Source organism: Streptomyces sp. NPDC102360 (genome assembly GCF_044766085.1).
Lineage (GTDB): Bacteria > Actinomycetota > Actinomycetes > Streptomycetales > Streptomycetaceae > Streptomyces.
Map to the genome: position 1 here is coordinate 353,092 of NZ_JBIWLG010000001.1, position 56,354 is coordinate 409,445.

Sequence of the window (56,354 nt, forward strand, 5' to 3'; positions counted from 1 at the left end):
CAGGACGCCGGCGGCGGCGGGGTCCTCGGCGGCGCAGTCGGCCACGTCCGGGGCGAACGCGGCGAGCGCCGCCGGGCGGTCGGCGCGCGGGTAGATCCGGCCCGGCAGTTCGACGGCGGGCCCGAAGCGTTCCTCGGCGAGCGCGAGCAGCGCCTTGCTCCCGCCGCGCCGCCCGTCGAAGGCCCGCATCGCGGCGTCGAGCCCGGCCTGTCCGATCCACGCGCCGCCGCCGCAGTCGCCGAGCAGGTGGCCCCACCCGTCGGCCCGCCGCCAGCTCGCGAGGTCGGTGCCGAGTGCGATCAGCCCGGTGCCCGCGGCGACGACCACGCCGCGCCGCTGCCCGAGCGCACCCGCGTACGCGGTGACACCGTCGGCGGCCAACGCGAGCCGCAGGACACCCAGTTCACGCGCGAGCGCTCCCGGAAGCTCGGCCCGCAGCCCGTCACCGAGCGTCGCCATCCCGGCGGCACCCAACGCGACGGCGGACACCGTGACATCCCCGGCCCGGCCCACCAACTCCCACGCCATCGGCACCAGTTGTTCCACCATGTGCCCGGGGTCGATGCCGGATCCCGACGTACGTACAGGTACGGACGAAGCGCTGGTCAGTGCGTGCCCGATGTCGTCGACGGGTGCGAGAGCGGCCCGGAGCCCCGAGCCGCCCGAGTCCACCCCGAGCACCCACTCGGCCGGCGTCCGGGTCACGGCAGCCGCCAGTCGACGGGCTGCGCGCCCTGGCGTTCGAGGAGGTCGTTGGCCCGGCTGAACGGGCGGGAGCCGAAGAAGCCGCGGTCCGCCGACATGGGGGAGGGGTGCGAGGACTCGACCGCCGGATAGTCGCTGAGCAGCGGCCGCAGATTGCGCGCGTCACGGCCCCACAGGATCGACACGAGCGGTGTCCCGCGCGCGGCGAGGGCGCGGATCGCCTGCTCGGTGACCTGCTCCCAGCCCTTGTCGCGGTGCGAGGCCGGGCGGCGGGGAGCCACCGTGAGCGACCGGTTGAGGAGCAGCACACCCTGCCGCGCCCACGGGGTCAGGTCCCCGTTCGAGGGCTGCGGCAGGCCCAGGTCCGCGTTCATCTCGCGGTAGATGTTGATGAGGCTGGGCGGCAGGGGGCGTACGTCCGGAGCCACGGAGAACGACAAGCCGACAGCGTGCCCCGGCGTCGGATAGGGATCCTGCCCGACGATCAGCACCCGCACGTCGTCGAACGGCTGCTGGAAGGCGCGCAGCACGTTGGCGCCCGCCGGGAGGTAGGTGCGCCCGGCGCCGATCTCCGCGCGGAGGAATTCCCCCATCGCGGAGATCTGCCCGGCCACGGGCTCGAGGGCCTTCGCCCAGCCCGCTTCGACGATTTCATGCAGAGGTCGTGGTGCCACGGGCGTCACCCTACTGCCGCCCCGGCACCTCACCTCAACCGGCCGCCGTCAACCACCCACCGTGGTAAGGGCGGTGCGCAACGCCCACGGTGTCGCGGCCGCCCACGCCTGCGGGGAGCAGGAGTGCGGGTAGGGGACCGGGCGGGCGGCGTCGGTGCGCGCGTAGCCGCCGAGCACCTCGGGGAGCCGGTGGCCGTGCCCGGCCGCCGCGTCGATCAGCCCGGACGCCATCCGGCGCAGCTCGTCGCCGAGCCCGTAGCGGGCGAGGCCGAGCGCGATGACGGCGTTGTCGTGCGGCCAGGCGCTGCCGCGGTGGTACGACAGCGGGTGGTAGGGGCGTTGGTCCGCGGCGAGCGTGCGGATCGCCCAGCCGGAGAAGAAGTCCGGCTCAAGGAGGCGCGTTCCCACGCGTCGCGCGCGGTCCTCGTCGAGGATGCCCGACCACAGCAGATGCCCGGCGTCCGAGGCGAGCGCGTCGACCTGGCGGCCCTCCCCGTCGAGGGCGAGCGCCGGGAAATCGTCCTCGGCCAGCCAGAAGTCACGTGCGAAGCGCGTCCGCAGCCCGTCGGCCAGCCGGTCCAACTCCCGTGCGTACGCGCCGTCCTGCCACACTTCCGCGGCGAGGCGGGCCGTGCGGCGCAGCGCGTCGTACGCGTAGCCCTGGGCCTCGGACACGGCGATGGGGCCCTCTGCCTGGGTGCCGTCCTTGAAGCAGATGGCGCCGGCGGAGTCCTTCCAGTTCTGGTTGACGAGACCGTTCGGGTCCGGCTCGTACACGAGATATCCGTGCTCGCGCAGGCCGCCGTCGCCGAGCATCCAGTCGACGGCGGAGCGGGCGTGCGCTTCCAGGCGAACGGCGAGCGCCGTGTCCTTCGTCGCCTCGTAGTGGGCGTGCAGCAGCACCAGAAACAGCGGCGTCGCGTCGATCGTCCCGTAGTAACGCCCGTACGGCACCTGCCCGAAGTGGGCGAGCTCGCCGCGCCGCGTCTCGTGCACGATGCGGCCGGGCTGCTCGCCGCGGAACCCGTCGTACTCCCGTCCCTGCGTGGCGGCGAGCGCGCTCAGCGTGCCGGCCGCGAGGGCGGGACGGTAGGGGAGCATGAAGTACGAGGTGAGCAGCGAGTCCCGGCCGAACAGGGTGAGGAACCACGGCACACCGGCCGCCGGAATGCTGACGGGTTCACCGTCCACGCCGGGAGCGGAGATCGTCAACAGGTCCAGATCCGCGAGCCCTTGCGCGCACGCCCTGTCCAAGTCATCTGCTACGTGGACGAGTTCGGCCTCGCCGCCATGGACACGGTAGGCCGCGAGCTGCGGCCCGCCGTGCGGCTGCGCCGCGACGTTCAGCCGCAGTTCGGCCCGGCCGTGCGGCGCCAGACTCAGCCGCCACATCAGCTCGTACGGCCCTTCGCCGCGCACGGAGTCGGGCGCGGGGGACGCGGAGACGGTGGTGCGGGAGTGCCAGTCGGCCCGGCGGTAGTCGAACTGCACGCCCGTGTCCGTGCGGTGAGCCGTGTGCTCCGCGCCGGGCTTGGGGTAGTCGCGCTCGTCCGCGCGCAGCTCGAAGGTGTCGGCGAAGTCGGCGTCCGCGGTGATGACGACCTCGGCGACGAGCGGATCCGGGCTGTTGCTGACCAGCGTCAGGGTGTCCGTGAACTCGCCTGCCGCGACGGCCTGTTGGCGGAACACGGTGTACGCGGGTGGCGCGTCGCGGGTCCCTTCCGGGGTGAGTACGCACTCCCCGGCCGACCCGACGGGGGAGAGCACGGCGGGCGTGGTGCCGTCGACGGCGAGCTGCCAGCCGCTCAGGTGTCGGGCGTCGCGCACGAACAACCCGTCCGGCGTGGCCCCGCGCGTACCAGTGACACCGCCGTCCGGATCGACGTGCGCGAACGTGGCGTCGCGCACGAGTTGCGTGCGTGGGACGGCGCCGCTCATCGGGCTGCCTCCTCGGAGTTCAGCAGGTCGAGGGCGAGCGCGGCCGTCCACGAGAACGAGCGGGCGCCGCGCGCCGCGCCCGTGGTCGGGTCGACGTACTCCGCGAAGTCGGAAGCGCCCGCCGTGTCGAGGAACGCGGCGCGGATCCGGTCGGCGTGGAGGTGCCGGCCCTGGGTGCGAAGCCCGCGCTCGATGAGCCACGCGGTGTTGAACCAGGCCGGGCCCCGCCAGTACCGGGTCGCGTCGAAGGCCGGGCCCGTCAGGTCGTAACTCGGCACGAGAGCCGTGGAGTCGGCGTGGAAGGCCGGGCCGTCCAGCGTCGACACCAGACGGTCCACGACCGCCTCGGGCAGACCGGGCGCGAGCAGCGGAACGAGGCCCGCCACACTGCGGGCCGGCACGAACGCGTCGTCGACCAGGTCGCGGGCCCGGAACAGGCCGGCCGACTCGTCCCACAGACGTGTCACGAGCGCGTCGGTGAGCTGCGCGGCCCGCGCCTCGTGGGCGGCGGCGTCGCCGCCCAGGCACCCCGCGATCTCGGCGAGCGCCAACTCACTCGCGATCAACAGGGCGTTCACGCACGGGTCTTCGAGGCGGAAGGGGTGTTCGGCCGCACGGTCGTCGTACCCCGCGTCGCGGTAGTCGACGGCGAGCCGCACATAGCGGCCGTAGTCGAGGTCGGTCGGGCGGTCCGCCGGGTGGCCGTGGTCGAGGTCGGCGCGCCGGTAGCTGCCGGGGTCCGCCGGGGTGACGCGGGCCAACGGGGCGTCCCAGCAAGGGCTGTTGTCCATGCCCGGCTCCCACGGGTGCACGATCGCCGCGAGGCCACCGCCGCCCAGATCGCGCCGGTCGATGAGGTAGCGGTGCCAGGCCACGAGGCGCGGATACACCCGGGCAAGGAAACCGCGGCGGCGCGACTCGGCCGGGTCGGCCCGGTGCACGAGCCAGGCGGCCAGCGCGTGCACGGGCGGCTGGACGATGCCCGACGTCTCGGGCGAGAGGGGCGCGCCCACCCCGGCGCCCACCCCGGCGCCCACCCCGGCGCCCGCCGTGGACGAGCGCCAGAAGTCGGGGCTCGGGAAGTACGCCCCGTTCGGCACCGCCGCGTTGAACACGATGTGCGGGACACGCCCGTCGCCCCACTGCGCCCCGAGCAGCGACTCCAGCTCGCGCTGCGCCCGGCGCGCGGACAGATGCCGCAGGCCGATCGCGATGAACGCGGAGTCCCAACTCCACTGGTGCGGATAGAGAGTTCGGGACGGCACCGTGCTGGTGCCCACCCAGTTGTCGAGGAGGACCCGGCCCGCACCGCGCCGCAGGGTCAGGTCCGCGGCGGCGGTGCGGGCGGGCCGGTCGAGGAGAGCGGTCACGCGCCGGACCCCTTGAGGAACGCGGGCACGGAACGGACCGCCTCGACCGGATCACCGGTCAGCCGGCACTCGGCCGCGAGGTACCCCTCGTACCCTGCGATGTGCAGGGCGCCCAGCCAGGCCTGCCAGTCGAGGTGCCCCGCGCCCGGCTGGAAGCGGTTGGAGTCCGAGACCTGGGCGTGCCCGATGTAAGGGGCGTGGGTGAGGATCGCCTGCGCGGGGTCGGACTCCTCGATGTTCATGTGGTAGCTGTCGATGCCGATCCGGACCGAATCGAGACCGACCTCCTTGATCAGCTCGGCGGCCTGCTCAAGGCGGTTGACCATGTGGTCCTCGTACCGGTTGAGGGGTTCGAGGTAGAGCGTGACGCCCTCGGCGGACGCGTGCTCGCCGAGCTCGGTGAGCCCTTCGAGCAGGATCTCGCGGTCCCGCTCCTCGGAGCGCGGCGGCTCGAACGGCGGGAGCCGGCGCGAGAACATCCCGTACGAGGCCGGTGTCTGCGCGCCGAGCCCGCCGATCTCGGCGATGACGGACAGCTGCGACTTCATCTGGACGATCGCGTCGCGGCGCAGCCCGTCGTCGAAGGCTCCGAAGAAGTGCAGCATGTCGACGCACACGGTCGGCATGACCACGCCGTCCTTGAGCGCCTGCTTCAACTCCGGGAGCCGGGAGGCGAAGTGCAGGTCGCCCTTGGCACGCAGCTCGATGGCGTCGTACCCGGCGCCCTGCGCGAATTCCCACTTGTGCTGGAGGCTCTCGCCGGGCAGCAGCTGTTCCTGGGCAGCGATCTTCAGCATGTTTCGAGGTACCTCTCAGAATTCCAGGACGACCTGGAGGGCGTCGGCGGGGCGTTCGTCGAGCAGCACGTAGGCCTCGGCCGCGTCCGCGACCGGGACGACATGGCTGACGAGGGACTCCACGTCCACCTGTCCCTCGGCGACGAGCCGCAGGAACGTCTGCTGGAGGCGCTCGACGGTCCAGCGACCGGACAGCGGTCCCGGCACGCCGCCGATCTGCGAGCAGACGATCTCCACCCGGTTGTGGTGGAACTCGTCGCCGAGCCGCAGGCCCATGCCGTCGCCCTGGTAGAACCCGGAGGCGACGACGCGGCCGCCGACGGTCACCGAGCGCACGGCCTGGTGCAGCGCCGGGTAGACGCCGCTGATCTCGATGGCGAGATCGGTGCCGCGGCCCCCGGTGGCCTCGCGGATGCGCTCGGCGACCGCGTCCGTGCGGGCGTTGAGCGTGGCGTGGGCGCCGTACTTCTTCGCCGACTCCAGGCGGGCGTCCATCGCGTCGACCGCGGTGACACGGGCGCCGCTGAGCTGGGCGAGGCGGGTGGCGATCAGGCCGATGACGCCCTGGCCGAACACGGCGACGTCCTCGCCGAGGTTGATCCCACCGGCCAGGATCGCGTTGTACGCGATGGCGCCGACCCGGGCGAAGGCTCCGGAGAGGGGTTCGAGGCCCGCCGGGAGGGTGTGGCCGATCATGCGCTCGGCCGGGACGATGCCCTCGCTGCGGTGGCCCCAGATGCCCCACACGAGGTCGCCGACCTCGGGCATGCCCGGCGTGCCGGCCAACTCGGGGGAGACCTCGGTGACTTCGCCGACCTCGGAGTAGCCCCAGCCGACGACCGGGTACGAGATGCCGGCCTCGTCGTCGCGGAAGAGCCGGGCCTCGGCGTCCCAGGTTCGGGTCAGATAGGGGTTCGTGCCGCGGTAGGCGGTCAGCTCCGTGCCGGCCGAAATGCCCGAGTAGCGGGTGTGGACGCGCAGGTGGCCCGGCGGCAGCTCCAGGCTCTCGTGCTCGGCCACCTCCACCTGGCGGGGACCTGTGAATTGAACGACGCGTTCCACGGACAGCTCCGAATAAGGGTGGTGTGCCTGTTGGTTGAGTCGACGATATCCGCAACTTATGTCTTGTCAACAGGCAAAAGTAGTGCTGAGATGCGTGCTTGATAGACGTAAGTCGGCGATGAGGACGGGCAATGCGCACCAGGACGCGGCGGTCGAGGGCGATCGCGGTCGGCGCCACGGCAGCCTTGGGCATAGGACTGCTCACCGGCTGCTCCAGCAGCACGGGGCCGGGCACACCGGACCGTGAGATCACCGTGTGGTCCCAGGAGAACCTCCCGGACCGCGTCGCGGCGACGCAGAAGATCATCGACGGCTTCGAGAAGAAGACCGGCGTCAAGGTGCATCTCGTCGGCGTCGACGAGGGGCAGATGCCCCAGCTCATCATGTCCGCGGCGGCGTCCGGCCGGCTGCCCGACGTGATCGGCGCCGCCCCCATGGGCCAGACCTGGCAGATGTACAGCAACGGCCTGCTCAACACGGACATACCCCGGCAGATCGTCGAGAAGCTGGGCCGGGGGACGTTCGACAAGAACGCGCTCAAGCTCACCAGCGACGGCAAGGTCAGCCTCGGCGTCCCCTCCGACGCCTGGCTGCAGCTCCTCGTCTACCGCAAGGACGACTTCGCCAAGGCGGGCCTCCAGAAGCCGGACACGTACAGCAAGCTCGTGAAGGCCGCCAAGAAGCTCACCACCAAGGGGCACGACGGCGTCTCCGCCGCCACCGACCCCTCGGACGTCTTCACCTCGCAGAGCTTCGAGAGCCTCGCGCTTGCCAACGACTGCCAGCTCGTCGACGGCCACGGCAAGGTCACCCTCGACTCCCCGCAGTGCGTCAAGGCGTTCCACACCTACGACCAGTTGGCGCGCGAGTACGGCGCCCCCGGCACGCAGACCGTCGACTCGACGCGCGCCACCTACTTCGCGGGCCGTTCGTCGATGATGATCTGGTCCTCGTTCCTCCTCGACGAGCTGGCGGGCCTGCGCAAGGACGCCCTGCCCAGCTGTCCCCAGTGCGGCGGCAAGGACAAGCAGTTCCTCGCCGACAACACCGGCATCGTCACCGCGCTCAAGGGCGCGAAGGCGAACAAGGCCGCGCAGTTCGGCGAGATCACGTCCTGGGTCACCACCAAGACCGCGGAGACCGACGCCTCCCGCGAGTTCATCGAGTACATGATGGGCAGCGGCTACGAGTCCTGGTTCGGACAGGCCCCCGAGGGCAAGATCCCGGTCCGCAGGGGCACCGCCGCCGAGCCCGAGAAGTACATGGCCGCCTGGCGGCACAGCAAGATCGGCGTCGGCGAGCGCAAGCCCCTCGACGAGGTCTACTCGCCTCAGCTCCTCGACCAACTGGCCGCCGGCATCGGCGATCTGCGCCGCTGGGGCATCGAGCAGGGCGAGGGCGCACTGGTCGGCGCCACCAACGGCGAACTGCCGGTCCCGAAGGCCATCGGCGCCATGACCGCGGGCCAGACCTCACCCCGCGAGGCCTCGCGCGAGGCCGAGGAAGAGGTCGCCGCCCTGAAGAAGTCCCTGCAGTAGCCCCTCCGCCGGACCCACGAAAGCCTCGCCATGACTACCGCCACCACCGGCGCGACGCAGCGCCACAACCCACCGGACGGATCACCGACCCCGCCCGGCCGCCGACCCCGCAGGCCCATGACCGCGAGCCGCCGCACCAACCGCGCGGGCCTCGCCTTCGTCAGCCCCACCTTCCTCGTCGTCCTCGTCGTCGTGGTGCTGCCGATCCTGTGGACGGTGCTGCTCGCCTTCCAGCGCGCCAAGCTCGTCGACATCCAAGGCATGGGCCTGTTCGGCAACTGGAGCCTGCGCAACTTCTCGCAGGTCTTCGACTCCGCCGGCTTCTGGTCCAGCCTCGGCACCACGCTCCTCTACACCGTCGGCGCCACCTTCGGCTCCGTCGCCCTCGGCCTGGTCGCCGCGCTCGCCCTGCGCAAGCCCTTCCGGGGGCGCGGCCTGCTGCGCGCCGCGATGCTGTTGCCGTACGTGGCGCCGGTCGTGGCCGTCGCGTTCGTGTGGGAGGTCGCGCTCAGCCCGCAGTACGGCATCGTCAACGAGTGGGGGCAGAAGCTCTTCGGCTGGGACGACCCGATCGCGTTCCTGTCCACGCGCGCGTACGAAGTCCATGTCCTGGGCCTGCACTTCGACATCCCGCTCGCGCTGCTCACCGTGATCGCCTTCGAGTGCTGGCGCTACTTCCCCTTCGCCTTCCTCTTCATCCTCGCCCGCCTCCAGGCGGTCCCGGACGGCCTGGAGGAAGCCGCGATGGTCGACGGAGCCACGCCCACGCAGCGTTTCCGGCACGTCATGCTGCCGCAGCTCATGCCCGTGATCGCGCTGCTGTGCGTGCTGCGCTTCATCATGACGTTCAACAAGTTCGACGACGTCTACCTGCTGACCGGCGGCGGCGCGGGCACCGATGTCGCGGCCGTGCGCGTCTACGACTTCCTGACCTCGCGCTACGACGTCGGCGCCGCGGCCGCCCAGGCCCTCGTCCTGGCCGTCGTCCTCATGGTCCTGCTGGGCCTGTACTTCAAGTTCTTCGGCAACAAGGTCCAGGAGGAGTCGTGACCAGCACGCATACGGGTCCCGGCAAGCGGGCCATGACGCGCGCGCAGTTCGAGGAGCGGTTCTTCGGCGTCGCACGGTGGGTGGTCATCGCGTTCCTCGCGCTGATCACGATCGTGCCCTTCTACTACATGCTGCTGTTGTCGGTGAAGCCGATCGACGCGCTGCTGCTCGACCCCGGATCGCTGTGGGTGTCGGCCAAGCAGTTCACCCTCGACACGTACACCGAGGTGCTGCGCTCCACCGACGACGGCGGGCAGGGCTTCCTCCAGCTTCTGCGTAATTCGGCTCTGGTGTCGCTCGGCACGGTCGCTCTGACGCTGCTCGCGGCGGTCCCCGGCGCGTACGCGATCAGCCGCCTCAAGTTCTTCGGCAACCGCCAGGTCAGCGCCCTGTTCCTCGCGGTCTACATGTTTCCGTCGACGCTGCTCGCGGTCCCGCTGTTCGTGATGTTCGCGAAGATCGGCCTGTCGTCGAGCCTGGTCGGTCTGGCGATCGTCTACGTGGCGCAGACCGTGCCCGTCGCGATCTACATGCTCAAGAACTACCTGGTCACCATCCCGTACTCGATCGAGGAGGCGGCGGCGCTCGACGGCTGCAGCCGACTGCAGACGGTCCGGAAGATCATCCTCCCGCTCGCTCTGCCGTCCCTCATGGCGACGGGCCTCTACGTGCTGATGATCGCGTGGAACGAATTCCTCTTCGCGCTCCTCTTCCTGGCCGCCGACCCCGACAAGTGGACGGTGTCGCTCGGCCTCGCCCAGCTGTCCAACGGCATCGAGGTCTCGAAGACGGTGCTGATGGCCGGGTCCGTGGTGCTGACCATCCCCGTGGTAATCCTGTTCTTCGCCGCGGAACGCCTGCTGACCGAGGGTCTCACCGCCGGCGCGGACAAGAGCTGACCGGGGAGAAACGACTCCATTGACCAGGGGGAAGAAGACAATGAGCACGCCGAGCCCGGCGAGCGCGGGCCGACTGCTGCAACTGATCCGCGGCGGCCGGGCCAACACCCGCGCCGAGCTGCAACGCGCGACCGGCCTGTCCCGCTCCACGGTCGGGTTCCGCCTCGACGAACTCGACCGGGCGGGCTGGCTGCGCCAGGACACCGGCACATCCACCGGCGGGCGACCCTCGCACCGCATCGCCTTCGACCCCGCTCACGCGGCCGTCCTCGCGGTGGACCTGGAGACCCGGTCCGCGCGCGTGGCTGTGCTCGACCTCGGGGGCACGCTCCTCGCGGAGCGGACCGTCGACCTCGACATCGGCGACGGCCCGGACCGGGTGCTCGACCGACTGGCGGGCTGCTTCCCGGAGTTGCTCGCCGCCTCCGCCACCCCGGCCGAGCGGGTCTGCGGCATCGGCCTGTCGGTGCCGGGCCCGGTGGACTGGGAGACGGGACAGGTCGTCCAGCCGCCGATCATGCCGGGCTGGGACCGCTTCCCGATCAGGGAGCGGATGCGGGAGGCGTACGCCGAACATGTCGGCGCCTCGATGGAAGACACGAGGAGCGGCCGGACGATCCCCGTCTTCGTCGACAACGACGCCAACCTGATGGCCCTGGCCGAACACCAGGCGGGCCACCCCGACTGCGCCGCCTTCGTCCTCATCAAGGTGTCCACGGGCATCGGCGCGGGCGTCGTCGTCAACAACGAGATCTTCCGCGGCATCGACGGCGGGGCCGGCGACATCGGCCACATCCGTCTCCACGACAAGCCCGATGCCTTGTGCATGTGCGGGTCCTACGGCTGCCTGGCGGCGGTGGCCAGCGGCCGCGCGCTCGCCAGGGACCTCTCCCACCAGGGTATGGCGGTCGCCACCGGTGCCGACGTCAAGGCCCTCCTGGAACAGGGGCACCCCGACGCGGTCCGCCTCGCCCGCGAAGCGGGCCAGCGCGCCGGCGAGGTCCTGGCCACGGTGGTGACCCTCCTCAACCCCGGCGTCCTGGTGCTCGCCGGCGACCTCGCGAGCATCCCCTTCCTCACCGGTGTCCGCGAACTCCTCTACCAGCGCGCGATGCCGCGCACCACCGCCCACCTCGACGTCGTCACCTCCCGGCTCGGCGACCACGCGGGCCTGATCGGCGCGGCGGCCATGGTTGTCGACGTCCTCTACGCCCCCGAACGCGCGGACGCCCGCCTGCGCGCGCTCGCCGCGTCCGAGGACGCGCATTCCGACAACGCACGAGAAGAACCGCAAGGAACCCCGTGACAGACACCGCCGCATGGCCCCACGACCCCGTCCGGGTCGCACTCGTCGGCGCCGGGCCCTGGGCCCGCACCATGCACGCCCGCATGCTCGCCGCGGGCCCCGAGACGCGCCTGACCGCGGTCTGGGCCCGCCGGACGGACGCGGCCCGCGCGACGGCCGAACCCTATGGCGCGGTCGTCGCGGCGAGCTTCGACGAACTCCTCGACCACTGCGAGGCGGTCGCCTTCGCCGTACCGCCGTCCGTGCAGGCGGAGTTGGCGCCGAGAGCGGCGAAGGCCGGCAAGGCCTTGCTCCTGGAGAAGCCCTTGGCTTTGGACCTGTCCTCGGCCGAACGCCTGGTGGACGCGATCGACGAGGCGGGCGTCGTCTCCCAACTCGTCCTGACGAAGCGCTACCACCCCACGACGCGCCACTTCATCGAGCAGGCGCGCCGCACCGAGGTGACAGGCGCCCGCTCCTGCTACCTCCACGGCGCCTTCCTGGGCGGCGACTTCGCCACGTCCTGGCGCCTGGAACACGGCGCGCTCTACGACCTGGGCCCCCACCTCCTCGACCTCCTCGACGCGGCGGTCGGCCCGATCGCGTCGATCCGCGCCACAGGCGACTCCCGCCGCTGGCTGGAACTGACCTGCGAACACGAGAACGGCGCGGTGAGCCAGGCGTCCCTGTCGGGCCGCGTCTCCCGCCCCCGCGCCCTCACCCGAGTCGAACTCTTCGGCCCGGGCCCGGAGCTCATCTACGACACGTCCGAGATCGACCACGAGGAATGCTGGCCGATCCTGCGCCACGAGTTCGCGCAGGCGGTACGGAGGGGACGGTCCGGCGAACTGGACGCACATAGGGGCCTGAGGCTTCAGCGACTGCTGCACATCTCAAGCCCCTGCGGCGATTGAGCAACGAGGTGCGGGCCATTCAAGCCCCTGCGGCGCTTGAGCAGCGGGGCCCGGGGCAGAGCCCCGCAACCGCAACCCCAGGTCACCCTCACCCCACCACAGCCGCCCGCACACACAGCACATCCGGCAGATGCGACGCCACCTGCTTCCAGGTGTCGCCGTCGTCGGGGGACGCGAACACCTCGCCGTTGCGGTTGCCGAAGTAGACGCCCGCCGGGTCGTTGTCGTCCGTGCACAGGGCGTCGCGCAGCACCGTGCCGTAGTGGTCGTCCGCCGGGAGGCCGTGGGTGAGGGGTTCCCAGGTCGTGCCGGCGTCCTGCGTGCGGTAGACGCGACATCGGTGGTCGGCCGGGACGCGGTCGATGTCCGCGGTGATGGGGAAGATGTACGCCGTGTCGCCGCGGTGCGGGTGCGCGGCAGCGGCGAAGCCGAAGGTCGAGGGGAGGCCCTCGCCGATGTCGAGCCACTTTCCGCCGCCGTCGTCGCTGCGGTACACGCCCCAGTGGTTCTGGAGGTAGAGGCGGTCGGGGTCGGCGGCGTCCCGCGTCACCTTGTGGACGCACTGGCCGAACTCGGGGTTCGGGTCGGGCAGGAAGACCGCGGCCACCCCGGAGTTCGCCGGGTCCCAGCTCTCCCCGCCGTCCGCCGTGCGGAAGACCCCCGCCGTGGAGACGGCCACCGTCACCGCGCCGGGGTCCCGCTCGTCCGTCAGGATGGTGTGCAGGCCCTCTCCGCCGCCGCCCGGTACCCACTGCGAACGCGTGGGGTGCTCCCACAGCGGCCGGCACAGTTCGAACGTCTCGCCCCGGTCCTCCGAGCGGTACAGCGCCGCCGGTTCCGTGCCCGCGTACACCACGTCGGGTTCGGCGGCCGCGGGGTGCAGTTGCCACACCCGCTCCAGGGAAGTCCCCGTGAACTCCGGGAACTTGACGGCCGGCTTGGACGGCTCGGTCCACGTGCGGCCCAGGTCGTCCGAGTGGAAGACGGACGGGCCGTAGTGCGCGCTGTCGCCGCCCGCGAGGAGCCGCGGTCGCTCTCCGCGGGTATCGATGGCGACCGAGTACACCGCCTGCGCGTTGAAGTACGGGCTCTCGTCGAACTCGAACGGGCCGCCGTCGCGCTTGCGGCCCAGGAAGAGGCCCTTACGGGTGCCTACCGCCAGGAGTACGTCAGTCATGCCGAACCTTTCGAAACGTCGTTGTTTCCAGGTATCGGTCAGTCTGCACCCCACCACTGACAACGGCCCCCGCATAGGTCATCGCCGCAGGTCAGGCCGGTGTCGGCACCGCCAGCGGGAAGTGGCACGCCACCCGGTGACCCGCCGAGTCCGGCGTCGAGACCGGCGGCTCCGTCGTCGCGCAGACGTCCTGCGCGACGGGGCACCGCGTGCGGAACCGGCAGCCCGACGGGGGCTTCGCCGCCGACGGGGTCTCGCCCGTCAGCGGGGTGCCCACGGCGGCCGCGTCCGGATCGGGCACGTTCACCGTGTCCAGCAGGCCCCGCGTGTACGGGTGCAGCGGATGGTTGTAGACCTGCTCGGCAGGGCCCACCTCCACCAGCTTGCCCAGGTACATCACCCCGACCGTGTCCGCGAGGTAGCGGATCACCGCCAGGTCGTGCGAGATGAACAGGTAGGTGAGGCCGCGTTCGCGCTGCAGCTCCCGCATCAGGTTCAGGATCTGCGCCTGGACCGACACGTCGAGCGCCGACACCGGTTCGTCCGCCACCACCAGGTCGGGGGAGAGCGTCAACGCCCGTGCGAGGCCCAGGCGTTGGCGCTGGCCGCCGGAGAACTCGTGCGGGTAGCGGTGCACCGCGCCGCGCGGAAGACCCACCGCGTCGAGGAGTTCGCCGATCAGCTTCTCCTGCTCGGCCTTGTCGCCGACGCCCTGGATGACGAGCGGCTCGCGCAGGATCTCGCCGACCCGCATCCGCGGGTCCATCGCCGCCGTCGAGTCCTGGAACATCAGCTGCACGTCGCGGCGGTGCGCCCGGCGTTCCGCGCGGGACAACGAAGCACGGTCCCTGCCCCCGAAACGTACGGATCCCGCCGTCGGCTCCTCCAGGCCCGCCACGATCCGGCCGAGCGTCGTCTTGCCGCAGCCCGACTCGCCGACCATGCCGAACGTCTCGCCCTTGCGGATGCTCAGCGATACGCCGCCGACCGCGCTGACCGTGCCCTTGCTGCGCGAGAACGGGCCGCCCTTGAGCGGGAACTCCTTGACCAGCGCGTCGAGTTCGACGAGTACGTCGGAGGCCGGTGCGTCCTGCGGAGGGATCGGCGCGGGCGCCACCACCTCACCCGAATCGGCGGCGTCCACCGCCGTCGGCACCGGGTGGAAGCACGCGAACCGGTGGTCCGCGCCCTGCACCTCGTCCTCCTCGAGGAACGGCTCAAGCGTCCGGCAGTCGTCCGTCGCGAACAGGCAGCGCGGCGCGAACCGGCACCCCGTGGGCCGCACCGTCAGGCTCGGCGGCAGGCCGGGGATGGTGTGCAACTCCGTCTCGTTGTCCGCCGCGCGCTCGGGCAGCGCCGCGAACAGCGCCTCCGTGTAGCGGTGCCGCGGGCGGCCGAACAGGCCCCGTACATCGGACTGCTCCGCCACCTGGCCCGCGTACATCACGGCCACCTTGTCGACCCGGTTCGCGATGACGCCGAGGTCGTGCGTGACCAGGATCATCGCCATGCCGAGCCGCTCGCGCAGACCGTCGATGAGTTCGAGGATCTGGTGCTGCGTCGTCACGTCGAGCGCGGTCGTCGGCTCGTCAGCGATGAGCAGCTTCGGCTCGCAGACCAGCGCCATGGCGATGGCCACGCGCTGGCGCATGCCGCCGGACAGCTGGTGCGGATACGCCTTCATCCGCTCGGCGGGCTGCGGCATGCCGACCAGGCGCAGCGTCTCCTCGGCGCGCGCCCACGCCTCCCTCTTGGACACGTCACGGTGCAGCAGCAGCGGTTCCGCGACCTGCGCGCCGATCGTCATCGTCGGGTTCAGGGAGGTCAGCGGGTCCTGGAACACCATGCCGATGGTGTTGCCGCGTACGTCCTGGAGGACCGGCGCGGGCGCCGCCGCCAGGTCCTTTCCCTCGAACATGATGCGTCCGCCGGTCACCTCGCCGCCGGACGGCAGCAGACCGAGGACGCTGAGCGCCGTCATGGTCTTTCCGCAGCCGGACTCGCCGACGATGCCGAGTGCTTCCCCCGGCGCCAGTTCGAGGGAGACCCCGTCGAGGGCGTGGACGGTGCGGTCGCGCGTGGAGATGTCGACGCGCAGGTCTTCGATCCTGAGCAGAGGCTCGGTCATGTCAGCTTTCCTAGGTCCCTTGCGTTGCCTGATCCCGGCCTGGTCCCGGCCCTGTCCCACGTGGGGCGCTATTTGCGCAGCCGTACTTCGAACGCGTCGCGCAGTCCGTCGCCGATGAAGTTGAACGCGGCGACGACCAGGACGATCGCGATGCCCGGCGGGAAGATCAGCCACCAGTAGCCGTTCTGCGTGTAGGTGATGCCGGCGGACAGCATCGAGCCCCAGTCGGCGGACGGCGGCGGGATCGACAGGCCGAGGAAGGCCAGGTAGCTGACGTAGAGGATGGCGTCGGCGATCTGGAACGTGCAGTTGACGATGACCGTGCCGATGGCGTTCGGGACGATGTGCTTGAACACCGCACGCGCGCCGCCACCGCCCATCATCCGCATCGCCTGGACGTACTCCCGGTTCCGGAGCGACAGCGCCTCGCCGCGCACCAGGCGGGCGGGGGAGAGCCAGGCGACGCACGCGATGATGAGGATCAGGATGCCCTTGCTGGGCGTGATGATCGCGGCGACGACCACGAGAAGGAACATCGCCGGGATGGCAAGTGCGGCGTCGGTGATCCGCATCATCGTCGCGTCGACCCAGCCGCCGAAGTACCCGGCGACGGCGCCGTACACGGTGCCGAAGAGGGTCGCCAACAGGCCTGCCGCGAGACCGATTTCGAGGGACGTCTGCCCGGCCACCATGAGCCGGCCGACCATGTCGTAACCGAGGTCGGTGGTGCCCAGGAGGTGGCCGGACGCGCCCGGCGCCAGGTTCGCCCGGGACAGGTCGGTGTGGATCTGCTCGGTCGGGTGGATCAGCGGGCCCAGGTAGCAGAAGGCCAGCAGCAGGACGAGCAGGACGACGCCGCTCAGGGCCAGCTTGTTGCCCGTGAACACGCGCAGGGTGCGGCGGGCCAGCGAGGGCGTGGCCTGCGCGGCCTCCTCGTGCCCCGGTACGGGCGTGGTCGTCACAGCAGTGGTCATGACACGCTCCGGATCCGCGGGTCGAGGACGGCGTACAGGATGTCGGTGAGCAGCGAGCCGAGGACGGTCGCGATGCCGACGACGAGGGTCACGCCGAGGAGGACGGGGAAGTCCGAGCCCTGCGCGGCGTTCCAGAACAGCAGCCCCATGCCGGGGTAGTTGAACATCGACTCGACGACGAGGGCGCCGCTGAACAGGGTCGGGAGGTAGAGGCCGAGCAGGGTGGCGAGCGGGATCAGGGCGTTGCGCAGCACGTGCTTGACCATGATCCGGCGGCTCGACTGGCCCTTGGCCATGGCCGTGCGCACGTATTCCTCGGTGAGGTTGTCGAGGACCGCCGAGCGCATGTAGCGGCTGAACATGGCTACGATGCCGAACGCCATGGTCACGACCGGAAGGGCCAACCCCGATATGTCGCCGAGCAGTTGACCGATCGTCTCGCCCTGCGGGGCCTCCGCCGGGAAGATCGGCAGCACCTGCGCGAACAGGATGATCATGATGAGGCCGAGGAAGAACACCGGCGTCGCGTACATCAGGAACGCGAGACCGGTCAGCGCGTAGTCGGACGCCTTGCCGCGCCGCACCGCCTGGAGCAGGCCGAGCGGCACCGCGATGATCACCGCGAGCACCGTCGACATGAGGGTGAGCAGGAGCGTCTTCGGCAGCCGCTGGGTGAGCAGGTCGAACACGGGCGAGTTGAGCTTGTACGACTCGCCGAGGTCGCCGGTGAACAGCCGCTTGAGGTACATCACGTACTGCGTCGGCAGCGAACGGTCGTAGCCCTGCAGGTGGTTGAAGCGCTCGATCTGCTGCGGTGTGCCCTTGGGGCCGAGGATCGCGCGGGCGGGGCCGCCCGGCAGCAGGTGCAGCAGGGTGAAGACGATGATCGAGACGAGGAACAGGACGACGAGCGCCTGAAGGAAACGCTTGACCAGAAAGCCGGTCACTTCTCGGCCTCCTTCTTTACGCTCTTGGAGTTCTTGACGTAGTACCAGTGCTGCGGCGCGAACGTGACCGTCGGGTTCTGCTCGATGCCCCGTAGGTCGTTGCGGATCACCGAGACCTGATAGGCGGGGTTGGGCATCCACATCACCGGGAGCTGCTCGGCGAGGTACGCGCCGTACTTGTGCATGGCCTTCATGTCGGGCGCGTACTGCACGGCGCGGATCAGCTTGTCGGCCTTCTTGTCGCTGTAGTTGCCGAAGTTGGAGGAGGCGCCCGTGGAGAACAGCTGCTCGCCGCTCGGGTTGAGCGGGTAGTACCAGCTGCCCGCGGTGCCGAAAAAGGACATGTCCCACGTGCAGCCGGGGTCGCTCTCCTTGCAAGGAACCGAGTTGCCGAGCACCGAGTTGAGCGGCTGCTGGCGCACGGTCAGGTCGACGCCTGCCTTGCTGAGCGAGGACTTGAGCTCCTGCATCATGTTCGTCGTCTCGGTCGAGCCGGACTGCGTGAGCAGCGTCAGCTCCAGGGGGTCGTCCTTGCCGATGCCCTTGCCGCACTCGTCGTCACCCGTGCCGGGCCGGACGCAGTGGGCCGTGCCGTCGACCGTCTTCCAGCCGTGCGCGGTCAGCAGGGACCTGGCCTTGGAGACGGAGAACGGGTACTGGTTCCTCGCCATGTCCTTGGACAGGTACTGGCTCTTGGGCGTGACCGGGACGGGGCCGAGCGTGGGGGTCGCGCTGCCCTGCCAGATGACCTTGCTCATCGCGTTCTGGTCGACGAGGTGCTGCATCGCCTGCCGGATGTAGAGCTGGTTCATCTCCGGGCCCGCGTGCGTGGAGTTGAAGTTGTAGACGATGTAGGTGGCCGCCCAGCCCTCCCACGGATCGACGCGGTACCCCTTGTCCTCGAAGCTCTCCTTCTGTGCCATCACCGACGGCGGGATGTAGCCGTAGTCGACGCCGCCCGAGCGCAGCACGTTGTACTCGGAGTCGGCGGTGGTGAACGGCTTGAAGACGACCTTGTCGAGGTGCGGGCGCTCCGACTTCGGTCCGGTGTACTTCTCGTTCGCGGCGATGGTGACCTGACCGGTGTCCCGCCAGCCGGCCAGCTTCCAGGGCCCGTTGACGGTCTTCCAGAGCGGGTCGGTCGCGTACGCGCCCAAATGCTTGGAGTGCTCGGTGAGCCTCGCGAAGACGGCCTTGGCGCCCTTGCTCGTTCGGTCGAAGTCCCCGATCTTCCCGCCGTCCTTCGTGGCGTCCCAGGCGTGCTGGGGCAGGGCGCGCATCCGGGAGAGCTGGTTGGCGGTGAACCAGTCCGGGTTGTACGCGCGGTCGAGACGCAGACGGGCCGTGTGGTCGTCGACGACCTCGAACTTCTTGACGTTGTCGGGGAACGCGCCGACCGAGTAGCCGCCCCAGTCGGCTTTGTTCGCCTTGATGAGGTTGAAGGCGAACTCCAGGTCCCGGGAGGTCACTTCGGTCCCGTCGGACCACTTGACGCCCTTGCGCAGGGGGATGGTGACCGTCTTGTTGCCGTCGCTGTACTTCGGTTCGAGGCCGAGGGTGCCGGGGCCCTGCGTGGTGAGCTCGCCCTTGCTCTGCACGGCGTCGTACACGGGAAGGAACAGGAGTTGCTGGATCCCGGCGTTGTACGAGGCGGCGTAGCCGGGCGGCGCGATCGGGAAGATCCAGTTCGGGGTCGCCGCCGGCGGCAGGGCCATGGTGGCCGTGCCGCCCTCGACGGGGGTGCCGCCCGTGCGGCCCACGGCGATGCTGCCGGCCTCGTGCGTACAGCCGGTGAGCGCCACGAGCGCCGCCACGAGGGCGAGCGCCGCGGACGCCTTTGACCTGAGGGAACGCATGCCGAAGGGCCTCCAAGGGGACAGGATCCGGCCCCGTGTGAAGATTCGACGAGGGGCGCTCGAACGCTAAGTCGACCGTTCGAAGCAAGTCAATAGGTTCATTCGGAAAGTAACTCAAAATCCCGGGGGTCTAGCGAACCTGGTTCGGTGCTGGTTAGTGTTCGGTCTGGCATCGAACGAACTCATCGAAGTAAGTACGCAACTAGGCACGACCCTGGGGGACCTGATGGCGGACACGGCGAACGAGGGCGAGCCGGGCTCGGCCCAGCACATACTCCGGCTCGTCTCGTCCGGAGCCGCCTCCTCCCGCGCCGACCTCGTCAGGGAACTGGGCCTCGCGCCCTCCACCGTCTCGCTGCGCGTGCAGGAGCTGGTGACCCAGGGCGTGCTCACCGAGTCCGGTGAGGGCGCCTCGCGCGGCGGACGCAGGCCCCGGCTGCTGCGGATCAAGGCCCACGGCGGCGTCGCGCTCGCCGCCGACCTCGGCAGCCGGCACGCGCGGCTCGGCGCCGTCGACCTCGGCGCGACCGTGCACGACGCCGAGGACCTGCCGCACGACATCACCGCGGGACCCGAGTCCGCCGTCGACTGGCTGTGCGCCCAGGTGGCCCGGCTCGCCGAGAAGCAGCGGGAGTCGGGGCGGACGGTCCGCGCACTGGGTGTCTCCTTCCCGGGCCCCGTCGACCCGGCGGACGGCCGGGTGCTGAGCCCCTCACGGATGCCGGGCTGGCACCGCTACCCGCTGCGCGACGTCCTCACCGAGCGGCTCGGCATGCCGGTGACCGTCGCCAACGACGCCACGATGATGGCGGTCGGCGAACACCGCACCTCCCGGCCCGAGCTCGACCACATGGTCGTCGTGAAGGCAGGACGCGGCATCGGCAGCGGCGTCATCGTCGCGGGCAGGCCGCACGACGGAGCCAACGGAAGCGCCGGGGACATCAGCCACGTGCGCGTGGAGGAGGCCGGCGAGCGGCCCTGCTCCTGCGGGAACATCGGCTGCCTGGAGACCGTCGCGAGCGGCGCCGCCCTCATCCGCGAACTCGCGGCGCAGGGCGTCGAGGTGGCGAGCACCACCGAGCTGCTCCGGCTCGTCGCCGACGGCGACCCCGTCGCCACCACCCTCGTACGCGCCGCGGGACGGCACATCGGCACCGTGCTGTCCGTCGTCGTGAACTTCTTCAACCCGCGGGCCGTCGCCATCGGCGGCGTCCTCGCCACCGCCGAACCGCTCGTCGCCGCCGTCCGCGGCGTGCTGTACGAGCGCTGTCTGCCGCTCGCCACGGCAGACCTCGAGATCACCACGACGGCCGCCGGTCGCGACGCGGGCCTGCTCGGCGCGGGCCTCACGGCGCTGCACAAGAACCTGTCGGCCACCGCCCCCGCTCCGAAGGAAGAGAGCCTCCACGCATGACGAGCAGCACCACCTCGCCGATCACCGGCCGTCGCCTGCGCATCGGTATCGGCGGCATCGGTATCGAGTCGTCCACGTTCTGCCCGCACCGGTCCACCACCGAGGACTTCCGGCAGACGCGCGGCCAGGACCTCCTCGACCGCTATACGTGGACGCGGCCCGACTCCGACCTCGCCGGGACGGTCGAGTGGGTGCCGCTGCTGCACGCGACCTCGCTGCCCGGCGGACCGGTCGAGGCCGAGTCGTACCTGATCCTCAAGAACGAACTCGTCACCCGGATACGGGAGGCGGGCCCGCTCGACGGTCTCGTCTACGACATCCACGGCGCCATGAGCGTCATCGGCCTCACCGACGCCGAGGGCGACCTGACCGAGTCGGTCCGCGCGGCGCTCGACCACAACGGCACGCCCGAAGGCGACCGGCCCATGATCTCCACGGGCATGGACCTGCACGGCAATGTCTCGCGCCGCTTCGCCGAGCCCATCGACCTGCTCACCGCGCACCGCCTCGCTCCGCACGAGGACGCCTGGGACACCCGCGAACGCGCCGCCCGCAACCTCGTGCACTGCCTGCGCGAGGGCGTCCGGCCTCACAGGGCCTGGGTCCAGGTCCCGGTCCTCCTGCCCGGCGAGAAGACCAGCACCCGCCTGGAGCCCGCCAAGTCCCTCTACTCCTCGCTCGCCGACATCGAGCAGAAGGACGGCATCCTCGACGCGGCGATGTGGGTCGGCTACGCCTGGGCCGACGAACCGCGCTGCAAGGCGGCCATCGTGGTCACCGGCGAGAACGCCGAACTCGCCGCGCAGGAAGCCGAGTCGCTGGCCCGCCGCTACTGGGACGCCCGCAAGGACTTCCTCTTCGTCGGCCCGACCGGCAGCGCCGAGGAGTGCATCGAGAAGGCCGTCGCCTCCGACCAGCGGCCGTTCCTCATCAGCGACTCCGGCGACAACCCGACCGCGGGCGGCGCCGGCGACCTCGCGTACATGCTGGGCAAGCTGCTTGAGAACGACGCCATCCGCACGGGGAAGGTCACGGCCGTGCACCCGGGCATCACCGACCCGGCCGCCGTGGCCGCCTGCTTCGAGGCCGGTGTGGGCGCCGAGGTCACGCTCTCCGTCGGTGGCAAGGTCGACGCGAACCACGGCGGTCCTCACGAACTCACCGGCACCGTCGAGGCGTTGCAGCGCGCGGCCGACCAGAAGGACGGTGCGGCGGGCGGGGCCTACGGCCGCGGTGTCGACACGGCGGCCGTCCGCGTCGGCGGCCTCACGGTGATCCTCGTCGAGCGCCGCAAGCCGTTCCACACGCTCGCCGACTTCACGGGCCCGGCCGAGGTCGGCCTCGGCATCGACCCGCGGACGTACGACGTGGTCGTCGTCAAGATCGGCTACCTGGAGCCGGAGCTGCACGACATGGCCGCGGACTGGCTGCTCGCGCTCACCCCCGGCGGCGTCGACCAGGACCTGCTGCGCCTGGGACACCACCGGGTGGAACGCCCGCTGTACCCGTTCGACGAGGACGCGCACGAGACCGGGGGCGGCCCCGACCTCACGCCCACCCTCCTGTAGGGCTCAACTCAGCCACTGCGCCTCGTACTTCTTGTACGTGCCGTCGTGCGTCGCCAGGTGCACGAACTGGTCGACGTAACTGTGGAAGTCGTGGTCGCCGCGCGGCGTCGCGTACGCCTTCTCCGCGAACGAGAACGGCTTGTCGGGGTGGATCGAGCACAGCTCGGGGTGGAGCTTGGACTGGTAGAGCGTCTCGCTCGCATCCGTCATCATCACGTCCGCCCGGCCCGCCACGATCTCGTCGAAGATCGTGCGGTTGTCCGGGTGGACCTTGATGGTGGCGTTCTGGAGATGCGCCCGGGCGAACTGCTCGTTCGTGCCACCGGGGTTGACGACGACCGTCGTTCCCGCCTGGTCGATGTCCTTGAGCGTCTGGTACTTGTCCTTGTCCGCGCAGCGCACGATCGGCGTCTTGCCGTCCTCACGGGTCGGCTCGCTGAAGTACACCTGGCGGGCGCGCGGCAGCGTGATCGAGACACCGCCGACGGCGACGTCGCACTTCCCGGCGGCCAGGTCGCCCGACAGGCCGGCCCACGTGGTGTCGACCCACTTGGCCTTGGCATCCAGGCTCTTGGCCAGGTCCTTCGCCATGTCGATGTCGATGCCGCTGTACGAACCGTCCTTCGGGTCCTTGTACGTGAACGGCTTGTAGTCCCCGGTCGTGCACACGCGCAGCACACCCGACGTGGGGACCGAGTCGAGCAGGCTCGTCGGCTGCTTCTTGGCGGACTGCTGGGTGGCCGACGGCGCCGCGGGCGCGGCGGCGGTCAGACCCAGCAGACACACCAGGGCGGACAGGGTGGCGACACGTTGTCTGGACGTGCGGCGGCTCATCGCGACGACTCCTCGGCATGGTGGGTGCAGACTGAACTGATCGTCCAGCGCCACACCTTGTCAGATGAGCTCACACCGGTGAACCCACTGTCCACAGCTCGGATGTCCACAGCTCGGATGGCCCGCACAGCAAGCCTCACGCCGAGTCGTCAACAGAGGCCGGTTCCATGCCCGCCGCCGCCTCGCTCAGCGTCCGCAGCAGCAGCGTGTTGACCGGCGCCGTCTCGTGTCCTTCGAGGACGAAGGCGGAGACACGACGGCCGCCCGCGAGGTCGAGCGGGCGGGCCACGACCTCGGGGTGCCGCAGGAGCGGCAGCGTCATGCCGGGCACCAGCGCGACGCCCGCCCCCGCGGCCACCAGGCCCCGCACCGCGAGGCTGTCGTCGGTGGTGAAGGCGATGTCCGGGGCGAAGCCCGCGTCCGCGCAGGCGGCGACGAAGTGGCCACGACACCGCCGGCATCCGGCTATCCAACGCTCCCGCTCCAGCTGCTTCAGCTCCACGCGGCGGCACCCGGAGAGGGCGTGGCCGGCCGGGAGCAGCGCCATCAGCGGATCGTCGAGCAGCGGCGTCTCGACCAGCCCCTCCTCACTGTCGTGGCCCGCGGTGTCCCCGGCATGCCCCGGTGAGAAGGCGAGCGCCAGATCGCATCGCCCCTCGCGCAGCGCGCGCAGCGAGTCGGGCGGCTCCTCCTCCAGCAGCTCGACGCGGATGCCGGGGTGGGCCGCGGCGACGCGGGCGACGGTCGCCGGGAGCAGGGTGGCGTTCGCGGCGGGGAACGCGCAGACGCGGACACGCCCCGACTCCAGGCGCGTGATCGCCCTCAGCCGGCCGTGCGCCGTCTCGATGGAGCTGAGGATGCCCGTGGCGTGCCGGGCCAGCACCTGCCCGGCGTCCGTGAGCCGCAGACCGCGCCCCGCCCGGACGAACAGCGGCGTGCCCGCGGCGCGTTCGAGCGCCTTCATCTGCTGGCTGATGGCGGGCTGCGTGTACCCGAGGTCCCGCGCCGTCGCCGCGTAGGAGCCCGTGCGCACGACCTCGGCGAACGTCTGGATGTGCCGCGAGTCAAACATGCCTACAAGCTATGGAGTTCACCGCGCAAGTCAAGATCGGAAAGCGTTTCTTGGGGTGGGCAAAGAAATGTGATGTAGACCTTGCCGCGCCCGTGCGTCAGTGTGTCCGGACCTTATGTTTTCCGAGGTCAGTGCCGGTTCCGTAGCCCGGACCGACGTGCTCTCGGCCACCTGTGCCGCGCCTCGTCCGCCCTCCATGTCCCAGGGAAGCCCCGTGACTTCAACCGCACGCCTCGCCCGCCGCTGTGTCCCGCTCGCCGTCGCTGCCGCTCTCGTGGTCCTGACGACCTCGTGCAGCAAGAGTGACGACGTCACGACGACCGCGGGCGGGGTGAAGCTGGTCCACAAGGGCAAGCTGACCACCTGCACGCACCTGCCGTACGCGCCCTTCCAGTCGGAGAAGAACGGCAAGGTCGTCGGCTTCGACGTGTCCCTGATGGACCTTGTGGCGAAGAAGCTCAAGGTCGAGCAGGACATCATCGACAAGTCCTTCGAGACCATCAAGACCGGGGCCGACCTCAACGCGGGCCTGTGCGACGTCGCCGCCGCGGGCATGACCATCACCCCCGAGCGCAAGCAGAACCTCGACTTCTCCGACCCGTACTTCGACGCGGACCAGGCGCTGCTCGCCCGCAAGGGAGTCGACGCGAAGAGCCTCGACGACATCAAGGGCGGCAAGCTGAAGCTGGGCTCCCAGGCAGCGACCACCGGCGAGGACCTGGCCCACAAGAAGGGTGTTGACTCGCAGTCCTTCGAGAGCTCCGACGCCGAGCTGAACGGGCTGCGCACCGGCCAGGTCGACGTCCTCATCCAGGACTACCCGGTCGTCCAGAACTGGCTGAAGGACTCCGCGATCAAGGACAAGTTCACCCTCCTCGCCACCGTCCCCACCGGCGAGGAGTACGGCTTCGCCGTGAAGAAGGGCGGCAACCCGAAGCTGCTCGCCGCGGTCAACGAGGCGATCGGACAGGCGAAGAAGGACGGCACGTACAAGAAGCTCTACGAGAAGTGGATCGGCCCGATGCCGAAGGACGGGGCCGCGAAGTGAGCACCGTCAAGACCCCGTCGGTGGACGGGGGTTCACCGGGCGACGCCGCACCGCGCAAGCGCATGTCGCCGCGCCGCAGGCGCAAGGTGACGCGCGCCGTCCAGTACGCGGTCCTCGTCGTCGCGGTGCTGCTCGCCGCGACGCTCGCCGACTGGGGACAGCTCCAGCACCAGTTCCTCGAACCGTCCGTGGCCAAGCGGATGTTCCCCGACCTGATCACGACCGCGCTGGTCAACACGGTGATCTACACCCTCACCGGGTTCGTCGTCGGTCTCGTGCTCGGATTGGTCATCGCCCTGATGCGGCTGTCGTCGGTGGCCCCCTACCGGTGGCTCGCCTCCATCTACATCGAGATCTTCCGCGGCCTGCCCGCTCTGCTGATCTTCATCTTCATCGGCGTCGGCGTGCCGCTCGCCTTCCCCGGCACCGCCCTGCCCGGCGGCGTCTACGGGCAGGTGGCCATCGCGCTCGGCCTGGTCGCCGCCGCGTACATGGCCGAGACGATCAGGGCCGGCATCCAGGCCGTGCCGCGCGGCCAGATGGAGGCCGCCCGCACGCTCGGCATGTCACGGACCCTGGCGATGCGCTCGATCGTCATCCCGCAGGCCTTCCGTATCATCGTGCCGCCGCTCACCAACGAACTCGTCCTGCTGTTCAAGGACTCCTCGCTGGTCCTCTTCCTCGGTGTCTCCCTGGAGACCCGCGAACTCACCAAGTTCGGCCGGGACCTGGCCGGCGAGACCGCCAACAGCACGCCCATCTTCGTCGCGGGCCTGTGCTATCTGCTCGTCACCGTCCCCCTGGGCTATCTGGTGCGCCGCCTCGAAGCGCGGCACGCGAAGGCCAGGTGAGCCGCGGTATGACGAAGGAAACCGACAGCACGCACGGGGACGAGGACACAGCCATGACCGCGGCCATCGAGATCCAGGGACTGCACAAGTCCTTCGGCGACCTGGAGGTGCTGCGCGGGGTGGACTTCACCGTCGCGCAGGGCGAGGTGGTGTGCGTCATCGGCCCCTCCGGATCGGGCAAGTCCACTCTGCTGCGCTGCACCAACCTGCTGGAAGAGCCCACGTCCGGGCGGGTGGTGGTGGCAGGCGCCGACCTCACCGACCCGGACCTCGACATCGACCGCGTACGCCGCCGGATCGGCATGGTCTTCCAGCAGTTCAACCTCTTCCCGCACCTCAACGTCCTGGAGAACCTCACCATCGCGCAGCGCCGGGTCCTCGGGCGCGACCGGGCCGAGGCGGAGCGCACGGGTCGCGCGAACCTCGAACGCGTCGGCCTCGCCGACAAGGAGACCGCCTACCCGTCCCAGCTCTCCGGCGGCCAGCAGCAGCGTGTGGCGATCGCCCGCGCCCTGTCGATGGGGCCCGAGCTGATGCTGTTCGACGAGCCGACCAGCGCGCTCGACCCGGAACTCGTCGGCGATGTGCTCGGTGTGATGCGCTCGCTCGCCGACGAGGGCATGACGATGCTGGTCGTCACCCACGAGATGGGCTTCGCCCGCGAGGTCGCGGACCGCGTCGTGTTCATGGACGGCGGCGTGGTCGTCGAGGAGGGCAGCCCGCACGAGGTGCTTGCCAACCCCCGCCACGAGCGCACCCGTTCGTTCCTCGCGCGGGTCGTGAACCCGGGGGACGCACAGGGCGCTCCGACCGCGGACACGGAGTCGTAGCGGATCCGGGAGCGCCCATGCGGCGTGCGGGTCCTGTCAGGCCGTCGGCACCTTGTCGAGGAAGCCCCTGACGTCCTGGATCCGGCCCTCGTCGTCCAGGACCAGGACGTCGAATCCGATCGCCAGCGGCTCGGCGCCCTCGGGTCCGAGGCCCCACTGGAACCGCAACTGCCGGTGGTGTGCGTCCACTTCGCCGACCGGCGTGAACACGCAGCCGGGGAACTGCTGGTGCACGCCGTCGATCAGCGCGTCGAGCGCGGCGTGCCCGGCGACCTCGGCCAGCGGGTCGGTGTACGTGGCGTCGGACGCCCAGTGCTCGGCGATGAGCTTCGTACGCTGCTCAGCCTGCGCGTTCCAGGTGGCGAGGTAGGCGTCGACGGCGTGGTGTGCGGTCATGGTGGAACCTCCAGTGGATCGGGGTGTGTCGGTGTGTTTCGGTGTCACCACTGTGGGCGGACCGCGGCCGGACCTCCATGACCTGTGAGGTCATGAGGAGTACGCCGGGCCGCGATTACGCTGCCCGCCATGAGCACCCTCGTGGACTCCACCGCCCCGGCGGCCGACCGCACCGTGGGCCCGCTGCTGCGTGGCTGGCGCGAACGGCGCCGCTTCAGCCAGCAGGAGCTGTCCAACCGCTCCGCGGTCTCCACCCGGCACCTCAGCCGCGTGGAGACCGGCAGGGCGCACCCGACCCCTGAGATGATCCTGCACCTGGCCGACCACCTCGACGTCCCGCTGCGCGCCCGCAACCAGCTGCTCCTCGCGGGCGGCTACGCGCCGCACTACCGGGACCGGGACCTTGAGGACGCCTCGCTCGCGGTCGTCATGGACGGGCTGCGGGGACTCCTCGACGCCCATATGCCCTACCCGGCACTGCTGTTGGACACCTACTGGGACGTCGTCGACGCCAACGAGGGCGTGGCCACGCTGCTCGAAGGGTGTGCGCCCCGGCTCCTCGAACCCCCGGTCAACGTCATCCGGCTGTGCGTGCACGAAGAGGGCCTCGCCCCGCGGATCCGCAACTTCACGGAGTGGGCCTCCCACCTGCACCACCAACTGGTCCACCGCGCCGAACGCACTCATGACCCGCGCCACTTCGCGCTGGCCGAGGAGACCGCGCGACACCTCGCCACCGTGCCCCGCACCGCCCTCACCGGCAGCCCCGTCCTCACCCTGGAACTCACCGTGCCGGACGCCGGACCGCTGCGTTTCTTCAGCACCTCCGCGCAGCTCACCACGCCCGCCGACGCCGCCCTGGAGGGGCTGCACCTGGAGACGTTCCTGCCGGCGGACGACGCGACGCGACGCCGCGTCGAAAAGAACTCGTAGGCGCACGGCCCCACTTGATAGGACTGGCGCATGATCGAGGAGAACGCGACGGACGAACTCGGCCCACTGGAACGCCTCCTGGCGGAACGCGCCTGCGAGCGACTGATCCTGGAACACGTGCGCCGCCTCGACCTCGGGGACCCTGGCACGGTCTGCGAACTCTTCACCCCCGACGGCGTCTGGGAATGGCCCTACGACAACCGCAGGATCGAGGGCAGACAAGCCCTGCGCGCCTACTTCGCCGGCCGCCCGGCCGACCGCCTCTCCCGGCGGATGTGCACGAACATCCTGGTCACCGTCGACTCACCGGACACCGCCACGGCCACCACGTACTTCGCCACCTACCGGGTCGACGGCTACACCGGCGACACGATCGTCCCGGCCCGGCCGCCCGCGAACATCGGCCACTACGAGGACACCTTCCGCAAGCTGGAAGGCCGTTGGCTGATGGCGAGCCGGACCCTGGTCCTCCCCTTCGGCGGGCCGACCGAACACGTGGGCGGGGCCGACCGGGAGCGGTGAGCCGAGAGGCTCCAGTGGACCGTGCGTCCCGGTGAACCGCCCGGCCCGGTGAGCCGCCCGGCCCGGTGAACCGCGCGCCCGAGGTCAGGCCGGCTGCCAGATCCGGGCGAGTGCCGACTCGGTGAGCACCTCGTCGGGCGTGCCCTGTCCGACGAGGTGTCCGTCACGCAGCAGCAGGCAGACGTCCGCCGCGCGCGCGGCCTCCAGGTCGTGGGTCGCCTGCACGACGGTCACCCCCTCGCCCGCGAGCTCCGTGAGCAGCGCCCCGATCCGGCCGCGGGCGTCCGGGTCGAGTCCCGTGGTCGGTTCGTCGAGGAGCAGCAGGTCGGACTCCTGGGCAAGGCCCTGCGCGACCAGTGTGCGCTGCCGCTGCCCGCCCGACAGCTCGCCCAGCTGGCGCCCGGCGAGGCCGCCGATGCCGAGCCGGTCGAGCGCGGCCTCGACGGCGGCCCGGTCCCGCCGCGACGGCCTGCGCCAGGACCCGAGCCCGCCCCAGCGCCCCATCTCCACCGTCTGACGCACAGTCAGGGGGAGCGTGTCCCCGACGGCCCCGCGCTGCGGCACGAAGGCCGGCCGCCGTTCCCCGCGGTGCCGCACCTCTCCCGATGTAGGACGGATCACACCGGCCACCACACCGAGCAGCGTGGACTTCCCGCTGCCGTTCGGGCCGACGAGCGCGACGTTGGCCAACTCCCTTATGTCGCAGCTCAGTTGATGGAGGACAGTGCGGCCGGGGTAGCCGGCGCTGAGCTGGTCGACACGGACGCGCGTGGTCCGGTCCTGTCGTGGGGCCGGAATGACGGCCGGTTTGTTGAACATGGTTTTCATTGTACTGTCCTCGCATGGAGTGGTTGACGGCCCCGTTCGAGGTGGCCTTTGTGCAGCGCGCCCTGTGGGGCGGAATCCTGGTGTCCGCGATATGCGCGCTGGCCGGGACCTGGGTCGTACTCAGGGGGATGGCCTTCCTCGGGGACGCGATGTCCCACGGACTGCTGCCCGGTGTCGCGTTGGCCGCGCTGTTCGGCGGCAACCTGATGCTGGGCGCGTTCGTGAGCGCGGCGGTGATGACGGCGGGGGTGACCGCTCTCGGCAGGGCCCGGCGGCTGTCCCGGGACACCGGGATCGGACTGCTGTTCGTCGGCATGCTGTCGCTCGGCGTGATCATCGTGTCGCGCTCGCAGTCCTTCGCGGTGGATCTGACCGGATTCCTCTTCGGCGATGTGCTCGCGGTGCGCGGACAGGACCTCGCCGTACTGGGGGTGGCCCTGGGCGTGGCGCTGCTCGTCTCGTTCCTCGGTCACCGGGCCTTCCTCGCCCTGACCTTCGACGCCCGCAAGGCCCAGACGCTGGGCCTGCGCCCGCGGCTCGCGCACGCCGTACTGCTCGGGCTGCTGGGGCTCGCGATCGTCGCCTCGTTCCACATCGTGGGCACGCTGCTCGTCCTCGGCCTGCTGATCGCGCCGCCCGCGGCCGCCCTGCCCTGGGCGCGGAGCGTGCGCGGGGTCATGGTGGGCGCAGCCCTCCTCGGCGCCGCCGCCACCTTCGGCGGGCTGCTCCTGTCGTGGCACCTCGGCACCGCGGCCGGGGCCACCGTCTCGGCGCTCGCGGTGAGTCTCTTCTTCCTCTCCCACCTCGCTTCCGGCGTCCGCCACCGCCGTACGAGCCGTGGCACCGACAGCGCCGCGCCCGCTCCCGTACTCGAAGTCGACCGAAGCAAGTCGGAGGCAATGTCGTGACCGCCCGAACCAACGCCGCGAAGTGGACCCCGGTCCCGCTGGTGCTCACCGCCCTGCTTGCCGCGGGCTGCGCGACGCAGGAGGACAACGACCCGAAATCGGCGTCGAGTTCACCGTCCACCACCCCGCACGGCTACGTAGAGGGCGCGAAGGAGGGCGCCGAGCAGCAGTCCCGGCTGCTCCTCAACGACCCCGACACCGGAAGCACCCGCGTCCTCGACCTCATCACCGGCAAGGTGACGAAGACGGACAAGGTCACAGGCGCCGCCCACCTCGCCACGGACGGCCGCTTCGGCTACCTCCACACCTCCGGAACCACGCACGTCCTCGACGGCGGCTCCTGGACCGTGGACCACGGCGACCATGTCCACTACTACCGGGCGGCCATCCGCGACGTAGGAGAACTGCCCGTAGGAGAAGGCGCGTTGGTGCGCGGTGACGCCGCCGTCACCGCCGTGACCGACGACGGCGGACGGACCGTCCTGTACGACCGCGGCAAGCTCGACACGGGCGACATCGCGCGCACCGGGACGCTGCCCGGCACGGCCACCGGCGCCGTCGTCCCGTACGAGGAGCACCTGCTGGCCCTCACCGGCAAGGGCGACACCGCGAAGCTCACCGTCCTCGACCGCAAGGGCAAGCGCGTCACCACGCCGGACGCCGAATGTGAGAGCCCGAAGGGCGACGCCGTCACCCGCCGCGGCGTCGTGTTCGGCTGCGCCGACGGGGCCCTGCTCGTACGCGAGGAGGACGGGAAGTTCACCGCCGAGCCCATCCCCTACGACAAGGACGTGCCGGAGGCCGAACGGGCCGCCGAGTTCCGGCAGCGCCCCGGCAGCGACACCCTGACCGCGCGGGCAGGAGACGACGCCGTATGGGTCCTCGACGTCGGCGAGCGCGCCTGGACGCGGGTGGGGACCGGGACCGTCGTCGCCGCCAACTCCGCGGGGGAGGGCGCGCCGTTGCTGGTCCTGGAGGCCGACGGCAGGCTGCACGGCTACGACATCGGTACGGGGAAGGAAATCGCCCGCACCAAGAAGCTCCTGACGGGGAAACCGCACCCCCAAAAGGCCCCCGTCGTCGAGGTCGACCGCAACCGCGCCTACGTCAACGACCCTGACGGCAAGCGGGTGTTCGAGGTCGACTACAACGACGACCTGCGTATCGCCCGCTCCTTCGACCTCGACGTCGCACCCGTGCTGATGGCGGAGACCGGCCGATGAGCGCGGACGAGGCGAAGAAGCGCGTACGGGTGGGAACGGCACGGTTGCGCAGCCTGCTGATCGGACTGCTGACCCTGGCGGCCGCCGCCACCGCCACCGCCTGCACCACCGACAGCGAGCGGCCGAGGATCGTCGTCACCACCAACATCCTCGGCGACGTCACCCGCGAGATAGCAGGTGACCAGGCCGACGTCACCGTCCTCATGAAGCCCAACGCCGACCCGCACTCCTTTGGTCTCTCGGCTCGGCAGGCCGCAGACCTGGAACGGGCCGATCTGGTCGTCCACAACGGTCTCGGCCTGGAGGAGAACGTGCTGCGCCACGTGGAGGCCGCCCGCGAGTCCGGCGTCGCCACCTTCGAGGTCGGCAAAGCCGTCGACCCGCTCACCTTCCACACCGGCGACGACGCCGGGGACGGCCAGGCCGACCCGCACTTCTGGACCGACCCGGACCGTATGCGCAAGGCGGCGGGGCTCATCGCCGACCAGGTCGTCGAGCACGTCGACGGCGTCGACGACAGCGCGGTGCGCGCCCAAGCCGACCGCTACGACAAGGAGTTGGGCAAGCTCGGCAGCTGGATGGAGAAGTCCTTCGGCCGCGTTCCCGGCGACCGGCGCGCGATCGTCACCAACCACCACGTCTTCGGCTACCTCGCCGACCGCTTCGACCTCCGCGTCGTCGGCGCCGTCGTCCCCAGCGGCACCACCCTCGCCTCGCCCAGCTCCTCCGACCTGCGCTCCCTCACACAGGCCATGGAACGGGCCGGTGTCCGCACCGTGTTCGCCGACTCCTCCCAACCCGCCCGCCTCGCCGAGGTGTTGCGCAAGGAGATGGGTGGCGGGGTCCAGGTCGTGAAGCTGTACTCCGAGTCCCTGACGGCCAAGGGCGAGGGCGCGGACACGTACCTGCGGATGATGCGCGCCAACACGACCGCGATGACCAAGGGCCTGACGGCCCGCTGACCTCAGAACGTTCGACAGGGAAGGAAGAACACAAGTGAACACGACCCCGACAACCCGCAGGAGAGCCCTCGGGGGGACGGCCTGCGCCCTGGCCTTCGCCACGGTGCTGACCGCCTGCGGAAGCGAGAACGAGACGACCGGTGCGTCCAAGAACAAGGCCGGACGCGCCACACCCGCCGCCACGATCAAGGACCCGTTGGTCGCCGGCTTTGACGGCGGCCTCTACATACTCGACGGCAAGAGCCTCAAGCTCGCCAGGACGATCGATCTGCCCGGCTTCAACCGCCTCAACCCCGCCGGGGACAAGGACCACGTCGTCGTCTCCACCGACAGCGGCTTCCGCGTCCTGGACGCCGCCGGACAGCGCTTCACCGGCATCACGTACAAGGGCTCCGAGCCGGGCCACGTCGTCCGACACGCGGGCAAGACGGTCCTCTTCACCGACGGCACCGGCGAGGTCAACGTCTTCGACCCCGCCGACCTGGGCAGCGGCAAGAAGCCCAAGGGCCGGAACTACACCTCGGCCGAGGCACACCACGGCGTGGCCATCGAGCTGGAGAACGGCGAACTCCTCAGCACGCTGGGCGACAAGGAGACGCGCACCGGCGTGCTCGTCCTCGACAAGGACAACAAGGAGATCGCGCGCAACGAGAAGTGCCCCGGCGTGCACGGCGAGGCCGCGGCCAAGGGCGAGGCGGTCGGAGTCGGCTGCGAGGACGGCATCCTCGTCTACAAGGACGGCGAGTTCACCAAGGTCGACGCCCCGGACGACTACGGCCGCATCGGCAACCAGGCCGGCAGCGACGCCTCCCCGGTCCTCCTCGGCGACTACAAGACCGACGAGGAGGCCGAGCTGGAACGCCCCACGCGCGTCTCCCTCGTCGACACGGAGAAGAAGAAGCTCCGCCTCGTCGACCTCGGCACCAGCTACTCGTTCCGCTCACTGGCACGCGGGCCCGAGGGCGAGGCGCTGGTCCTGGGCACCGACGGAAGGATCCACGTCATCGACCCGGACACCGGAAAGATCGAGAAGAAGATCGAGGCCGTGGGGGAGTGGCGGGAACCCCTGGACTGGCAGCAGCCCCGGCCCACGCTGTTCGTCCGCGACCACACGGCGTACGTCTCCGAGCCAGGGGAGAAGGCCCTGCACGCCATCGACCTGGACACCGGCAAGAAGCTCACGTCCGTGAAGCTGCCGAAGGGCACCAACGAGCTGTCCGGCGTGGTGGCCGGCCACTGACACGCGTACGCCCCCGTGGTCGGCGGACCACGGGGGCGTACGGCTGCCCGCTCAGACGGAGCGGTGGTACTGGTCCGGCACGTGGCTCTCCGCGCCCAGCTCGCGCGCCGCGTGGCGGGCGAAGGACGGGTCGCGAAGGAGCTCGCGGCCGAGGAGGACCGCGTCCGCCTCACCGTTGGCGAGGATCTTCTCGGCCTGCTCGACCTCGGTGATGAGGCCGACCGCGGCGGCCGGCACCCCGGCCTCGTTACGGACGCGGGCCGCGAAGGGGACCTGGTAACCGGGGCCGACCGGGATGCGGACGCCCGCCGCGTTGCCGCCGGTCGACACGTCGATCAGGTCCACGCCGTGGGCCTTCAGCTCGGTGGCGAACCGGACGGTGTCGTCGCCGGTCCAGCCCTCCTCGCCGTCCAGCCAGTCGGTCGCGGAGATGCGGAAGAGCAGCGGCAGCTCCTCGGGCCACACCTCGCGGACCGCGTCCACGACCTCAAGCGCGAAACGGGTGCGGTTCTCGTAGGAGCCGCCGTACTCGTCCGTGCGCTTGTTGGAGTGCGGGGAGAGGAACTCGCCGATGAGGTAGCCGTGCGCGCCGTGCAGCTCGATGACCTGGAAACCGGCGTCCAGGGAGCGGCGGGTGGCGTCGACGAACTGCTGGACGATCTCCTTGATGCCGTCGACCGACAGCTCGGCCGGGACCGGGTGCTGCTCGTCGAAGGGCACCGCACTCGGGGCGACGGCCTCCCAGCCGTACGCGTCCGGGCCGACCGGCGCGCCGCCCTTCCAGGGCCGGTCGGTCGAGGCCTTGCGGCCGGCGTGACCGAGCTGGACGCCCGGCACCGTGTTCTGCGACTTCAGGAACGACGTGATCCGGCGGAAGGCCTCGACCTGGGTGTCGTTCCAGATGCCGAGGTCCTGCGGGGAGATCCGGCCCTCGGGGGAGACGGCCGTCGCCTCGACGATGATCAGGCCGGTGCCGCCCGCGGCGCGCGCCCCGTAGTGCTGGAAGTGCCAGTCGTTCGGCGCACCGGTGAGCGGACCCTCGGGAGCCGCGCTGTACTGGCACATCGGCGGCATCCACACGCGGTTGGGGATGGTCAGGGACCGCAGGGTGTAGGGCTCGAACAGTGCGCTCACGGCGGACTCCATTCGGTGTGGATCGCGGAATTGCCTCGTGGATGGCGACGAGGACCTCGCTAGTACGATAGCCACCGTAGTACGGCGGATGTCAAACTACGATGGTTCTCGTACAATGACCGTGACGCACCGCACGCGTCCAGCCACCCGCACCGCGAAGGGGAGTCGTCCATGACGGCCGCAGCACCGCACACCGGGACCGCTACCGGCGGTCGTACGCTCGCGCACCCCGACCGCGCGGAGATCCGGCTCGAAACGGTGCTGCACGCGCTGTCCGATCCGATGCGCATGGCCGTCGTCCGGGAGATGGCGGCCTCGGCGGAGGCCGAGCTGTCCTGTTCGGCCTTCGATCTGCCCGTCAGTAAGTCGACCACCACGCACCACTTCCGCGTGCTGCGTGAGGCCGGGGTGATCGAGCAGGTCTACCGGGGGACCGCCAAGCTCAACGGCCTGCGCAGGGCCGACCTGGACGGGCTCTTCCCCGGCCTTCTCGACACCGTCCTCGACGCGGCTGCCCGGCAGGAGGGCCGGCTCGACGGGAGCTGAACGAGGCCGATGGGTGGTCGACGAGGCCGATGGGTGCTGGACGAGGCGGCGGGCCGTGGCTACGAATCCCGCGCCGCGCCCAACAGGCCCTCCCAGTCGGGGATCTTCACCGAGCCCCGCCCCAGCCCCCGCCCCAACTCCGCCTCGGCCCGCTCGATCGCCCGCCACCCGTCCCACCGCACGGGCCGCGCCCCGGCCGCGATCAGACCGCTCAGCGGGTCCCGCGCGGTGCCTACGACGGCCGTGGCATCGTCCAGGAGTGACGTGACGGTCTCCTTGGCGCAGGGCCGGTTGGTGCCGATCACGCCGGTCGGGCCGCGCTTGATCCACCCGGCGACGTACTCGCCCGGCGCCACCCGTGCGTCCCGCAGCACCCGCCCCGCCTCATGCGGCACCGTGCCGCTGCTTTCGTCGAACGGCAGGCCCTCCAGCGGCACCCCGCGATAGCCCACCGACCGCAGCACCAGCTCCGCGCCGATCTCCTCGAAGCCGCCCGTGCCGGTCACGCCCCCGTGCCCGTCGGGTCGCGTCCGCTCGAAGCGGACCCCGGCCACCCGGCCGTCGTCGCCCGCGAGCACCTCGGTGGGCCGCAGGTAGAACCGCAGATGGATCCGGCGCCGTGTGCCCCGTGGTGGCTCGGCGGCCCAGCCGCGCAACACCTCGATGTTGCGCCGCAGTGCGGCGGGCAGCGCCGACGGGTCGGTGTACGCCGGGTCTTGCGCCAACTCACGCTCGTCGACCAGCACTTGGGTGTCCGGGAGGCTGCCCAGCTCGCGCAACTCCTTCGTGGTGAAGCGGGCCTGCGAGGGGCCGCGCCGACCCACCATGTGCACGTCGCGGACCTCGCTCGCGGCGAGGGTGTCGAGTGCGGCGCGGGGCATGTCGGTGGGCAGGAGTTCGGCGGCGCCGCGGGCCAGTATCCGGGTCACGTCCACCGACACATTGCCCACGCCGATGGCGACGGCCGTGCGTACGCCCCGCACGAAGCCGCCGTCGACCGCGTCCGGGTGGGCGCTGTACCAGGCCACGAAGTCGGTCGCCGACCAACTGCCCGGCAGGTCCTCGCCCGGCACCCCGAGCCGCCGGTCGGCCGCCGCGCCCACGCAGTACACCACCGCGTCGTACAGCTCCAGGAGCTTGGCGGGCGGCAGGGCGGGGCCGATCTCCACCCCGCCGAGGAAGCGGACCCGTTCGTCCTCCAGGACCGCGCGCAGATTGCTCTGCAGGGATTTGATCTTCTCGTGGTCCGGGGCGACGCCGTAGCGCACGAGGCCGTACGGGCAGGGGAGCCGGTCGAGCACATCGACGCGGATGTCCGGAACGCGGTCCTGTCGTACGAGGCCCTGCGCGGTGTAGACCCCGCTCGGGCCCGAGCCGACGACGGCGATGTGCGGCACGGGAGGCTCCCTCCGCCGGGGTGCTGATGTGTCTCAGCATGACACCGGGAGGCGCGGTGGGGGAGGGGGCGCGGCGGCGCTCAGGACATGTCGCGCATCCGCTCGACCTCGCTGGTCTGCTGCGCGATCACATCGTCGGCCATCTCTTCCACCTGGACGTTGTTTCCGCCGCTCTTGACCTCCGTGGCCATCGTCACGGCCCCCTGGTGATGCGTGATCATCAGCTTCAGGAACAGCTCGTCGAACGCCTTGCCCTTGGCCGCCCTCAACTTCTTCAGCTGGGACTCCGTCGCCATCCCCGGCATCGCGTCGTGCGCGTGGTGGCCCTCGGGCGCGGTGTCGCGGCCGTACTTCTGGAGCCAGCCGCGCATCGTCTCGATCTCCGGCCCCTGGGCGGCGGTGATCCGCTCGGCGAGCCGCTTGACCTGCTCCGACTCGGCCTGTTTCGGGGCCAGTTCGGTCATCTTCAGGGCCTGCTCGTGGTGCGGGATCATCATCTGTGCGTAGCTGACGTCCGCGGAGTTCGGGGTGTCGTCCGATCCGCGCTGCTTCGCGTCCTTGGCCGACAAGGTCTCGGCCGCGTCGCCGGGCTTGCCCGGAGCGATGACCGAAGGGCCGTCGGACACCCGGGAGTTGGACTTGCCCGCGCCGTCCGAACCCCCCGAGTCGCACCCGGTCAATGCCAGCGCCGACACCGCCGCCAGCGCGGCGGCAGCAACTTTCATGACGATTGCGTTGCCAGCTATTGATCTGTGCATGAGGAAGACGATACTCGGGAGATCCGTGAATCGTTCACGTACGAGCGAAGTCACCGTCACCCAAGGAGACAACAGTGACCCTGTACTCCCCCCGAACACGGCGCAGACGCCTGGGAGTTGCCACCGCGGCGGCCGGACTCCTCGCGGCGCTGCTCGCCGCGGGCCCCGTCTCGGCGACGCCCGACCCGGGCGACAAGTCGTCGGCGCCCAAGAGCGTTTCGAAGAGCGCCGAGGCCGAGGTCGAGAAGGCGATATCCGCCGGCGACATACCCGGCCAGGACGAGATCGTCCACTCGGACAACATCCAGCACGTCACCAACATCCCCAAGGATGCGCTGCCCGGCACCAACTCGGACCTCGCCTTCCAGGGCAAGTACGCCTTCGCCGGGAACTACGACGGCTTCCGCGTCTTCGACATCAGCAACCCGAAGGCGCCGAAGACGGTCGCCCAGGTGCTGTGTCCCGGCTCCCAGAACGACGTCTCCGTCTCCGGGAACCTGCTGTTCCTCTCCACGGACAGCTCCCGCAGCGACGACTCCTGTGCCTCCACCACCCAGCCGGCGACCGAGAAGTCGTCCTGGGAGGGCATGAAGGTCTTCGACATCAGCGACAAGGCGAACCCGAAGTACGTCTCCGCCGTCGAGACCTCGTGCGGCTCGCACACGCACACCCTGGTGCCGGAGAAGAAGAACGTCTACGTGTACGTCTCCTCGTACTCGCCCAGCGCGACGTTCCCCGACTGCCAGCCGCCGCACGACGGCATCTCCGTCATCAAGGTGCCCCGCAAGGCGCCGCAGAAGGCGGCCGTGGTGAACTTCCCAGTGCTCTTCCCCGGTGACGGGGCGGACGGTGGCGGCAACCCCGGCGCGCCGACCAACCCGGGTGTCTCCAAGACCACCGGCTGCCACGACATCACGGTCCTGCCCTCCAAGGACCTCGCGGCGGGCGCCTGCATGGGCGACGGCATCCTGTTCTCCATCGCGGACCCGGAGAACCCAAAGGTCATCGACCAGGTCCAGGACAACGTCAACTTCGCCTTCTGGCACTCGGCGACCTTCAACCAGAAGGCCAACAAGGTCGTCTTCACCGATGAGTTGGGCGGCGGTGGCGCGGCCACCTGCAACGCGGAGATCGGCCCGGACCGTGGCGCCGACGGCATCTACGACATCACCGGCAAGGGTGACAAGCGCAAGCTCGTCTTCAAGAGCTACTTCAAGATCCCGCGCCACCAGGCCGACACCGAGAACTGTGTCGCGCACAACGGCTCGCTGATCCCGGTAAAGGGCAAGGACCTCATGGTGCAGGCCTGGTACCAGGGCGGCGTCTCCGTCTGGGACTTCACGGACTCCGCGAAGCCCAAGGAGATCGGCTACTTCGAGCGCGGCCCGCTCACCACGGACAAGATGACGACCGGCGGATCCTGGTCGGCGTACTACTACAACGGGTACGTCTACTCGAACGACATCGCGAAGGGCTTCGACGTCCTGAAGATCAAGGATGCCAGGACCGACCCGGCCTCCAAGATCCGTCTGAGCGAGCTCAACGTCCAGACGCAGCCGGACTACTTCGGCTGACCGGCCCGCTCACCATTGACGGCCGGTGACAGCGGTTCGAAGTACCGCGAGAAATCGGCCGGTCTGCCGTGAGCGGGGCTCCCGTCGGACGACGCGTCATCCTCGTCGTCCGGCGGGAAACCCCACTGCCACTCCAGGTCGTAGCGGCGGAACAGCTCGGCACGCATCGGGGCGAGCCGCATCGGCACACCGGGCACGAGCATCGAGAACACGGCGCCCATCAGCACGGCGCGCAGCATCGGATAGTCGGTGTCGACATCGAGCGTCCCGTGCCGTACGACAGTGTCGCGCAGCAGCGCCGCGAGCCGCTGCTGCTCCGGGCACTGCACGAAGCCCTCGGCCTGCAGGATCCCCGCCATGTGCGTGCGCATGAGGACGGGTTGGTCGCGGGCGAGGCCGAGGATCGCGTCGATCGCGCGGGCCAGCCGCTCGTTCCCGCGCTCCGTCCCGGGCTCGCGCTCCAGGGCCTCCTCCAGCGTCCGGTGCATCAGCCGGTGCACGGCGGACTGCAGCAACTGCCGCTTGCCCGGGAAGTAGTACGAGACCAGACCGCGCGCCGAGCGGGCGCGGTCCGCGATGTCGCCGAGCGTCGTCGCGTCGTACCCGCGCTCCCCGACGAGCTCCAACGTCGCCTGCAGGAGCCGTTCGCGGGAACGTCGGCGCAACTCCTCATTGACCGATGCGCTGCGGGGGGACATTCTTGACTCCTGCGTTGACTGGCTCAGAGCCAACTATACTCAGCGCTTCCCGGCCACCGGCCTGTTGGGCGCGGTGTGCGCGGGAGGGTCGGCTGCATTTGGGCGACGCGGGGGATCGTCCAAATGCAGCCGCGTCATGTGCGGGTTCGTCAGGTGTCGCCGCTTCAGGTGAAGGCGGCTCAGATCAGGCCGAGCACGGGCCGCAGCCCGTCCGGCCGGGCGTCGGCCGGCAGATGGTCCACGAAGTGCACCGCGCAGCCCAGCTCGGCTGCCCCGCCGTCCGCGTGCCGGTCGTCGCCCACCATCAGCGCGTCACCGGGCGCCACGCCCAACTCCTCGCAGGCGGCGGCGAACAGCCGCGGGTCCGGCTTCGTCACGCCGTGCCGGTACGACAGGACGTACGCGTCGACGAACCCGTCGAGTCCGTGCCCGGCGAAGACGGGGCGCGGATCCCAGCCGATGTTGCTGATCACGGCCACCGGGACACCGCGCTCGCGCAGACCGGCGAGCACCTCACGGGCGTCCGGGTAGGGCTGCCAGGCGGCGGGCGTCATGTGCCGGTCGTACAGGGCGTCGTAGAGCCGCTCGGCGGGCAGCGGGACCTCGCGGGCCAGGCCCGTGTACGCGGCGCGGTGCCTCGTGGCGTCCACGTCGCGGACGGCGACGAGCTCGGCGAGATGGTCGGGGACGTTCATCTGATGCGTGCTGCCACCCGGCAGCGCCCCCGCCGCCTCCAGGCCCCTGGCCGCCCGCGTGAACTCCTCGGCCGGCAGCTCGATGTCGTTCTCGTCGAGTACGGCGCGCAGCCAGGATTCAGTGGATTCGATGCGGAACAGCGTCCCGGAGAAGTCGAACAGCACGGCTTTGATCGTCATGCCGTCGATCCTCCGACCTGCCGAACGCGATGGTCAAGCACGGGCGTTGGGAGCGACCCACTTCCCGTACGCGGCCGTGGACACGACCACCGTCAGCGCTCCGAGCAGCCAGCCGGCCAGCACGTCCGACGGCCAGTGCACCCCCAGCCACAGCCGGGTCAGTCCGACGCCGAGCACCGACACCACGGCGAGCGTGAGTGCGCAGCGCCACAGCGTGCGCCCGGCCCCGTACCGCCGCAGCAGCCACAGGACGAGCGCGCACACCACGGTCGCCGTCATCGCGTGCCCCGAGGGGAACGCGGCGTAGTGCGCCGAGTCCACCGGTTCGCGCCACACGGGGCGCGGCCGGTCGACGGCCGCCTTCAGGCCCTGTTGCAGCAGCGTGCCGACCAGGCAGGTGGCCGCCACCCAGCCCGCGAGCAGCCAGTCCCGCAAGCGCCGTACGAGGAGCAGCACGATCACCGCGCACAGGAGCCGCATCGTCCAGGGGTCCCACACCCAGTCGGTCAGGACGCGGTTGACGCGCGTGATGCCGGGGTCGGCGAGGGCCCGGCCGTGCAGCGAGCGCGCGACGTCCCGGTCGAGGTCCATCAGCGGGCTCCACCGGAACGCCACCAGGACGAGCAGAAGGACGGAGGGCAGGGCCAGTGCGGTGGCGGTGAGCGCGAGGACGGGTCGGGTGCGTCGGGGCGGGGAGTCGAGCCGTACCGGGTGCATGGGGACGATCCTCGCTCATCGGGCGCCGCGCGGGCCATCCCGGTGGGCGGTGCGGCGTGGTGCTACCCCAGCGCCCGCAGGGCGGGGACGAAGGTGACCAGGAGGGGGACGAGCGGGACCAGCGCCGCGGCCGCCGTGAGGCGCAGCCGGTGTGCCGGCGTCAGACGCGAGGGCGGCGCGAGCAGCCGGTGCACGCGCTGCGGGACCTGCGCGTGCGGCGTCGGGCAGGGGCCGAACACTCCGCGATCCTCGTTGAGTTCGACCAGGGCGAGCGCGATGCTCATGCGCCCGAAGCGGCGCGAGGCGACGTCGTCCGCCGCCAGTTCGACCAGTCGGTGCATCTCGTTGCGGAACGAGGCGAAGACCGGTACCTGCGGAAAACCGGAGGCCAGCGCGCCCGAACAGTGCAGCAGCCAGTCGTGCCGCCACCGCGCGTGACCCATCTCGTGCGCGAGCACCGCGTCCAGTTGGCGGCCCTTCAGGCGCTGCAACGCGGCTGTGGTGATGATCAGTTGGGGCGTCGTGCCCGACATCCACCAGGCGTCGGGGCGCTTGCCCTCCAGGATGACGAGGCGGTCGGGGCCCGGCTGCTCGCCGGGCAACAGCGGGGCGCGCTCCAGGAGTTCGGCCCGCCTCGCGCGCCGCCGAGCCCGTGCGTTGCGCACCTCGCGCACCAGCATCGCCGCCGTCCACGCCCCGCCCAGGGCGAGCGTCACGGCGACGGTCGCCGCCCACGGTCCCGCGGCACGCAGCGCGTACGCGTCCACGACTCCGTGCGGCGCCCCCGCGAACACATGACCGCGCACGGCGCCCCAGGCGGCCGCCGCGCTCAACGTCATCGACAGGGCGCAGCACAACAGCACACCCGCCACCACGCACTGCCACGCCCACAGCGCGACGATCGGCTCCCGCTCCGTCCAGTCCGCGCGCGCGAGCAGTCTCGGCGCGACCAGGGCGGCAAGGGCGCCGAGCAGCAACAGTGCTACGGGGACGGTCATGTCCGTCAGCCTATGAGGCGAGCGCTACCCACGGGTATGGCCTGGCGCGTCAAGTGACGCACGCCACGGTTTCGTTGATCGGCCCGCTACGTCGTCGGCGGCACCGGCCCGCTACATGGTCAGCAGCATCGCGAGCATCCCGATTCCCATCGAGAGCCGGCACGCCCGTGCCAGCTCCGGGCGGTCGCCCCAGCCTGCGGCGCCGACCGCTGGACCGGTCGCCGTCGTGGCCGCCGTGGCCGGAACGAGGCGGGCGCCCGACCACAGGACGTAGACCGTGAAGTAGAGGAGGAGGGCGCCGGTGAGGGCCGGGGCGCCCGCGCCGCCGTGGTGTGCGTGGGCCGCCGGGCGGACGGCCATCGCCACCGCCATGTACGCCATGGCGAACGTGCCCACCAGGTGATGCAGGTGATGGGTGCCTGTCCGGGAGGCCCACAGGGCGTGGAGGGCGGCTGCCCCGAACACGGCCGCGTACAGCAGCCACACCCAGTGCGGTGGCGTGAGCACCGCCGCCGGGACCGCCATCAGCGCCATCCCGAACCCCATCAGGGCCTCGCCGCCGGCCGTGCGGCGCTGCTCCTCGACGTCGCTGCGCAGGCGCAGCAGGCAGTACGCGCCGGTCGCCGCGCACAGTGCGACCAGCAGCCAGGCGGCCGAGAGCGGTCCGTGCACCGGTTCCCCCATCGTGTCCGTCTCGTCGTCGGTGTCCGTCAGGGAGATGCCCGGGCGGGCAGGGGCGTATGGCGGCGCAGGGGAGCACGGGTGGTCGCGCGGGTGAGGTGGCGCAACCGTTGTGCATCCGATCACTGGATATCGTTTACGGGTAAAACACCTGCTAAAGTTTTCTTATGAGCAGCACACCACCGACACCTCGCACCCCCGCCGTCCACCGCCTCCCGCTCGCCGGAGTGCTGCGCCTCAACAAGCCGTCGGACGTCTGGCTCAAGCCCGCGACCAGCGTGGTCGTCGCCACCGCGATACCGAACGTGACGCTGCTCGCCCTCGGCCGGCTCGACCTCGCCATGTACACGATGGCGGGCAGCTTGTGCGCCCTGTACGGGCACAACCTCCCGTACGCGGCACGCGCGCGTGCCCTCGCGTGGGTGGTCGCCGGGATGTTCGCGAGCATCGCGGTCGCCATGGTCTCCGCCTCGCTCACCTCGTCCGCGGCCGTCCTCGTCGCCGTCGGCGCGTTGCTCGCCGCCGCGCAGAAGGGCCTGTGCGACGCCACCCGGATCGGGCCCCCCGGCAACCTCATCTTCACGTTCATCAGCTCCGCGATGCTGTTCGCGCCGCAGACCCTCGGGCAGGTGCCGGGTCATCTCGCGCTGACGCTGGCCGCCGGCGCCGTCTCCTGGATCGTGGGCATGGCCCCCGCCGTCGTCCGGCCCCACGGGCCCGAGCGCCGCGCCACCGCCCGCGCGCTGAACGCCGCCGCCGCGTACGTCGAGCGGCCCGAGCACGCGCCCGCTCGTGGTGCCGCGGCCGCGGCCGTGCACGCCGCGTGGCAGTCGCTGCTCGCCACCGGGGCGCGCACCGAGGCACGGCGCGCGCTGGAGCGGCTCGTGCTGCGCGCCGAGGTCGCCATCGCGGCGCCCGCTGATGCCGACGCGGACCGGCTGCGCGCCTGGGCGGGCGGCCTGCGCGGCGCGGGCTCGGTGCCGCGCCCCGCCCGCATCGCCGGTATGGACGACGAACTCCTCGGCATCGAGGCGGAGCTCGCGGGCGGGAAGCCCTCGTTGTGGCGGCGGATCGGCCCCGGCTCGCCGCTGCTGCCCATCGTCCTGCGTACCTTCGTCGGCTGCGCCCTCGCCGGATACGGTTCGCTCGCCATCGGCGTCGGCCGCCCCTACTGGGCCCTGGTCACCGCCGCCTCGATCTACCAGGCCAACCTCACGCTGTCCTGGAACCGCGGCGTACAGCGCGTCGTCGGCAACGTCGCGGGCGTGCTCGTCTTCGCCGCGATCGTCCCGCTCGCCCACGCCAGCCGGCTCGCCCTCGTCGTGCTCTGCCTCGCCTGCGCTTTCGGCGCCGAGGCGTTCATGGCCCGCAACTACTGGCTGGGCAGCCTGTGCGTGACGCCGATGGCGCTCCTGGTCACCGAGTTCGCCCGCTACCAGGAGCCCGGCGAGCTGATCGGCGACCGCATCGTCGACACCCTCGTCGGCGCCGTACTCGGCATCGTCGCGGCCATCGCCGTCACCAACCGGCGCGCCACCGACGGCATCGAGCAGGCACTCGCCGGCAGCGACACCGCCCGCGAGACCGCCGAGCGCGCTCTCGCGCTGCCCGCCCCCGGCCATGCCGCGCTGGAGACGGCCCGCCGCGGCCTCGCCGCGGCCCTCGTCGAACTGCGCGCCGCCGCCGACGCCGCGGCCGGCGAGTGGTGGCAGCGCGCCCTGCCCGAGGAGCGGGTGCTCGCCGCCGAGCGGTCCGGGCACCGTACGCTCGCGGCCACGGTGCGCCGGCAGGCGGCCGAGGCGGGCGTCGCCGCCTCCCCGAGTGGTGCGGGCGCCCAGCGGTAGCGGATAGTGGCGCACGCACAACGTTCGGCCCATGAGGAAGGTCCGGTCAGGCAGGCATGAGCACGCAGCAAGGCGCGGCGGCAACGGCGCCGCTCGACATCGTGTCGTCGGTCGTACGGCAGTGGCAGGCCGTACGCCCCGACATCGACACCGGCCCCATGGAGATCATCGGGCGCATCAACCGGTGCGCCGCGCTGCTCCAGCAGGCCGAGGACGCCCCGCTGCGGCACGCGGGCCTGACCAGGGCCGAGTTCGACCTGCTCGGCACATTGCGCAGGACCGGCCGCGAACTCACCCCCGGCGACCTCGCCCGCGAGACCTTCGCCTCCGGCGCCGCTGTCACCAAGCGGCTCAAGCAGCTCCAGGAACGCGGCCTCGTCTCCCGCCGCGGCGACACCCGCGACCGCCGCGTCTCCCACCTGAGCCTGACGGACGAGGGCCGGGCTCTCGTCGACGAGATCCTGCCGAGTCAACTCGCGTACGAGGGGGCGGTCCTTTCGGGTCTGGGCGAAGGGAAGGACGCGCAACTGAGCGGGCTGCTTGGGGAGTTGCTGCTCCAGCTGGAGGGACGCCTTGGGAGCGGGCCGCAGTAGGTCAGGAACCTGATGAGAGGGGGCCCGTCGTCCAGGACGACGGACCCCCTCTCATCAGGCCTCAGCGCGGCACCGTCGCCCCCTCGATGCCGTACTCCTCGCGCCGACCGCACATGCCAAGACCTCCGTGGCGGGTCGGCGTGGCGGTGTGCATGGTCGACGCGGACAGGTATCCGTCGGCGTCGCCCTTTTCCAAGGCGTCGAGCTGGGCGCCCGTGCGCTCGGCCGTGGCCAGGGCGCCGGTGCGCCACAGCTCGCGCCAGGCCGCGACGCGCGGGCGGACCAGCGCGGCGGCCGCCCGCTGGAACGCGCGCAGCGGTTCCGCGTCGCCCGCGGAGAGGGCCTCGCGCAGCGGCAGGTAGCCCTCGACCGCGAGGTCCCGGCGGCGGCGCGCGGCCGCCTCCGCCTCGGGGCCCGCCGGGCCGGGAAGCGCCGCCGCGGCCGCGTACTTCTCCGGGTCGGCCAGGTACTCCGGCGGGAACGTGAACACCGCGTCGCCCGCCTCCGGCAGCCCGCTGTTCTGCATCAGGACGGTGATCCGCAGCTCCTCGCCCTGCACCATGCGGTGCACCGTGCCGGGCTCGAACCAGGCGAGCGAACCGGCCTCCAGGGGCGTGTCCCGGTAGCCGTCCGGGCTCAGCGTCTGCACCGCGCCGCGCCCGCCCGTCACGACGTACGCCTCGGTGCACACCAGGTGCAGATGCGGGCTGCCGCCGCAGACGCCGTCCGCCGCCTGCCAGTCGTACGCGGAGATGTGCGAGAGGCCGATCCCGCCGGGCAGCGGCCGGTCGAGGCCCGAGGCGTCCGGGCTCACCACGCCAGCTCCTTCAGACGTCCTGCCACCCGCTCCGTGTCCCAGGCGCCGTCGGCGACGACCACCCGGTACCGGTAGCGGAACGTCTCGCCCGCCGGCAGCGCGAACTCCTCGAAGAACGCCCAGGAGAACGCGACCGTCGGAATCGGCTCCGAGCGCACGAACCAGTGCGAGGCGTGGATCGAGTCGGCGTTCTCCGGAGCGTGCTCGAACACGAGCGTGGAGTGCGCGTCGACGTCGTCGTGCTCCCCGGTGAACGCCACCCACGGACCCTGCGTCCCCATCAACTCTCGGTCGGAGGCGTCCCCTTGGGGCCCGAAGACCTTGCCGCCCGTGAAGTCGCGCGGTCCGCGCCACTGCAGGCCCGTGTAGCCGGCCATCTCGCGCCCCGCCGTGGTCGGCGAGCCGAAGCGCAGGGCCTCGCCGTCGGCGCGGGTGTTCGTCAGCTCGATCGACCAGTCGACGGCGTACGAACCGGACTCCGGATCCACGGAGTGCACCCGCACGCCGCGCCGTTCACGGGCCCACTCGTCGCCGCCGTTCTCGATCCAGGTGAGCCGCTCGGCGATGCTCAGCTCGTCGTCGCTCACGTCCACGGCGTCGAAGCCGTCGTGCCGCATCGACCCGATCCTGTCGTGCAGCGGGAGGTAACCCTCGCCGTGGACATAGCAGTTGCCGCCCCAGAAGTTCTGCCCGGAGAGGTGGCTGGCCGTCATCTGGAGGCCCTTGTGCCAGCGGTGGTCGTTGGGCCGGTAGCCCGAGACCAGGTTGCCGGCCAGGGTGCGCAGCGGATGCACGTACGGCTTGCGGGCCTCGAAGGCGTCCGGGTCCGGCTTGTACACGTAGGAGAAGAGGTCGGTGCCGGTCGCGGCGGAGCGCACCGTGATGCGGTCGCCGTGGGTGTGGGTGACCTCGAGCGAGTTCTCTGCGCTGCTCACTGCTTGGGGCTCCAATCCGGGTGGTCTCCGTGCATCGCGGCGTAGAACGGGTCGCCAGGGCCGATCTCGCCGGCCGCGACCGTGGCACCGGTGAACGCCGACTTGTACAGCGCGGCGGCGAACTCCAGCGTGCTGCGGGCGCTCTGGCCGCTGCCGGGCGGGCGGACGCCGGCGTCGTACGCGTCGAGCAGCGCGGTCAGCTGCGCGGTGTGCGAGCTGGGTACGTCGGCGGTGGGCGCGGGCGGCTGCTCGGCGCCGGGGGCAGGGGTGTAGCGCCAGTCGTCGTTGCCGTGCCCGTACAGGTGGGTCAGCTCGACGGTGGCCTTCTCGCAGTCGATGCGGATGCGGCTCGCCTCGTCGGGCGAGAGCACGGAGTTGACGACCGTACCGAGGGCGCCGTCCTTGAAGCGGACGAGCGCGGTCGACACGTCCTCGCTCTCCGTGTCGTGCACCAGGCGAGCCGCCATCGCCCGGATCTCGGTCCACTCGCCGAGCAGGTGCAGCATCAGGTCGTACTGGTGGATGCCGTGGCCCATCACGGGGCCGCCGCCCTCGCTGGCCCACTTGCCGCGCCACGGCACCTCGTAGTACGCGGTGTCGCGGTACCAGGTCGTCTGGCAGTGGGCGACGAGCGGGCGGCCGAGCGCGCCCTCGGTCAGCAGCGAGCGGGCGTGCACGGCGCCCGAGCCGTAGCGGTGCTGGAAGACGACGGACGCGTAGGCGCTGCTGGCCTCCTCGGCGGCGGCGATCTCGTCGTACTCGGCGAGGGAGAGGGTGAGCGGCTTCTCGCACAGCACCCAGGCGCCGGACTTGAGGGCCGCGACGGTCTGTTCGCGGTGGAACACCGGCGGGGTGCCGATGAGGACGAGGTCGGGCCGCGCCTCTTCGAGCATCGCGGTCAGGTCGGTGTGCACGGAGACGTCCGCGAACCCGGCCTCGGCGGCCCGGGCGCGGAATCCGTCGAGGCGGGCCTGGTCCACGTCGACGGCGGCGACGAGTTCGACGCGGTCGCGCAGGGAGGTGAGGGTGGGCAGATGGCTGCCGGTGACGATCGCGCCGGTGCCGACGACGGCGGCACGCAGACGGGATCCCTGGCGGGCGGGGCTTGGCATGCGGGTTCCTCGCGGAGGGCTGTCGGAGGGGGGAAAGCGCTTTCCGTTGCGTCGACCCTAAGCGGGGGGTGCGGGTCCGGACAAGGGGTGCCGGGGTTTCGGGGAGTTGGGCACTTCAGGGCGGGACCTCGAGGCTCCGCCCCGGCCGGGGAGCGATGGGGCGCCCACGGTTTGAAACGTATCAGTCACTTCTCGTCCACACCGCGGAAAGCCCCTGGAATCCATTGACAGGGGCGTTCGCGTCGGGTTCGTATGTACCTCACCTGCGGGTCACGGTCGCTCGGTGCGACCGTCTGCCGTTGCCGAGCATGGGCCGTGCGTCACGGCATCCGGCCGGACCACCGCCGCAGGCGAGCCGCTATCAATGGAGCGTTTCAAGTTCGACCGCCTCCGTGCGTCGAGCAAGCGCTTTCTGTTGCGAGGAGAGCTATGAGCGTGACCGCGTCAAAGGAGTCGCGTACCGCGGAGGCGTCCGCCGCCGGGCGGGCGATGTGGCGGAAGGCCGCGGCGAGCGGCTGGGTCGGCGGTGCACTCGAGTACTACGACTGGTTCATCTACGCCCAGGCCGCAGCGCTTGTCTTCCCGGGGATCTTCTTCCCGGAGGGCAACGCGACCATCGCCGTACTCGCGTCCCTGGGGACCTATGCCGTGGGCTATGTCGCGCGCCCCATCGGCGCCGCCGTGCTCGGCCACTGGGGAGACAAGAAGGGCCGCAAGAACGTCCTCGTCCTGGCCATGTTCCTGATGGGCGTCTCCACCTTCGCGGTGGCCCTGCTGCCCACCTACGGACAGGTCGGCATCGCCGCCCCGATCCTGCTCACCCTCGTCCGCCTCGTGCAGGGCTTCGCCGTGGCGGGGGAGTTGAGCGGGGCCAGCGCGATGATCATCGAGCACGCTCCGCACGGCAGGCGCGGTTTCCTCGCGAGCTTCGCCCTGCACGGGACCGTCGTCGGGCAGATCCTCGGCGCCGCGATCTTCCTGCCCATGTCGATGCTGCTGTCCGACGAGGCCTTCAAGTCCTGGGGCTGGCGCATCCCGTTCCTGCTCAGCGCGGTCGTCGTGGTCGCCGGCTACATCATCCGGCGACGCGTCGAGGAGTCAAGGACCTTCGAGAAGCAGCAGGAGAGCTCCCCGCAGGCCCACAAGGTGCCGCTCGTGGAGGCGTTCAGGGAGAACTGGCGGGAGATCCTCCGCGCGGTCTGCATGACCCTCGTCAACGTCATCGGCGTCACGGTCTCGGTGTTCGGCGGCGCCTACGCGACGCAGTCCGGCTACGGCGTCGGCATGAGCACGACCGTCTACCTGTGGATCCAGATCGCCGCGAACGTGGCCGGCTTCTTCGTCGTCCCGGTCTTCGGCCGCCTCTCCGATCGCTTCGGCCGCCGCCCCATCATGATCGGCGGTGGTCTGGTGGCGGGCGCGCTCTGCTACCCGTACCTGTGGGCGGTCGGCGCCAACAACGTGCCGCTGACCTTCGTGCTCGCGATGCTGTCCTGGGGTGTGGCCTACCAGGCCTGGAACGCCACGTTCGCCTGCTTCTTCCAGGAACTGTTCCCGGCCCACCGCCGCGTCACCGGCTTCGCGCTCTCGCAGAACATCGGCCTGGCGATCATCGCCTTCCTGCCGACGATCTTCACGATGGTGGCGCCGCCCGGCTCCTCGAACGTCCCGCTCACCATCGGCACGCTGTGCCTCGTCATCACGGTCATCGCCTCCATCGCGACGTGGAAGTCCCCGGAGACCTACCGTGTCCCGCTCGACCAGCTCGGCAGCCCCGACGCGAGGCCGCTGCCGCGCGAGGAGTACGAGAGGCTGCGCACGGCCGCGAAGTGAGACGGGGAGCCTCCCCGCGCATATGGCGCGGGGAGGCTCCCTGTTCGGAACCGTCGAGCCGTCGAGCCGTCGAGCCGTCGGGCCGTCGGGCCGTCGAGCCGTCGAGTCATTGAGCCACTGAGCTGTCGAGCCACCGAGACACCGAGCCACTGAGCCGCTGAGCTGTCGAGCCACCGGGACAGCGAGACACCGAGCTATCGAGCCACCGAGACAAGAGGGGAAGCCGTGTCGACGTCCTCGCGGCCGAATGTTCTGCTGCTGCACGCCCACGACCTGGGCCGCTTCCTGGGCTGCTACGGCGTGCCCACGGTACGTACGCCCGCGCTCGACGCGCTGGCCGCGGACGGGGTGCGGCTGGCCAACGCCTTCTGCACGGCGCCGCAGTGCAGCCCCTCGCGGGCCGCGCTGTTCACCGGGCGCTACCCGCACAGCACCGGTGTCATGGGCCTGACCCACCACCGCTGGGACCTGTACGAGGGGGAGCGCCACCTCGCCGAGCTGCTGCGGGCCGCCGGGTACCGCACCGACCTGATCGGCATCCACCACGAGTCCCGGGTCCGTCCGGACGCCGAAGTGGCCGAGCGCCTCGGCTTCGACAGCGTCGACACGCTGGGGGAGGCGCTGATCGAGCAGCGGGCCGAACTCGTCGCCGACCGGGCGATCGAGGCGCTCACGGAGCGCGCCGCCGCCCCCGAGCGCCCCTTCTACCTCCAGGTCGGCTTCCTCGAACCGCACCGCCTGCCGAGCCGCACCTTCGACGGCGTCACCATGGGCTTCACCGGCGACCACATGGAGCCGGACGATTCCCTGGGCCACACCGTCCCCGGCTACCTCCGCGACGACGCGGGCGCCCGCGAGGAGATCGCCGAACTGCAGGGCGCGGTGGCGTACATGGACGCGGCCGTGGGCCGGGTGCTGGCCCGCCTCGACGAACTCGGCCTGGCCGAGAACACCGTGACCGTGTTCACCACCGACCACGGTCTGGCGCTGCCGCGCGCCAAGTGCACGCTGTACGACCCCGGGCTTGAGACCGCCCTGATCCTGCGGGCCCCCGGCCTCGGCTGGAGCGGAGGGCGTGTCGTCGACGAGCTCGTCAGCAATGTCGACGTCGTCCCCACGCTGCTGGCGGCGACCGGCGTCGAACCGCCGGCGCACCTCCATGGGCACAGCCTCGCGGGCGCCCTGTCCGGCAGTGGGGGACCGGCGCAACGGGACGCCGTCTTCGGCGAGTTGACGTACCACAACTACTACGATCCCCGCCGCTGCGTCCGCACCGATCGCTACAAGCTCATCGTCAACCTGGACCACGCGCTCGCCCACACCGCCGCCGCGACGCAGTCCTGGCGTCCCCGCTGCACCCCGCACGCCGGACAGCTGGGATGGCCCGCCGCCAAGTTCGAGCTCTACGACCTGCGCGACGACCCGTGGGAGGCGGTCAACCTCGCCGACTCCCCGGAGCACCGCGACACGCTGGAGGAGCTGCGCGGCCGACTCGTCGACTGGATGACGGACACCGCCGACCCCCTCCTGGCCGGCCCGGTGCCCTCGCCGAGCTACACGTACGCGCGGGATCTGCTGACGCAGGGCCCGTCGGCCGACTGACCGGAAACGTACCGCGGGCCACCGCCGGTCGTTCACGTGTGGTGCGACGACTCCCGGAAGCGGCCCGAACCGGATGCGGTCCGTCAGTGCGCCGCGCCCAGCAGCACGGCAAGGCCTGCCGCGATCGCGCCGAGCACGCTCACGGCGATGACGCCGAACACGACGTACCCGAGCCAGACATTGCCCTTGCCCGGCCCGCTCCACCCTGCCTTGGCGCCGACCTGCGCTACGACGGCGACGCCGAAGTCGTGGTTGTGCGGGCTCGGGTCCAGCGCGGCGGCCCCGGCCTTCGGCACGCGCTCGAACGTCTTCCAATCAGCCTGTCCGCTCCGGGACCTGGGGCCCATGCCCCCGTCAGGGCCGAGCGGATGACCGTCGTAGGAGACCTTGAACCTGCGCTTGCCGCCGTCCGGCGTCACGTGCCACACCCGCGCCTCGTCGCACCCCGGCCAGCGGGGATCCGCCAGGTCCGGCACGATGTCGAACCACGACTGCTTGGGCTCGACCCGGTACGGCGCACCGGAGTACGCGAGCTGCTGCTGCACCAGCGCGATCAGCTCCTCGGCGGCGGCCGCGTCGCTGCCACCAGGGTCCGTGACCTGGGCGCCACTGACACCCTGCGGGCCCCACGCGGGCCCCGCGGCACCATCTTCGGCCTGTTGGCCCAACTGCCTCGCACCGACCGGCTGTTGAGTAGCCACCAGATCGGCGACGTCGCTCAGGAACTCCAGCGCCGGCTCGATCTCCTGCGGCGACTGCTCGTCCTTGTCCCAGCTGATCAGTTCCGTCTCGGTGAACCGCAGTGGATACTTCGCGGCCCGCGGGTCGTTGAGCAGGAACTCGGCGAGCGGCCCGTTCAGCGCGGCGGCGGCGACGGACGGCTGCAACGTTCGCACGGTGAACCGCTCGTCGAAGGCCGGGTGCCCGATGCGCGCATCGTCGCCCGCCCCGAACGCCCGCCGCAGCATCCCGGTGCGCTGCACCATGAACGCGCCAACGGAGTGCGGAAGTTGGACCGCCCACACGGCGTACGTCGAGCTGCTGCTGTCGTCACTGGAGCCGTCGCCCATGCCGCCGTGGGCCATGGAGGTGGTGACGACGCGCCCCTCGACCGACGCCGCATCGCGCCCGCGGTAGCGCCCGTGACAGTAGTCCTCGAACGTGACTCCTTTTCGGGAGCCGACCGGGAACGGCGCGTCGTCCAGGAACCGATCGGCTTCGCCGTTGTTGACCTCCTTGACGAGTTGCCACCCCAGTCGCGAGGTGAGCTCCGCGTACTTGCCCAACTCCCTGTTGCGGCGCCACCGTTGCCACAGTGCGGTCACGACGTGGAAGACCACCAGGATGGGCACAACGAATACGAGGAAAGCGATCACTTCACCCATGTCACGCTCCCCCTTCGCCCGGAGCCGGCGCCCCGCCGGCCTCGGGTCCTGACTCCGCTGCGGGATCCGCCGGGCGCACGGTGTGGAGGAAGTCCTGGAAGTCGTCCAGGACTTCGTCCAGTTGGTCGGCCCGTGCCGTCAGCGCGATCTCGAACTCGGCATAGCGGCCCGGCCGGTTTATGTCTTCGACGAGCAGCAGAACCTGGCTCTGGCACAACTGCACGGGACGGCCGTTCTGATGCGCGTACACCCGCAGGTTCTGCACGACGCCGGCCGCGCCCGCGAGCCCCTGCGCGAACCCCGGTCCCACGTCGGTGCGCTTGACGAGCTCGACACGCCCCACCGTGTCCCGCAGCCGCTGCAGGGACTCGTCGGCGAGTTCGTGCAGGTCGACGGCGGTTTCGCGGGGGCGGCCCGAGAGGGTGATGTTCGGGATGAACCCCGAGCCCCGCGAGGCGAGGTGGAGGGCGACGAACGCGGCGTGCGGAGCCCCTACCTCCTCGGGCGGGGCCGACTGCCAGCCCGGTGGGACCTCACAGGTCAGCGGTACCGGAAGGGTCTCCGGCATGGTGAATCAACTCCTTGACGTGCACGTGCACAATTCGTAGCGGTTCGCGTGGATGACGGCCGAAGCCGTGACCGATGTCGGAGGGCGGACGCGCACCGGCGACTCAGCCGAAGACGGAACCGAGCGCGTCGGCCTTGTCCGAGGTCCAGTCCTTGGCAGCACTCCCGGCGTCTCCCAGAGTGTCGGCCACCTGCCCGGGATCGATCTCGACCTGTCCGCCGAGCTGCCCGCCGAAGCCGATCGCCGCGCCGACGTCGGCGCCGATGACCAACTTGCCGTTCTCCATTCCGGCATCGGCGTGCGCCTCGGCCCCGATGCCCAGCCAGGCCTCAGCGGTGCCGCCGACGCCGACACCCGCGACGGAGGCATGTCCCTCCGCGGTCGCCTTGCCCCCGGCGAAAGCCTCGGCGCCGGCGTGGACGCCGTCCTTGCCGGCGGACACGGCGGCGTTCGCCTCGGCGCCGGCGAATCCCGCGACCTTGCCCGACGTCTCGAACACGCCGGCCTCGTACTTGCCCTCGGCCGAACCCTGCGCCAAGTACGCCTTCCCCGACGCCTGAGCCTGAGCCCTGCCGTCCTCGACCCCGAGCCCGGCACCGCCCTCCACGCCGAGCGTGTCGAAGCTCGCCCGTCCGGACACGTCTCCGCCGAGGGCACTGCCGTACCCCGAAGCCTCCGCGCCCCACACCTTGGCGTCGCCGGAGGCCGACGCGAGGCCCACGCTGAGCCCGAGGGCCTTGTCGCGCCGATCCTCTGTGACCTCCTGGTCCTGGTTGTTGCCCCAGCCTCTGTAGTACTTGCCCTTCTCCTCCTCCCCGCCCTCGGGCGGTGTGACCTGGCCTGGCAGCAGCCATGGATTGTGCTCGAACGGCTTCGGCTCCCAGAACGACAGCGCGGACTGCCCGAGCGGGGACTGCGCGTCCTGCGATGCCCAGTACAGCCACGCAGGAGAGTCGGAGTCCGAACCGCCGACCTTCTCGAACCGCTTCTTCGCCGTGTCGCCCGCCGACTCGACCTGACTGCGCGCGGATTCGAGCTTGTCCTCGGCGCCGCTCTCGTCACCGGCGTCGTACAGGGCCACGGCCTCCGCGGCCTGCTCCTGCCCCCACTTGAGCACGCCGGCGTAGTCCTGAAGAGCGGACGATGCCTTCCGCAACGAGTCGGCGCCGCGGTACCACTTGCTCTTCTGCGGGGAGAAGTCGTCCCAGAACGCGTCGCCGGCGTCGCCGTTCCACCCGGGCGTGCGCACGGAGTGCAGGTCGTCACCGATGGCCTCAACCGCGTCGGCCCTATCGGTCAGTTGACCGACGGATCCGTACAGCTGGAACGGGTCGCCGGGGATGAGCGCCTTCGGGTCGCAGGTCTCGCCCAGCCTGGCTGTCACCTGCCCACCTGTCCTTGCTGAGCCACGAACGATCCGTGGACGAGCTGCTCCTGGCGTTCGTACGCGAGCGCGGTGTCGGCCAGTTTGTCGGCGGCTTCCTCACCCGCGTCCTTGAGTGTCTTGGTCAACGCCTGGTTCCACGTGGCCATCAATGCGTCGAACGCCACCTCGGCGCCGGAGTGGCCGAAGTCGGTTGTCTCCTCGGAGAGTTCGTCGAGGTGGACCTTGTCAGCCCCGTTCACCGCGTCGCGGATCCTCTTGGCTGCGGAACGCAGCACTTCTGGCTCGACGGCGTACCCCGTCATCGATCTCCCCCAGGCCGTTTCTTGGTCGCCCGAACTGGGCGAGCGGGGAGCCTATGTGCTCTTGGGGCTCGCGATTGCACGTCGCCGGGCGGTCAATTGGCCAGGTCAGGGGCGAAGGTCGGGCGGAGGTGCTGGTTACGTGGATTCCGGCTCGGTCCTGACGCCCGCCCCGGCTTCGGCGTCAGTACTCGAAAGGATGGTGTGCCGTGAGCAACTCCTGAACGCTGACGGTGAGTTGCTCACGTCGCCGGGACAGACAGAAGGCGGGCAGCCCCGATCTCGGGGCTGCCCGGAAGACAGCAGGGGTGGGAGCGTGCGCCCAGTGACGTCAGGTGAGGGGAAGCTCCGGCTTCTCCGGGGTCATCGAGCGGCCGTCGACCCGCGCCGCGATCACCTCTTGCAGTTCCTCGGCCGAGAGATACGCGTCGGTCATCTCGAAGTCCCTGAGCGTCGCGGGGCGGTTCCGCTGGAAGCCGGTGCGGACGAAGTCGTCGCCGGCGACCGCATTGAGGGCCCAGTTGGCCGCCGTGCGGAACCGCGCCGTCAGGGTGCGCAGCGCGCCGATGTGGTAGCCGCGCGCCACGACCTGGGCGGGCAGGCCCGTCAGTTGGATGCCCAACGGCTTCGACACGGCCTGGATGCCGCCCAGGTCGAC

The 56,354-nt window shown here is 70.9% G+C and carries 53 protein-coding genes (2 of these 53 only partly in view); 22 read left to right on the plus strand and 31 right to left on the minus strand.

From position 1 onward, the window contains the following. The 6 genes in view from ACIRHA_RS01570 to ACIRHA_RS01595 are tightly spaced (at most 48 nt apart) and all read right to left on the minus strand, a layout consistent with a single transcriptional unit that may run on beyond the window. A protein-coding gene (locus ACIRHA_RS01570) for an N-acetylglucosamine kinase (RefSeq protein WP_403838655.1) crosses the window boundary here: on the minus strand, positions 1-705 show its 5' portion. The gene continues 264 nt to the left of window position 1, outside the view; the window shows 705 of its 969 coding nt (coding positions 1-705); it begins with the start codon at positions 703-705; the stop codon falls past the left edge of the window. Continuing rightward, positions 702-1,379: a uracil-DNA glycosylase gene (locus tag ACIRHA_RS01575; RefSeq protein ID WP_403838657.1), complete on the minus strand. Its 678-nt coding sequence runs from the start codon at positions 1,377-1,379 to the stop codon at positions 702-704. The genes ACIRHA_RS01570 and ACIRHA_RS01575 overlap by 4 nt, the downstream gene beginning before the upstream one ends. A gap of 48 nt (positions 1,380-1,427) precedes the next feature. Next, positions 1,428-3,317, minus strand: a complete 1,890-nt coding sequence (locus ACIRHA_RS01580) for a glycogen debranching N-terminal domain-containing protein (RefSeq protein ID WP_403838659.1) — start codon at positions 3,315-3,317, stop codon at positions 1,428-1,430. After that, positions 3,314-4,687 (minus strand): MGH1-like glycoside hydrolase domain-containing protein, encoded by a 1,374-nt coding sequence (locus tag ACIRHA_RS01585; RefSeq protein WP_403838661.1) that lies wholly within the window; start codon positions 4,685-4,687, stop codon positions 3,314-3,316. The genes ACIRHA_RS01580 and ACIRHA_RS01585 overlap by 4 nt, the downstream gene beginning before the upstream one ends. Further along, complete coding sequence (locus ACIRHA_RS01590; protein ID WP_403838663.1) at positions 4,684-5,484, minus strand: TIM barrel protein; 801 nt, start codon at positions 5,482-5,484, stop codon at positions 4,684-4,686. The genes ACIRHA_RS01585 and ACIRHA_RS01590 overlap by 4 nt, the downstream gene beginning before the upstream one ends. Positions 5,485-5,499: 15 nt before the next feature. After that, the gene (locus tag ACIRHA_RS01595; RefSeq protein WP_403838665.1) at positions 5,500-6,546 is read right to left on the minus strand and encodes a zinc-binding alcohol dehydrogenase; all 1,047 of its coding nucleotides are present in this window, start codon (positions 6,544-6,546) and stop codon (positions 5,500-5,502) included. Positions 6,547-6,677: 131 nt separating this feature from the next. Here ACIRHA_RS01595 and ACIRHA_RS01600 point away from each other — a divergent pair, with 131 nt between their 5' ends. Genes ACIRHA_RS01600 through ACIRHA_RS01620 form a run of 5 tightly spaced genes read left to right on the plus strand, consistent with a single transcriptional unit; the run spans position 6,678 to position 12,232 of the window. Further along, on the plus strand, positions 6,678-8,084 hold the full coding sequence (locus tag ACIRHA_RS01600; RefSeq protein ID WP_403838667.1) for an ABC transporter substrate-binding protein: 1,407 nt from the start codon (positions 6,678-6,680) through the stop codon (positions 8,082-8,084). 30 nt (positions 8,085-8,114) lie between these two features. Continuing rightward, entirely contained in the window at positions 8,115-9,134 is a 1,020-nt protein-coding gene (locus ACIRHA_RS01605; RefSeq protein WP_403838669.1) for a carbohydrate ABC transporter permease, read from the plus strand. Positions 9,135-9,166: 32 nt separating this feature from the next. After that, positions 9,167-10,033, plus strand: a complete 867-nt coding sequence (locus tag ACIRHA_RS01610; protein ID WP_403842049.1) for a carbohydrate ABC transporter permease — start codon at positions 9,167-9,169, stop codon at positions 10,031-10,033. Positions 10,034-10,073: 40 nt separating this feature from the next. Further along, entirely contained in the window at positions 10,074-11,339 is a 1,266-nt protein-coding gene (locus tag ACIRHA_RS01615) for an ROK family protein (protein ID WP_403838671.1), read from the plus strand. Beyond that, the gene (locus ACIRHA_RS01620) at positions 11,336-12,232 is read left to right on the plus strand and encodes a Gfo/Idh/MocA family protein (RefSeq protein WP_403838673.1); all 897 of its coding nucleotides are present in this window, start codon (positions 11,336-11,338) and stop codon (positions 12,230-12,232) included. The genes ACIRHA_RS01615 and ACIRHA_RS01620 overlap by 4 nt, the downstream gene beginning before the upstream one ends. Positions 12,233-12,320: 88 nt before the next feature. Here the strand turns inward: ACIRHA_RS01620 and ACIRHA_RS01625 are convergent, their stop codons facing one another. From ACIRHA_RS01625 to ACIRHA_RS01645, 5 genes are all read right to left on the minus strand, one after another. Further along, entirely contained in the window at positions 12,321-13,409 is a 1,089-nt protein-coding gene (locus ACIRHA_RS01625) for a WD40/YVTN/BNR-like repeat-containing protein (RefSeq protein ID WP_403838675.1), read from the minus strand. Positions 13,410-13,500: 91 nt separating this feature from the next. Then, positions 13,501-15,537, minus strand: a complete 2,037-nt coding sequence (locus tag ACIRHA_RS01630) for a dipeptide ABC transporter ATP-binding protein (protein ID WP_403838677.1) — start codon at positions 15,535-15,537, stop codon at positions 13,501-13,503. Between the two features lie 68 nt (positions 15,538-15,605). Further along, positions 15,606-16,511: an ABC transporter permease gene (locus ACIRHA_RS01635; RefSeq protein WP_403838679.1), complete on the minus strand. Its 906-nt coding sequence runs from the start codon at positions 16,509-16,511 to the stop codon at positions 15,606-15,608. After that, the gene (locus tag ACIRHA_RS01640; RefSeq protein ID WP_403838681.1) at positions 16,508-17,458 is read right to left on the minus strand and encodes an ABC transporter permease; all 951 of its coding nucleotides are present in this window, start codon (positions 17,456-17,458) and stop codon (positions 16,508-16,510) included. Before ACIRHA_RS01640 ends, ACIRHA_RS01635 begins: the two co-directional genes overlap by 4 nt. Then, complete coding sequence (locus tag ACIRHA_RS01645) at positions 17,455-19,314, minus strand: peptide ABC transporter substrate-binding protein (protein WP_403838683.1); 1,860 nt, start codon at positions 19,312-19,314, stop codon at positions 17,455-17,457. Before ACIRHA_RS01645 ends, ACIRHA_RS01640 begins: the two co-directional genes overlap by 4 nt. A gap of 226 nt (positions 19,315-19,540) precedes the next feature. On the opposite strand from ACIRHA_RS01645, the gene ACIRHA_RS01650 reads away from it, so the two are divergent. Together ACIRHA_RS01650 and ACIRHA_RS01655 are read left to right on the plus strand one after the other, a co-directional pair. Continuing rightward, positions 19,541-20,728: an ROK family protein gene (locus ACIRHA_RS01650; RefSeq protein ID WP_403838685.1), complete on the plus strand. Its 1,188-nt coding sequence runs from the start codon at positions 19,541-19,543 to the stop codon at positions 20,726-20,728. Continuing rightward, positions 20,725-22,296, plus strand: a complete 1,572-nt coding sequence (locus ACIRHA_RS01655) for a M81 family metallopeptidase (RefSeq protein ID WP_403838687.1) — start codon at positions 20,725-20,727, stop codon at positions 22,294-22,296. The genes ACIRHA_RS01650 and ACIRHA_RS01655 overlap by 4 nt, the downstream gene beginning before the upstream one ends. A gap of 3 nt (positions 22,297-22,299) precedes the next feature. Here the strand turns inward: ACIRHA_RS01655 and ACIRHA_RS01660 are convergent, their stop codons facing one another. Continuing rightward, positions 22,300-23,130 carry a transporter substrate-binding domain-containing protein gene (locus ACIRHA_RS01660; protein WP_403838689.1) on the minus strand — a complete coding sequence of 277 codons (831 nt, stop codon included), beginning with the start codon at positions 23,128-23,130 and terminating at the stop codon, positions 22,300-22,302. Positions 23,131-23,266: 136 nt separating this feature from the next. Then, complete coding sequence (locus ACIRHA_RS01665; protein WP_403838691.1) at positions 23,267-24,202, minus strand: LysR family transcriptional regulator; 936 nt, start codon at positions 24,200-24,202, stop codon at positions 23,267-23,269. 214 nt (positions 24,203-24,416) lie between these two features. On the opposite strand from ACIRHA_RS01665, the gene ACIRHA_RS01670 reads away from it, so the two are divergent. The 3 genes from ACIRHA_RS01670 to ACIRHA_RS01680 all read left to right on the plus strand — a co-directional run bounded on the left by ACIRHA_RS01670 (position 24,417) and on the right by ACIRHA_RS01680 (position 26,931). Next, complete coding sequence (locus ACIRHA_RS01670) at positions 24,417-25,250, plus strand: transporter substrate-binding domain-containing protein (RefSeq protein ID WP_403838693.1); 834 nt, start codon at positions 24,417-24,419, stop codon at positions 25,248-25,250. Between the two features lie 62 nt (positions 25,251-25,312). Further along, positions 25,313-26,101, plus strand: coding sequence for an amino acid ABC transporter permease (locus tag ACIRHA_RS01675; protein ID WP_403842051.1), 789 nt, complete (start codon positions 25,313-25,315; stop codon positions 26,099-26,101). An 8-nt stretch (positions 26,102-26,109) separates the two neighbouring features. Further along, complete coding sequence (locus ACIRHA_RS01680; RefSeq protein ID WP_403838695.1) at positions 26,110-26,931, plus strand: amino acid ABC transporter ATP-binding protein; 822 nt, start codon at positions 26,110-26,112, stop codon at positions 26,929-26,931. 36 nt (positions 26,932-26,967) lie between these two features. Here the strand turns inward: ACIRHA_RS01680 and ACIRHA_RS01685 are convergent, their stop codons facing one another. Further along, positions 26,968-27,327, minus strand: coding sequence for a nuclear transport factor 2 family protein (locus ACIRHA_RS01685; protein WP_403838697.1), 360 nt, complete (start codon positions 27,325-27,327; stop codon positions 26,968-26,970). A gap of 129 nt (positions 27,328-27,456) precedes the next feature. Between ACIRHA_RS01685 and ACIRHA_RS01690 the strand changes: the two genes are divergently transcribed. After that, on the plus strand, positions 27,457-28,260 hold the full coding sequence (locus ACIRHA_RS01690; RefSeq protein WP_403838699.1) for a helix-turn-helix domain-containing protein: 804 nt from the start codon (positions 27,457-27,459) through the stop codon (positions 28,258-28,260). A gap of 30 nt (positions 28,261-28,290) precedes the next feature. After that, complete coding sequence (locus ACIRHA_RS01695; RefSeq protein ID WP_403838701.1) at positions 28,291-28,782, plus strand: nuclear transport factor 2 family protein; 492 nt, start codon at positions 28,291-28,293, stop codon at positions 28,780-28,782. Between the two features lie 84 nt (positions 28,783-28,866). On the opposite strand, the gene aztA is transcribed toward ACIRHA_RS01695, so the two are convergent. Next, positions 28,867-29,610: a zinc ABC transporter ATP-binding protein AztA gene (aztA, locus tag ACIRHA_RS01700; protein WP_403838703.1), complete on the minus strand. Its 744-nt coding sequence runs from the start codon at positions 29,608-29,610 to the stop codon at positions 28,867-28,869. A gap of 14 nt (positions 29,611-29,624) precedes the next feature. Between aztA and aztB the strand changes: the two genes are divergently transcribed. Genes aztB through aztD form a run of 4 tightly spaced genes read left to right on the plus strand, consistent with a single transcriptional unit; the run spans position 29,625 to position 33,943 of the window. Continuing rightward, entirely contained in the window at positions 29,625-30,518 is an 894-nt protein-coding gene (gene aztB / locus ACIRHA_RS01705; protein WP_403838704.1) for a zinc ABC transporter permease AztB, read from the plus strand. Further along, positions 30,515-31,741, plus strand: a complete 1,227-nt coding sequence (locus tag ACIRHA_RS01710; protein WP_403838706.1) for a hypothetical protein — start codon at positions 30,515-30,517, stop codon at positions 31,739-31,741. The genes aztB and ACIRHA_RS01710 overlap by 4 nt, the downstream gene beginning before the upstream one ends. Then, complete coding sequence (gene aztC, locus ACIRHA_RS01715; RefSeq protein ID WP_403838708.1) at positions 31,738-32,703, plus strand: zinc ABC transporter substrate-binding protein AztC; 966 nt, start codon at positions 31,738-31,740, stop codon at positions 32,701-32,703. Before ACIRHA_RS01710 ends, aztC begins: the two co-directional genes overlap by 4 nt. Before the next feature lie 34 nt (positions 32,704-32,737). Continuing rightward, complete coding sequence (gene aztD, locus ACIRHA_RS01720) at positions 32,738-33,943, plus strand: zinc metallochaperone AztD (RefSeq protein ID WP_403838710.1); 1,206 nt, start codon at positions 32,738-32,740, stop codon at positions 33,941-33,943. Between the two features lie 51 nt (positions 33,944-33,994). On the opposite strand, the gene ACIRHA_RS01725 is transcribed toward aztD, so the two are convergent. Next, entirely contained in the window at positions 33,995-35,077 is a 1,083-nt protein-coding gene (locus ACIRHA_RS01725) for an NADH:flavin oxidoreductase/NADH oxidase (protein WP_403838712.1), read from the minus strand. Between the two features lie 171 nt (positions 35,078-35,248). Here ACIRHA_RS01725 and ACIRHA_RS01730 point away from each other — a divergent pair, with 171 nt between their 5' ends. Next, positions 35,249-35,623: an ArsR/SmtB family transcription factor gene (locus ACIRHA_RS01730; RefSeq protein ID WP_403838714.1), complete on the plus strand. Its 375-nt coding sequence runs from the start codon at positions 35,249-35,251 to the stop codon at positions 35,621-35,623. A gap of 59 nt (positions 35,624-35,682) precedes the next feature. Here ACIRHA_RS01730 and ACIRHA_RS01735 read toward each other — a convergent pair whose 3' ends face one another. Then, positions 35,683-37,020: an NADP oxidoreductase gene (locus ACIRHA_RS01735; protein ID WP_403838716.1), complete on the minus strand. Its 1,338-nt coding sequence runs from the start codon at positions 37,018-37,020 to the stop codon at positions 35,683-35,685. A gap of 80 nt (positions 37,021-37,100) precedes the next feature. Next, positions 37,101-37,745: a DUF305 domain-containing protein gene (locus ACIRHA_RS01740; protein WP_403838718.1), complete on the minus strand. Its 645-nt coding sequence runs from the start codon at positions 37,743-37,745 to the stop codon at positions 37,101-37,103. Positions 37,746-37,852: 107 nt separating this feature from the next. On the opposite strand from ACIRHA_RS01740, the gene ACIRHA_RS01745 reads away from it, so the two are divergent. Then, positions 37,853-39,352, plus strand: a complete 1,500-nt coding sequence (locus ACIRHA_RS01745) for an LVIVD repeat-containing protein (RefSeq protein WP_403838720.1) — start codon at positions 37,853-37,855, stop codon at positions 39,350-39,352. On the opposite strand, the gene ACIRHA_RS01750 is transcribed toward ACIRHA_RS01745, so the two are convergent. From ACIRHA_RS01750 to ACIRHA_RS01770, 5 genes are all read right to left on the minus strand, one after another. Beyond that, positions 39,340-40,050 (minus strand): TetR/AcrR family transcriptional regulator, encoded by a 711-nt coding sequence (locus ACIRHA_RS01750; protein ID WP_403838721.1) that lies wholly within the window; start codon positions 40,048-40,050, stop codon positions 39,340-39,342. The genes ACIRHA_RS01745 and ACIRHA_RS01750 overlap by 13 nt on opposite strands. A 179-nt stretch (positions 40,051-40,229) precedes the next feature. Further along, positions 40,230-40,925, minus strand: a complete 696-nt coding sequence (locus ACIRHA_RS01755; RefSeq protein WP_403838723.1) for an HAD family hydrolase — start codon at positions 40,923-40,925, stop codon at positions 40,230-40,232. A 33-nt stretch (positions 40,926-40,958) separates the two neighbouring features. Then, positions 40,959-41,642: a phosphatase PAP2 family protein gene (locus ACIRHA_RS01760; RefSeq protein WP_403838725.1), complete on the minus strand. Its 684-nt coding sequence runs from the start codon at positions 41,640-41,642 to the stop codon at positions 40,959-40,961. Positions 41,643-41,704: 62 nt separating this feature from the next. Further along, positions 41,705-42,640 carry a M56 family metallopeptidase gene (locus tag ACIRHA_RS01765; RefSeq protein WP_403838726.1) on the minus strand — a complete coding sequence of 312 codons (936 nt, stop codon included), beginning with the start codon at positions 42,638-42,640 and terminating at the stop codon, positions 41,705-41,707. A 111-nt stretch (positions 42,641-42,751) separates the two neighbouring features. Beyond that, positions 42,752-43,312, minus strand: coding sequence for a DUF5134 domain-containing protein (locus ACIRHA_RS01770; RefSeq protein WP_403838727.1), 561 nt, complete (start codon positions 43,310-43,312; stop codon positions 42,752-42,754). A 176-nt stretch (positions 43,313-43,488) separates the two neighbouring features. Here ACIRHA_RS01770 and ACIRHA_RS01775 point away from each other — a divergent pair, with 176 nt between their 5' ends. Both ACIRHA_RS01775 and ACIRHA_RS01780 read left to right on the plus strand, forming a co-directional pair. After that, positions 43,489-45,165 (plus strand): FUSC family protein, encoded by a 1,677-nt coding sequence (locus ACIRHA_RS01775; RefSeq protein ID WP_403838729.1) that lies wholly within the window; start codon positions 43,489-43,491, stop codon positions 45,163-45,165. A gap of 56 nt (positions 45,166-45,221) precedes the next feature. Further along, positions 45,222-45,758 (plus strand): MarR family winged helix-turn-helix transcriptional regulator, encoded by a 537-nt coding sequence (locus tag ACIRHA_RS01780; protein WP_403838730.1) that lies wholly within the window; start codon positions 45,222-45,224, stop codon positions 45,756-45,758. 61 nt (positions 45,759-45,819) lie between these two features. On the opposite strand, the gene ACIRHA_RS01785 is transcribed toward ACIRHA_RS01780, so the two are convergent. From ACIRHA_RS01785 to ACIRHA_RS01795, 3 genes are read right to left on the minus strand one after another with little or no spacing between them, the layout of a single operon-like run. After that, on the minus strand, positions 45,820-46,575 hold the full coding sequence (locus ACIRHA_RS01785; protein ID WP_403838731.1) for a cupin domain-containing protein: 756 nt from the start codon (positions 46,573-46,575) through the stop codon (positions 45,820-45,822). Then, positions 46,569-47,510, minus strand: a complete 942-nt coding sequence (locus ACIRHA_RS01790) for a PmoA family protein (RefSeq protein ID WP_403838732.1) — start codon at positions 47,508-47,510, stop codon at positions 46,569-46,571. Before ACIRHA_RS01790 ends, ACIRHA_RS01785 begins: the two co-directional genes overlap by 7 nt. Next, positions 47,507-48,622, minus strand: a complete 1,116-nt coding sequence (locus ACIRHA_RS01795; protein WP_403838733.1) for a Gfo/Idh/MocA family protein — start codon at positions 48,620-48,622, stop codon at positions 47,507-47,509. The genes ACIRHA_RS01790 and ACIRHA_RS01795 overlap by 4 nt, the downstream gene beginning before the upstream one ends. A 435-nt stretch (positions 48,623-49,057) precedes the next feature. Here ACIRHA_RS01795 and ACIRHA_RS01800 point away from each other — a divergent pair, with 435 nt between their 5' ends. After that, on the plus strand, positions 49,058-50,455 hold the full coding sequence (locus tag ACIRHA_RS01800; RefSeq protein ID WP_403838734.1) for an MFS transporter: 1,398 nt from the start codon (positions 49,058-49,060) through the stop codon (positions 50,453-50,455). A gap of 225 nt (positions 50,456-50,680) precedes the next feature. Continuing rightward, positions 50,681-52,057, plus strand: a complete 1,377-nt coding sequence (locus ACIRHA_RS01805; protein WP_403838735.1) for a sulfatase — start codon at positions 50,681-50,683, stop codon at positions 52,055-52,057. 83 nt (positions 52,058-52,140) lie between these two features. Here the strand turns inward: ACIRHA_RS01805 and ACIRHA_RS01810 are convergent, their stop codons facing one another. From ACIRHA_RS01810 to ACIRHA_RS01830, 5 genes are all read right to left on the minus strand, one after another. Beyond that, positions 52,141-53,442: a hypothetical protein gene (locus tag ACIRHA_RS01810; protein WP_403838736.1), complete on the minus strand. Its 1,302-nt coding sequence runs from the start codon at positions 53,440-53,442 to the stop codon at positions 52,141-52,143. 1 nt (position 53,443) lies between these two features. After that, positions 53,444-54,010, minus strand: coding sequence for a hypothetical protein (locus tag ACIRHA_RS01815; RefSeq protein ID WP_403838738.1), 567 nt, complete (start codon positions 54,008-54,010; stop codon positions 53,444-53,446). 103 nt (positions 54,011-54,113) lie between these two features. After that, complete coding sequence (locus ACIRHA_RS01820; RefSeq protein WP_403838740.1) at positions 54,114-55,394, minus strand: putative T7SS-secreted protein; 1,281 nt, start codon at positions 55,392-55,394, stop codon at positions 54,114-54,116. Further along, the gene (locus ACIRHA_RS01825; RefSeq protein ID WP_403838742.1) at positions 55,391-55,699 is read right to left on the minus strand and encodes a hypothetical protein; all 309 of its coding nucleotides are present in this window, start codon (positions 55,697-55,699) and stop codon (positions 55,391-55,393) included. The genes ACIRHA_RS01820 and ACIRHA_RS01825 overlap by 4 nt, the downstream gene beginning before the upstream one ends. Positions 55,700-56,027: 328 nt before the next feature. Continuing rightward, positions 56,028-56,354, minus strand: partial view of an NAD(P)/FAD-dependent oxidoreductase gene (locus tag ACIRHA_RS01830; RefSeq protein ID WP_403838744.1) — the 3' portion only. 1,104 nt of this gene lie beyond the right edge of the window; 327 of the gene's 1,431 nt are visible here — the last part of the coding sequence; its start codon lies beyond the right edge, outside the window; it ends in the stop codon at positions 56,028-56,030.

Excerpts from the sequence above, each read along its gene's own strand:
- ACIRHA_RS01610 (WP_403842049.1), top strand. The coding sequence starts at position 9,167 with ATGACGCGCGCGCAGTTCGAGGAGCGGTTCTTCGGCGTCGCACGGTGG.
- ACIRHA_RS01760 (WP_403838725.1), bottom strand. The coding sequence starts at position 41,642 with ATGCACCCGGTACGGCTCGACTCCCCGCCCCGACGCACCCGACCCGTC.
- ACIRHA_RS01630 (WP_403838677.1), bottom strand. The coding sequence starts at position 15,537 with ATGACCGAGCCTCTGCTCAGGATCGAAGACCTGCGCGTCGACATCTCC.
- aztA (WP_403838703.1), bottom strand. The coding sequence starts at position 29,610 with ATGAAAACCATGTTCAACAAACCGGCCGTCATTCCGGCCCCACGACAG.
- ACIRHA_RS01660 (WP_403838689.1), bottom strand. The coding sequence starts at position 23,130 with ATGAGCCGCCGCACGTCCAGACAACGTGTCGCCACCCTGTCCGCCCTG.
- ACIRHA_RS01605 (WP_403838669.1), top strand. The coding sequence starts at position 8,115 with ATGACTACCGCCACCACCGGCGCGACGCAGCGCCACAACCCACCGGAC.
- ACIRHA_RS01730 (WP_403838714.1), top strand. The coding sequence starts at position 35,249 with ATGACGGCCGCAGCACCGCACACCGGGACCGCTACCGGCGGTCGTACG.
- ACIRHA_RS01690 (WP_403838699.1), top strand. The coding sequence starts at position 27,457 with ATGAGCACCCTCGTGGACTCCACCGCCCCGGCGGCCGACCGCACCGTG.
- ACIRHA_RS01815 (WP_403838738.1), bottom strand. The coding sequence starts at position 54,010 with ATGCCGGAGACCCTTCCGGTACCGCTGACCTGTGAGGTCCCACCGGGC.
- ACIRHA_RS01775 (WP_403838729.1), top strand. The coding sequence starts at position 43,489 with ATGAGCAGCACACCACCGACACCTCGCACCCCCGCCGTCCACCGCCTC.
- ACIRHA_RS01580 (WP_403838659.1), bottom strand. The coding sequence starts at position 3,317 with ATGAGCGGCGCCGTCCCACGCACGCAACTCGTGCGCGACGCCACGTTC.
- ACIRHA_RS01650 (WP_403838685.1), top strand. The coding sequence starts at position 19,541 with ATGGCGGACACGGCGAACGAGGGCGAGCCGGGCTCGGCCCAGCACATA.
- ACIRHA_RS01755 (WP_403838723.1), bottom strand. The coding sequence starts at position 40,925 with ATGACGATCAAAGCCGTGCTGTTCGACTTCTCCGGGACGCTGTTCCGC.
- ACIRHA_RS01695 (WP_403838701.1), top strand. The coding sequence starts at position 28,291 with ATGATCGAGGAGAACGCGACGGACGAACTCGGCCCACTGGAACGCCTC.
- ACIRHA_RS01655 (WP_403838687.1), top strand. The coding sequence starts at position 20,725 with ATGACGAGCAGCACCACCTCGCCGATCACCGGCCGTCGCCTGCGCATC.
- ACIRHA_RS01665 (WP_403838691.1), bottom strand. The coding sequence starts at position 24,202 with ATGTTTGACTCGCGGCACATCCAGACGTTCGCCGAGGTCGTGCGCACG.
- aztC (WP_403838708.1), top strand. The coding sequence starts at position 31,738 with ATGAGCGCGGACGAGGCGAAGAAGCGCGTACGGGTGGGAACGGCACGG.
- ACIRHA_RS01615 (WP_403838671.1), top strand. The coding sequence starts at position 10,074 with ATGAGCACGCCGAGCCCGGCGAGCGCGGGCCGACTGCTGCAACTGATC.
- ACIRHA_RS01645 (WP_403838683.1), bottom strand. The coding sequence starts at position 19,314 with ATGCGTTCCCTCAGGTCAAAGGCGTCCGCGGCGCTCGCCCTCGTGGCG.
- ACIRHA_RS01675 (WP_403842051.1), top strand. The coding sequence starts at position 25,313 with ATGTCGCCGCGCCGCAGGCGCAAGGTGACGCGCGCCGTCCAGTACGCG.
- ACIRHA_RS01810 (WP_403838736.1), bottom strand. The coding sequence starts at position 53,442 with ATGGGTGAAGTGATCGCTTTCCTCGTATTCGTTGTGCCCATCCTGGTG.
- ACIRHA_RS01685 (WP_403838697.1), bottom strand. The coding sequence starts at position 27,327 with ATGACCGCACACCACGCCGTCGACGCCTACCTCGCCACCTGGAACGCG.
- ACIRHA_RS01795 (WP_403838733.1), bottom strand. The coding sequence starts at position 48,622 with ATGCCAAGCCCCGCCCGCCAGGGATCCCGTCTGCGTGCCGCCGTCGTC.
- aztB (WP_403838704.1), top strand. The coding sequence starts at position 29,625 with ATGGAGTGGTTGACGGCCCCGTTCGAGGTGGCCTTTGTGCAGCGCGCC.
- ACIRHA_RS01625 (WP_403838675.1), bottom strand. The coding sequence starts at position 13,409 with ATGACTGACGTACTCCTGGCGGTAGGCACCCGTAAGGGCCTCTTCCTG.
- ACIRHA_RS01600 (WP_403838667.1), top strand. The coding sequence starts at position 6,678 with ATGCGCACCAGGACGCGGCGGTCGAGGGCGATCGCGGTCGGCGCCACG.
- ACIRHA_RS01740 (WP_403838718.1), bottom strand. The coding sequence starts at position 37,745 with ATGAAAGTTGCTGCCGCCGCGCTGGCGGCGGTGTCGGCGCTGGCATTG.
- ACIRHA_RS01635 (WP_403838679.1), bottom strand. The coding sequence starts at position 16,511 with ATGACCACTGCTGTGACGACCACGCCCGTACCGGGGCACGAGGAGGCC.
- ACIRHA_RS01680 (WP_403838695.1), top strand. The coding sequence starts at position 26,110 with ATGACGAAGGAAACCGACAGCACGCACGGGGACGAGGACACAGCCATG.
- ACIRHA_RS01750 (WP_403838721.1), bottom strand. The coding sequence starts at position 40,050 with ATGTCCCCCCGCAGCGCATCGGTCAATGAGGAGTTGCGCCGACGTTCC.
- ACIRHA_RS01780 (WP_403838730.1), top strand. The coding sequence starts at position 45,222 with ATGAGCACGCAGCAAGGCGCGGCGGCAACGGCGCCGCTCGACATCGTG.
- ACIRHA_RS01825 (WP_403838742.1), bottom strand. The coding sequence starts at position 55,699 with ATGACGGGGTACGCCGTCGAGCCAGAAGTGCTGCGTTCCGCAGCCAAG.
- ACIRHA_RS01590 (WP_403838663.1), bottom strand. The coding sequence starts at position 5,484 with ATGCTGAAGATCGCTGCCCAGGAACAGCTGCTGCCCGGCGAGAGCCTC.
- ACIRHA_RS01765 (WP_403838726.1), bottom strand. The coding sequence starts at position 42,640 with ATGACCGTCCCCGTAGCACTGTTGCTGCTCGGCGCCCTTGCCGCCCTG.